This window comes from Stenotrophomonas sp. STEN038 (assembly GCF_056759895.1).
Genome location: NZ_JBRRDW010000001.1, coordinates 111,011 through 167,700 on the forward strand (window position 1 = coordinate 111,011; position 56,690 = coordinate 167,700).

General features: G+C 59.6%; 57 protein-coding genes (2 of these 57 running past the window's edge). 52 read left to right on the top strand and 5 right to left on the bottom strand.

Annotated elements, in window-relative coordinates; translation table 11 throughout:
• The 23 genes from ACVOLS_RS00625 to ACVOLS_RS00735 all read left to right on the top strand — a co-directional run.
• Window positions 1-704: the 3' portion of a hypothetical protein gene (locus ACVOLS_RS00625; RefSeq protein WP_481544002.1), read on the top strand. It extends 220 nt beyond the left edge of the window; the window shows 704 of its 924 coding nt (coding positions 221-924); the start codon falls outside the window, past its left edge; it ends in the stop codon at window positions 702-704.
• A 24-nt stretch (window positions 705-728) separates the two neighbouring features.
• The gene (locus ACVOLS_RS00630) at window positions 729-1,229 is read left to right on the top strand and encodes a YjfI family protein (RefSeq protein WP_481544076.1); all 501 of its coding nucleotides are present in this window, start codon (window positions 729-731) and stop codon (window positions 1,227-1,229) included.
• An 11-nt stretch (window positions 1,230-1,240) separates the two neighbouring features.
• Window positions 1,241-2,011: a PspA/IM30 family protein gene (locus tag ACVOLS_RS00635; RefSeq protein ID WP_481544003.1), complete on the top strand. Its 771-nt coding sequence runs from the start codon at window positions 1,241-1,243 to the stop codon at window positions 2,009-2,011.
• A gap of 25 nt (window positions 2,012-2,036) precedes the next feature.
• On the top strand, window positions 2,037-3,092 hold the full coding sequence (locus ACVOLS_RS00640) for a potassium channel family protein (protein ID WP_481544004.1): 1,056 nt from the start codon (window positions 2,037-2,039) through the stop codon (window positions 3,090-3,092).
• Window positions 3,089-3,769: a DUF2491 family protein gene (locus ACVOLS_RS00645; protein WP_481544005.1), complete on the top strand. Its 681-nt coding sequence runs from the start codon at window positions 3,089-3,091 to the stop codon at window positions 3,767-3,769. The genes ACVOLS_RS00640 and ACVOLS_RS00645 overlap by 4 nt, the downstream gene beginning before the upstream one ends.
• A gap of 83 nt (window positions 3,770-3,852) precedes the next feature.
• Window positions 3,853-4,257, top strand: coding sequence for a DUF350 domain-containing protein (locus tag ACVOLS_RS00650; RefSeq protein WP_481544006.1), 405 nt, complete (start codon window positions 3,853-3,855; stop codon window positions 4,255-4,257).
• A 15-nt stretch (window positions 4,258-4,272) separates the two neighbouring features.
• The gene (locus ACVOLS_RS00655) at window positions 4,273-4,941 is read left to right on the top strand and encodes a DUF1190 domain-containing protein (protein ID WP_481544007.1); all 669 of its coding nucleotides are present in this window, start codon (window positions 4,273-4,275) and stop codon (window positions 4,939-4,941) included.
• Window positions 4,942-5,014: 73 nt separating this feature from the next.
• On the top strand, window positions 5,015-6,181 hold the full coding sequence (locus tag ACVOLS_RS00660; RefSeq protein WP_481544008.1) for a glutathionylspermidine synthase family protein: 1,167 nt from the start codon (window positions 5,015-5,017) through the stop codon (window positions 6,179-6,181).
• Window positions 6,182-6,205: 24 nt separating this feature from the next.
• The gene (locus ACVOLS_RS00665) at window positions 6,206-6,832 is read left to right on the top strand and encodes a DUF262 domain-containing protein (RefSeq protein WP_481544009.1); all 627 of its coding nucleotides are present in this window, start codon (window positions 6,206-6,208) and stop codon (window positions 6,830-6,832) included.
• Between the two features lie 85 nt (window positions 6,833-6,917).
• Entirely contained in the window at window positions 6,918-8,120 is a 1,203-nt protein-coding gene (locus ACVOLS_RS00670) for a hypothetical protein (protein WP_481544010.1), read from the top strand.
• Between the two features lie 38 nt (window positions 8,121-8,158).
• On the top strand, window positions 8,159-8,542 hold the full coding sequence (locus ACVOLS_RS00675; protein ID WP_481544011.1) for an OB-fold protein: 384 nt from the start codon (window positions 8,159-8,161) through the stop codon (window positions 8,540-8,542).
• Window positions 8,543-8,719: 177 nt separating this feature from the next.
• Complete coding sequence (locus ACVOLS_RS00680) at window positions 8,720-9,910, top strand: hypothetical protein (RefSeq protein WP_481544012.1); 1,191 nt, start codon at window positions 8,720-8,722, stop codon at window positions 9,908-9,910.
• Window positions 9,907-10,431 (top strand): hypothetical protein, encoded by a 525-nt coding sequence (locus tag ACVOLS_RS00685; protein WP_481544013.1) that lies wholly within the window; start codon window positions 9,907-9,909, stop codon window positions 10,429-10,431. Before ACVOLS_RS00680 ends, ACVOLS_RS00685 begins: the two co-directional genes overlap by 4 nt.
• A gap of 87 nt (window positions 10,432-10,518) precedes the next feature.
• A complete protein-coding gene (recA, locus tag ACVOLS_RS00690; RefSeq protein ID WP_481544014.1) occupies window positions 10,519-11,568 on the top strand; it encodes a recombinase RecA in 1,050 nt (349 codons plus the stop codon).
• A 166-nt stretch (window positions 11,569-11,734) separates the two neighbouring features.
• The gene (locus ACVOLS_RS00695) at window positions 11,735-12,067 is read left to right on the top strand and encodes a hypothetical protein (protein ID WP_481544015.1); all 333 of its coding nucleotides are present in this window, start codon (window positions 11,735-11,737) and stop codon (window positions 12,065-12,067) included.
• Window positions 12,068-12,466: 399 nt separating this feature from the next.
• Complete coding sequence (locus ACVOLS_RS00700; RefSeq protein ID WP_481544016.1) at window positions 12,467-13,105, top strand: uracil-DNA glycosylase; 639 nt, start codon at window positions 12,467-12,469, stop codon at window positions 13,103-13,105.
• A 152-nt stretch (window positions 13,106-13,257) separates the two neighbouring features.
• Window positions 13,258-13,569: a hypothetical protein gene (locus ACVOLS_RS00705; protein WP_481544017.1), complete on the top strand. Its 312-nt coding sequence runs from the start codon at window positions 13,258-13,260 to the stop codon at window positions 13,567-13,569.
• 10 nt (window positions 13,570-13,579) lie between these two features.
• The gene (locus ACVOLS_RS00710) at window positions 13,580-15,334 is read left to right on the top strand and encodes a DNA cytosine methyltransferase (protein WP_481544018.1); all 1,755 of its coding nucleotides are present in this window, start codon (window positions 13,580-13,582) and stop codon (window positions 15,332-15,334) included.
• Window positions 15,335-15,463: 129 nt separating this feature from the next.
• A complete protein-coding gene (locus ACVOLS_RS00715; RefSeq protein WP_481544019.1) occupies window positions 15,464-16,189 on the top strand; it encodes a hypothetical protein in 726 nt (241 codons plus the stop codon).
• Between the two features lie 49 nt (window positions 16,190-16,238).
• Window positions 16,239-16,706 (top strand): hypothetical protein, encoded by a 468-nt coding sequence (locus tag ACVOLS_RS00720; protein WP_481544020.1) that lies wholly within the window; start codon window positions 16,239-16,241, stop codon window positions 16,704-16,706.
• 50 nt (window positions 16,707-16,756) lie between these two features.
• On the top strand, window positions 16,757-17,347 hold the full coding sequence (locus ACVOLS_RS00725; RefSeq protein ID WP_481544021.1) for a hypothetical protein: 591 nt from the start codon (window positions 16,757-16,759) through the stop codon (window positions 17,345-17,347).
• A gap of 518 nt (window positions 17,348-17,865) precedes the next feature.
• Entirely contained in the window at window positions 17,866-18,279 is a 414-nt protein-coding gene (locus ACVOLS_RS00730; protein WP_481544022.1) for a hypothetical protein, read from the top strand.
• A 102-nt stretch (window positions 18,280-18,381) separates the two neighbouring features.
• Window positions 18,382-19,086: a hypothetical protein gene (locus ACVOLS_RS00735; protein ID WP_481544023.1), complete on the top strand. Its 705-nt coding sequence runs from the start codon at window positions 18,382-18,384 to the stop codon at window positions 19,084-19,086.
• Here the strand turns inward: ACVOLS_RS00735 and ACVOLS_RS00740 are convergent.
• Complete coding sequence (locus ACVOLS_RS00740) at window positions 19,077-19,433, bottom strand: hypothetical protein (protein ID WP_481544024.1); 357 nt, start codon at window positions 19,431-19,433, stop codon at window positions 19,077-19,079. The two genes, ACVOLS_RS00735 and ACVOLS_RS00740, sit on opposite strands and share 10 nt — an antisense overlap.
• Before the next feature lie 37 nt (window positions 19,434-19,470).
• Window positions 19,471-19,911 (bottom strand): hypothetical protein, encoded by a 441-nt coding sequence (locus tag ACVOLS_RS00745; RefSeq protein ID WP_481544025.1) that lies wholly within the window; start codon window positions 19,909-19,911, stop codon window positions 19,471-19,473.
• 403 nt (window positions 19,912-20,314) lie between these two features.
• Here ACVOLS_RS00745 and ACVOLS_RS00750 point away from each other — a divergent pair, with 403 nt between their 5' ends.
• The 12 genes from ACVOLS_RS00750 (at window position 20,315) to ACVOLS_RS00805 (ending at window position 34,516) form a co-directional block, all read left to right on the top strand.
• Window positions 20,315-21,340, top strand: a complete 1,026-nt coding sequence (locus ACVOLS_RS00750; protein WP_481544026.1) for a hypothetical protein — start codon at window positions 20,315-20,317, stop codon at window positions 21,338-21,340.
• A gap of 232 nt (window positions 21,341-21,572) precedes the next feature.
• On the top strand, window positions 21,573-22,220 hold the full coding sequence (locus ACVOLS_RS00755) for a hypothetical protein (RefSeq protein ID WP_481544027.1): 648 nt from the start codon (window positions 21,573-21,575) through the stop codon (window positions 22,218-22,220).
• A 376-nt stretch (window positions 22,221-22,596) separates the two neighbouring features.
• The gene (locus ACVOLS_RS00760) at window positions 22,597-23,409 is read left to right on the top strand and encodes a DUF5983 family protein (protein ID WP_481544028.1); all 813 of its coding nucleotides are present in this window, start codon (window positions 22,597-22,599) and stop codon (window positions 23,407-23,409) included.
• A 159-nt stretch (window positions 23,410-23,568) separates the two neighbouring features.
• The gene (locus tag ACVOLS_RS00765; protein ID WP_481544029.1) at window positions 23,569-24,141 is read left to right on the top strand and encodes a hypothetical protein; all 573 of its coding nucleotides are present in this window, start codon (window positions 23,569-23,571) and stop codon (window positions 24,139-24,141) included.
• Between the two features lie 53 nt (window positions 24,142-24,194).
• The gene (locus ACVOLS_RS00770; RefSeq protein WP_481544030.1) at window positions 24,195-25,037 is read left to right on the top strand and encodes a DNA methyltransferase family protein; all 843 of its coding nucleotides are present in this window, start codon (window positions 24,195-24,197) and stop codon (window positions 25,035-25,037) included.
• 2 nt (window positions 25,038-25,039) lie between these two features.
• On the top strand, window positions 25,040-25,564 hold the full coding sequence (locus ACVOLS_RS00775; RefSeq protein WP_481544031.1) for an HAD domain-containing protein: 525 nt from the start codon (window positions 25,040-25,042) through the stop codon (window positions 25,562-25,564).
• Window positions 25,561-26,811 (top strand): DNA methyltransferase, encoded by a 1,251-nt coding sequence (locus ACVOLS_RS00780; protein ID WP_481544032.1) that lies wholly within the window; start codon window positions 25,561-25,563, stop codon window positions 26,809-26,811. The genes ACVOLS_RS00775 and ACVOLS_RS00780 overlap by 4 nt, the downstream gene beginning before the upstream one ends.
• A 1,326-nt stretch (window positions 26,812-28,137) precedes the next feature.
• On the top strand, window positions 28,138-28,638 hold the full coding sequence (locus ACVOLS_RS00785; protein WP_481544033.1) for a thermonuclease family protein: 501 nt from the start codon (window positions 28,138-28,140) through the stop codon (window positions 28,636-28,638).
• A gap of 264 nt (window positions 28,639-28,902) precedes the next feature.
• A complete protein-coding gene (locus ACVOLS_RS00790) occupies window positions 28,903-31,626 on the top strand; it encodes a S8 family serine peptidase (protein WP_481544034.1) in 2,724 nt (907 codons plus the stop codon).
• 195 nt (window positions 31,627-31,821) lie between these two features.
• Window positions 31,822-32,226 carry a protein-disulfide reductase DsbD domain-containing protein gene (locus ACVOLS_RS00795; protein ID WP_481544035.1) on the top strand — a complete coding sequence of 135 codons (405 nt, stop codon included), beginning with the start codon at window positions 31,822-31,824 and terminating at the stop codon, window positions 32,224-32,226.
• 311 nt (window positions 32,227-32,537) lie between these two features.
• Window positions 32,538-33,215 (top strand): outer membrane beta-barrel protein, encoded by a 678-nt coding sequence (locus ACVOLS_RS00800; protein ID WP_481544036.1) that lies wholly within the window; start codon window positions 32,538-32,540, stop codon window positions 33,213-33,215.
• A gap of 347 nt (window positions 33,216-33,562) precedes the next feature.
• Window positions 33,563-34,516 carry an EAL domain-containing protein gene (locus tag ACVOLS_RS00805; RefSeq protein WP_481544037.1) on the top strand — a complete coding sequence of 318 codons (954 nt, stop codon included), beginning with the start codon at window positions 33,563-33,565 and terminating at the stop codon, window positions 34,514-34,516.
• Between the two features lie 31 nt (window positions 34,517-34,547).
• On the opposite strand, the gene ACVOLS_RS00810 is transcribed toward ACVOLS_RS00805, so the two are convergent.
• The 3 genes from ACVOLS_RS00810 to ACVOLS_RS00820 are packed head-to-tail and all read right to left on the bottom strand — an operon-like array spanning window position 34,548 to window position 36,986.
• A complete protein-coding gene (locus ACVOLS_RS00810) occupies window positions 34,548-35,006 on the bottom strand; it encodes a hypothetical protein (RefSeq protein WP_481544038.1) in 459 nt (152 codons plus the stop codon).
• Window positions 34,993-36,042: a ParB/RepB/Spo0J family partition protein gene (locus ACVOLS_RS00815; protein ID WP_481544039.1), complete on the bottom strand. Its 1,050-nt coding sequence runs from the start codon at window positions 36,040-36,042 to the stop codon at window positions 34,993-34,995. Before ACVOLS_RS00815 ends, ACVOLS_RS00810 begins: the two co-directional genes overlap by 14 nt.
• On the bottom strand, window positions 36,039-36,986 hold the full coding sequence (locus ACVOLS_RS00820) for a ParA family protein (protein WP_481544040.1): 948 nt from the start codon (window positions 36,984-36,986) through the stop codon (window positions 36,039-36,041). The genes ACVOLS_RS00815 and ACVOLS_RS00820 overlap by 4 nt, the downstream gene beginning before the upstream one ends.
• A 192-nt stretch (window positions 36,987-37,178) precedes the next feature.
• Between ACVOLS_RS00820 and trfA the strand changes: the two genes are divergently transcribed.
• From trfA to ACVOLS_RS00905, 17 genes are all read left to right on the top strand, one after another.
• Complete coding sequence (trfA, locus tag ACVOLS_RS00825) at window positions 37,179-38,312, top strand: plasmid replication initiator TrfA (RefSeq protein WP_481544041.1); 1,134 nt, start codon at window positions 37,179-37,181, stop codon at window positions 38,310-38,312.
• A gap of 2,963 nt (window positions 38,313-41,275) precedes the next feature.
• Window positions 41,276-41,767, top strand: coding sequence for a hypothetical protein (locus ACVOLS_RS00830; RefSeq protein WP_481544042.1), 492 nt, complete (start codon window positions 41,276-41,278; stop codon window positions 41,765-41,767).
• A complete protein-coding gene (locus tag ACVOLS_RS00835; protein ID WP_481544043.1) occupies window positions 41,742-42,149 on the top strand; it encodes a hypothetical protein in 408 nt (135 codons plus the stop codon). Before ACVOLS_RS00830 ends, ACVOLS_RS00835 begins: the two co-directional genes overlap by 26 nt.
• A 36-nt stretch (window positions 42,150-42,185) precedes the next feature.
• The gene (locus ACVOLS_RS00840) at window positions 42,186-42,599 is read left to right on the top strand and encodes a hypothetical protein (RefSeq protein WP_481544044.1); all 414 of its coding nucleotides are present in this window, start codon (window positions 42,186-42,188) and stop codon (window positions 42,597-42,599) included.
• Between the two features lie 332 nt (window positions 42,600-42,931).
• Window positions 42,932-43,408 carry a hypothetical protein gene (locus ACVOLS_RS00845; RefSeq protein WP_481544045.1) on the top strand — a complete coding sequence of 159 codons (477 nt, stop codon included), beginning with the start codon at window positions 42,932-42,934 and terminating at the stop codon, window positions 43,406-43,408.
• Between the two features lie 570 nt (window positions 43,409-43,978).
• A complete protein-coding gene (locus ACVOLS_RS00850) occupies window positions 43,979-45,073 on the top strand; it encodes an ATPase, T2SS/T4P/T4SS family (protein WP_481544046.1) in 1,095 nt (364 codons plus the stop codon).
• A gap of 77 nt (window positions 45,074-45,150) precedes the next feature.
• Entirely contained in the window at window positions 45,151-45,732 is a 582-nt protein-coding gene (locus tag ACVOLS_RS00855) for a Cro/CI family transcriptional regulator (RefSeq protein WP_481544047.1), read from the top strand.
• Window positions 45,717-46,418 (top strand): N-acetylmuramoyl-L-alanine amidase family protein, encoded by a 702-nt coding sequence (locus tag ACVOLS_RS00860; protein ID WP_481544048.1) that lies wholly within the window; start codon window positions 45,717-45,719, stop codon window positions 46,416-46,418. Before ACVOLS_RS00855 ends, ACVOLS_RS00860 begins: the two co-directional genes overlap by 16 nt.
• 76 nt (window positions 46,419-46,494) lie before the next feature.
• Window positions 46,495-47,070 carry a CRISPR-associated protein Cas4 gene (locus ACVOLS_RS00865; protein ID WP_481544049.1) on the top strand — a complete coding sequence of 192 codons (576 nt, stop codon included), beginning with the start codon at window positions 46,495-46,497 and terminating at the stop codon, window positions 47,068-47,070.
• A gap of 332 nt (window positions 47,071-47,402) precedes the next feature.
• Entirely contained in the window at window positions 47,403-47,960 is a 558-nt protein-coding gene (locus ACVOLS_RS00870; protein ID WP_481544050.1) for a TcpQ domain-containing protein, read from the top strand.
• Complete coding sequence (locus ACVOLS_RS00875; RefSeq protein ID WP_481544051.1) at window positions 47,960-49,669, top strand: hypothetical protein; 1,710 nt, start codon at window positions 47,960-47,962, stop codon at window positions 49,667-49,669. The genes ACVOLS_RS00870 and ACVOLS_RS00875 overlap by 1 nt, the downstream gene beginning before the upstream one ends.
• Before the next feature lie 12 nt (window positions 49,670-49,681).
• Complete coding sequence (locus tag ACVOLS_RS00880) at window positions 49,682-50,680, top strand: hypothetical protein (protein ID WP_481544052.1); 999 nt, start codon at window positions 49,682-49,684, stop codon at window positions 50,678-50,680.
• A 4-nt stretch (window positions 50,681-50,684) separates the two neighbouring features.
• Window positions 50,685-51,974, top strand: coding sequence for a hypothetical protein (locus tag ACVOLS_RS00885; RefSeq protein WP_481544053.1), 1,290 nt, complete (start codon window positions 50,685-50,687; stop codon window positions 51,972-51,974).
• A complete protein-coding gene (locus tag ACVOLS_RS00890; protein ID WP_481544054.1) occupies window positions 51,975-53,837 on the top strand; it encodes a GspE/PulE family protein in 1,863 nt (620 codons plus the stop codon). It begins immediately after the preceding gene.
• Entirely contained in the window at window positions 53,834-54,952 is a 1,119-nt protein-coding gene (locus ACVOLS_RS00895) for a type II secretion system F family protein (protein ID WP_481544055.1), read from the top strand. Before ACVOLS_RS00890 ends, ACVOLS_RS00895 begins: the two co-directional genes overlap by 4 nt.
• Window positions 54,953-54,977: 25 nt before the next feature.
• Window positions 54,978-55,553 (top strand): type 4 pilus major pilin, encoded by a 576-nt coding sequence (locus tag ACVOLS_RS00900; protein WP_481544056.1) that lies wholly within the window; start codon window positions 54,978-54,980, stop codon window positions 55,551-55,553.
• An 18-nt stretch (window positions 55,554-55,571) separates the two neighbouring features.
• Window positions 55,572-56,690, top strand: the 5' portion of a protein-coding gene (locus ACVOLS_RS00905) for a hypothetical protein (RefSeq protein WP_481544057.1). It continues 48 nt past the right edge of the window; only the first 1,119 of its 1,167 coding nucleotides appear in the window; its start codon is at window positions 55,572-55,574; the stop codon falls past the right edge of the window.

Genomic DNA, 56,690 nt, shown 5'->3' on the forward strand with positions numbered 1-56,690 from the left:
TGCTGGCGATGTTCAATTCGCCGAACAACTTCTCCCTCAAGCCAGTTGGTGAGGTCGGTATCGGAGATATTTTACCTGACCATCAGCAAGCGCCTGATGAGCTGGTCGTGAAGCTCATCACCGCCGCGGAAGTGGATTCGCGAATCGACGAAGTCCTTCGCCCCTGGCTGGAGTCCGGTCATCCGATCCGGCTGGATCAGTTCAACGCGGTCCAAGCATTCGCCAAGGTGTCATCGAAAAGTACCTCCGACAAGGAACACCGCGCCAACTTGGACCGAAAGCGCGCCGCGTACCTCCAACCGACACCCTACGTGGCGCGTGAGAATGATGAGCTTGACAACATCGCGCTTCCGATTGTTGTAGCTGCGGCCGCAGTCATCCTCACCCAGGATGAGCCCGTAGTTCCTCATCGACACGACGACGCTGCTGCACACACCCCAGGCTATTCCGTGGTGGACATCCCTCATCACAACGTCGCCTATCACGGGGATCGAGCGTCAGAGCCGCGTGATGAAAACTATGGGGCTGAGTGCGTTACGCCACGCGGCGATACCGACGTTGTCGCGCCCCCAGCCTACTCGTGTGCTCCTGATCACTCGGCGTCCCTTTCGACCGACCACTTGAGCACAACTTCCGACTACACAAGCTCGAGCTCACCGGACTTCTCCAGCTCCGGCGACAGCAGCTCACCTTCGTTTGATTGATTCCACGCGACTTTGCCCGAGGCCATTCCGGCAACTGGCACAGACCCTGCCAACTCTCGGGCAGGGAATCCGCCGGCGACGGCAACAACCGGACCAGGAGGTCCAATGCTTCACACCACGCAATCCATTTTTGATGCCCTGAAGGACCGTTACGCCGGTGACGATTCGATCTCGTTGTCGCTGACCGAAGGCGATGCCCCGGTGATCAACCTGCAGGTCAACTCGCACGGTGACCTGCCAGTCCAGCTGGTGGCCTCGGGCCAGCAGATCCTGGTCTCCACCCCCCTTGTTGGCGCCGACCGCGTGGTCGACCGTCCCTCTTTCGACCGCGCGTGCCTGCTGCTGAACCCGGTCAATCCGCTGTCCAACCTGGGCCTGATGATCAATGAAGACGGATCGGAAACGTATGTCGTTTTCGGAGAACTGTCGGCCAGTTCCGACATCGATGCCATCGATGAGGAAATCCGCACGCTGGCGGAAAACACCATCGACGCCGTCGATTCCTTCAGCCACTTCTTCAACTGAGATCGAAGCACATGCGAATCATCGCCAAACTTTTCACCCTCCTTCGCGGCAAGTCGCATGAAGCCGGCCAGGCCGTCGTCGATGCCAATGCCATGACCATTCTCGATCAGGAGATGCGCGACGCCGACAAGAATCTGGCCACCTCGCGCAGCGAGCTGACCAAGATCATGGGGCGCAGCAACCTGCTGCAGGTCGAGATCGAAACTCGCGCCATCAAGATCAACGAGTACAGCACCACCATCCAGAAGTTGCTGGAGAAGGGTGATCAGGCATTGGCGGTGGAAGTCGCCGAGAAGGTTGCTGAGCTCGAAGCGCAGCAAGCAACGGCCACGACGCAGAAGCAGGTCATCGACAAGTCGATCGCCAACCTCAAGACGACCATCAAGACCACCGAAACCCGCATCCGCTCGATGCGCAGTCAGATCGACCAGGTCAAGGCTACGGCCGCTGTTCAGAAGGCGCAGCTGGCCATCACTGCCAACGTGAACAACTCCAACGGCGGCGTGAGCAGTGCGCTGCAGTCGCTGGAGCGCCTCAAGGAACGGCAGGCAGAAGCGGGTGCGCGCATCGCGGCCGGGCAGGAACTGGAAGAGCTGGGTACCGACGCGGACTTGCAGCGCCGCCTGGAACAGGCAGGCGTGTCTCATGGCTCCACGAATGCGGCTGATGTCCTCGCCCGCTTCACGAAGCCGACACCGCAGCTGACCCATGAAGAGCCGATCCGCCTGATCGGTCAGCGCATCGAATCGCCGGAAGCGGCGGGCACCGGCAGCGTCAGCTGATAGCGGCCCAGGCGAGAGGCTCACGATGATCGTTTTCGGCCGTGTCTACCGGTCCTTGCGCCGGCATATCAGGCAGGTGAGCTGGGGGGTGCTGTTCACCACCCTGCTGCTGCACATGCTTGGGACCTGGGCACTTCTTGCCCTTGCGGGCGAGTCGAAACTCGTGGGCCTCGACGCCTGGTTCTACTACTACATGACCACCGCCACCACGATCGGTTACGGGGACTTGTCCCCGTCAACCATCGCTGGCCGGTATGTGGTCGCTCTCTTCCTCATGCCCGGAGCGGTGGGCTTGTTCGCGGCAATGATCGCCAAGACAAGCAGTTCGCTTCTTATCTACTGGCAGCGCCACCTGAAGGGAAAAATGAACTACGAAAGCATGCGGGGACACACTGTCATGGTGGGATGGAACGGGAGTGATAGCCGTCGATTGGTGCAGCTGCTGCTAGCTGATACCACTACCGATGACGAAGGCATCGTCCTGATCGCCGAGGGTCTCAACGAGAACCCGTCGCCGGAGGAACTGCGGTTCGTCAGCACAACCGCCTACTCCGAGCGCTCTGCCTACGGACGCGCGGGGATTGCCTCCGCAGCCCGCGTCATCATCATGACGCCGAACGACGACCAGACCCTGGCCGCCGTCTTGGCCGTGAAGTCATTCACGACAACTGCCCACGTTGTCGCCCACTTCCAGGAGCAGGCTGCCGCCTCCCTGATCAAGACGGTACATCCGGATGTTGAATGCACCCGGCCGATGATGGCTGAGGTCATCGCACGAGCCGCACAGGATCCAGGCTCCTCGTTGGTGACCATCGACCTGCTTTCTTGCTCGGACGGGAACTCCGCACTGTATTCAGTCGCCGCTCCGCGCGAGAAGACGTACTCCTACGCGGACGTGAGTAGGGCATTCGCCCTCAACGGGGCCTGCCTCATTGGCTTCAAGCCGCTTGGTTCCTCGTCGCCAACGGTCGACCCGGCGTTCGCCGGCCCGATCCCCTCCGGTGCAACTCTGTTCTACCTCGCTGCCGATCGCCTCACGGCGGCCGATCTTTTCCCCGCAAACATGGAGCAAGCCGCTTGAGCTTCCTGAACCGCCTCTTTGGCAAGAAGCCGGCGCCGCCGGCTCTCCCCGTCGCGCCGAACTATCGTGGGAGCATACCGCACGATTTACCTCTGGCCCTGCGCATCGGGGCAATGATCACCTTCGACCGGACCCGCTACCTGGCAGCGCCGGACGCTGTCGTTGAGCAGCTTCCGGATGGCTACCAGGAGGTGCAGTGCTACGGGTACGCCGACCTGGGCGATAGCCACCTGCTGCACCGTTTCTACGTTGCCGATGATGCATATCTGCAGGTACTGACCGTCGGTGGAGTTGTCGACGCAGTCCAAGCCTACGTCTATACCGAGCAGGTCGACCCTGCCGACCAGGCCGCTTTCCGCAAGTTCGTTGAATCCGGCGATCACCTTTGGGCAGCTGAGGTCGAGTACGCCGGCCGACGCTGGAAGCGCCACAACATGGCCGAGTCCGGTAGTGATCGTCAGCCGCCGCTGGCCATGGATGAGAACCTCTACCGGGGCGAGACCCCGCGCAAGAGTGACGACCTCACCAACTACGCGACGCTGTATTCACGGCAGGTACCCGAGCTCGGCATCGAAGAGCTGTTGCTGGTGACCGCAGAGGACAGTGGGGCGAACGAGTTCCTCATCAGCTATGCCGTCGGCATGCATCTTGGCGCCTCCGATTTCGAGATCACATAAGCCACTTCCGCGCAACTTCTACAGCTGCGCGGAAGTGCTTTCCTTTACCTCGTAGTACCCATCCCACCTGAAGAAGGAAGCTCATGAACGCAATCACCATCCCCTCGCTGCTCGCTTTCCTGTCGTACCTCGGCATCGGCATCGCCGTCCTCGCCGCGGCCATTGCCACTGTGACCGTGGTTACCCCGCACCGTGACATCACCCTGATCCGTCAGGGCAACGTGGCAGCGGCCGTTGCATTCGGCGGCGCGCTGATCGGCCTGGCCCTGCCGTTGCACTCGGCCATCTCCCACTCCGTCAGCCTTTTCGACGCTGCGATCTGGGGCGCAATCGCTGCCGTCGCCCAGCTGCTGGCCTTCTTTGTGGCCAACATCGTGGGCGGGAGCCTGTCCAAGAAGATCGCTGAGAAGGACCTTGCCGCCGGCATCCTCTCAGCAACCGTCTCCATCGCGGTCGGCCTGATCAACGCCGCCGCAATGACCCCGTAAGGAGAGCCCACCACAATGAAGCGCTCCACCAATCTTCGCCTCACCCTCATGGCCGTCGCGATTCCGGTCGCCCTGACGGCCTGTGATCCGCCGCCGTCCACTGGTCAGGTCGTTGCCTTGGAAGCCGACTGCGACAAGGTCACCGACGTCTCCCCTGCCGAGTGCCGCGTCCAGTACAACAAGGCTCTGGAAGAGCACAAGAAGGTCGCCCCCCGGTTCGAGTCCGCCTCCGACTGCTCGTCCCAGTTCGGGGCTTGCACCACGGTGCAGAACAACGGCCAGACCTCGTACATCCCGCCGATGACCGGCTTCCTGCTGGGCTACATGGCCTCGGATCTGTTGAACTCCAGTAGTAGCCGCCGCGACAGCAGTGCCTACCGGAGCAGCGGTTCCAGTCGTCGCGATTGCGATCGCAATCCGGACATGCAGGGCTGCCGCAGCAACAATGGTGGTTACCGCACGGTCGCGCACAGCACGCCGCTCTATCGCGACTACAACACCGGCGAGTACCGCCGCCCCACCGGCGACGCAGTGAACACCCCGACCAGTTCCGGGCGTACCTGGGACAAGAGTGCGGCCAAGGCCCCGCCGGCGCGGGCAGTCTCCGTATCCCGCTCGGGCTTCGGCTCGGCATCGGCGGCCCGCAGCTCGTTCAGCAGCGGCCGCAGCAGTTTCGGCGGCTAATGCTTGGCGGGGGCTCAATGCCCCCGCTTCTCTTCACGGCGTCAGTGCCAATCATCACACCTGAGATCACATCGTGCAGCGAATCCTCATCACCGAACGTACCAATTGGAAGCAGCAGGCAGAGAGCCTTGGCTTCAACTTCCACACCATCGATGGTGAGCGTTACTGGGACGAATCAGCCTTCTACCAGTTCTCGCTGCGCCAGGTCGAAGATGACCTCGAAACGGCCACTGTGGCCGTGCATGACATGGCTCTCGAACTGGTCGATGAAGTAGTCGACTCGGAAGAGCTCCTCACGAAGCTGGCCATTCCGCAGAACTACTGGGACTGGATCCGCGCATCCTGGAAGCGCCGCGACCCGCACCTCTATGGCCGCATGGACTTCGCCTACGACGGCACTGGCCCGGCCAAGCTCTACGAGCTGAACTACGACACCCCGACCAGCCTGTATGAAGCCGGCTACTTCCAGTGGCTGTGGCTGGAACAGCAGATCGCCGCTGGCCAGTTGCCGGCCGGCGCCAACCAGTTCAACAGCATCCAGGAACGCCTGCTCGAAGCCATGGCCACCCTGGCGCGGGAAGGCTTGATCGACAAGAACATGCACTTCGGTTCCGTACGTGAATCCGATGAGGACCGCGCGACCGTCCAGTACCTGCGCGATTGCGCTCACCAGGTCGGCATCAACACGGCCTATGTGACGATCGAGGACATTGGCATCAGCAAGGAAGGCTGGTTCACGGACGCGCATGACAACGTCATCCGCACGCTCTTCAAGCTGTACCCGCTCGAAGACATGATGCGCGAGAAGTACGGCCCGCACCTCACCGCCGACACCATGCAGTTGCTGGAACCGGCATGGAAGGCCGTGCTGTCCAACAAGGGCATCCTGCCCATGCTCTGGGAGCGCCATCAGGGCCATCCGAACCTGTTGCCCGCCCACTTTTGCGATGCCAATGCGCCCACGCCGGCAGGCATGGTCCGCAAGCCGCTGCTGTCCCGTGAAGGGGCGAACATCCAGATCGTCACTCCCTCTGGTGAAGTGATCAGCTCCGATGGCCCCTACAACGATGGTCCGGCGATCATGCAGGCCTATCACCCGCTGCCGAACTTTAATGGCAACTATCCGTTGGTTGGAAGCTGGGTGGTCGCCGATATGGCAGCCGGCATCGGCATCCGGGAAGACTCCAGCCTGATCACCCAGAACACCTCCCGTTTCCTGCCACACATCTTCGTTGACTAACTTTTGAGGCCTGGGCGGTATGGCATGGTGGTGGCTCCTGAAGATGAAGCCGCCGCCATGCCTTCGGCCAAGAAGCCCGACAACAAAGACAATAGCTTGCAGAGCGCGCTGGACGCGCTGATCCGGCCGTTGCATTCGGCAAGGTCTGGTTGCGACTACCCCTTCGCTGAAGTCGAAGGTGCGCTTAGCCGCTATGAACGAGACTACGGGCTCAATCTTCTGCCTGATTTCCAGCGCGGCCATGTGTGGAACCAGGGTCAGCAGCAGCACTACATCGAGAACATCATGCGGGGCGTCATCCCGCAGGGCACCTTGCTGATCCAGTTCAACGCACCCCACTGGGATGACGATGCCTATGAAGGCGACCTGCCCAGGGAGATGCAGATCATCGACGGTCTGCAGCGCCTCACCGCCATCCGCAAGTTCCTGGCTGGCGAAGTCAGGCCATTCGGCCTTGGTCTTGAAGACCTGGAGGGGTCCAGGTATGCGATCAAACGCTCCATGTGGCATGTCCGTTTTGCTTTCCACACCTTCAGCAGCAAGGCCGAGCTGATCGGCCACTACCTTGCCTTGAACGCCGGAGGCACCCCTCATTCAGCATCAGAGATCGAACGCGTCAGGAACCTCCTGGCTGTTGCGGAGGGCGCCTAACCAGTCGTATTTTAACCTAGGTTAGAAGTCCTGCTGGAGGGTCCTGGCCCGTAAACTCTTCTTGGATAGTTCACTGGCAGCCACCATGAAAGTTGCAATCGTCGAGTTGACGGAGAAGGAAGAGAATGAGATCGCTGAAGCCATCAAGGTGCATGGCGTAACTGCGACTGCGGAGCTGTACTCGCACGTGAGTCCTTCGGCTCTGATGGCTATTCGTGCAAAGCATGGAATAGCCCGTCGGGCCCCAGGCCCTCGACCGTTTACGGCCGCTGACCATGCCGCCAGCTTCTCGCCTGAAGACATCAATAAGGTCAAGAACTGTCGTTCCATTTCAGAAGCACTTCGTGTACTCGGACTCAGTACATCTGCAACCACCCGACTGAAGGGTGCTCTGGAGCATCATGGCATCGCAATGGGTGTTGCGCGCTATACCCCGGACGCTGTCGCGAAGAGGTTCGGCTATGGAACAGTCGCCAAACTATCTGACGCCATGTTGTTGATGAACAATACTGAGGCGGGCAGCAAGTTCGGCATGACAAAGGAAGCGGCTGCGAGGCTTCGAGTCGCGCTAGGATTGCCAATGGCCAAGAATGGCCGAGCTTTCCGGAAGTCGATTTCGCAAGCTCCAAAGCCAACCCCCGAGATCCAACGGACAATCGCTGCTGCGCATGAGCAGTTGGGATCGTGGGCGGCCCGTCAGAAGCTCTGCCACGCTGGATTGGACCGGAAGATGGTAAATCGTGCCCTCTTGGAGCTGGATGCGGCTGACGCACTGACCCCGGAAGCTCAGATCGCAACCTTCTCTCGGCGAGAGGTGAAGGTCCTCTTTGATCCCTACCTCACTGCAGAGCAAGTGGCCAAACAGATCAAGTCAATATCTGTCGATCGGGCCACAGCTTTGCGCCGTGCTCTTGGCGTGAGTAAGGACGCCCTAGGGTCTGTAATGCGAAAGGAAGGGAAATCCCGCGAGCAAATTCAGAGGCTTATCGAGTTTGAGCGGCTCGAAGAAGCCGCCCGATTGATCAATGTTCCATCAAAGGTCGTAGTCGAAGTACGCAAGTGTCTTGGTTTGATTGAACGGCCGTATGAACCTCGGATCGGGCTCCACAAGGCGATGCAGGGAATCTATGCAAAGACCGGCGCCAAGACGCTTGCCGGCCTTAAAAGGAAGCTTGGCCACAAGACAGTCCCCCAGGTGGAGAAGGATTTAGGCCTATCAACCAGTCAAACGTATCTCCTGTTCATTGATATGGGCCTGGATCCGATGACCCGCAACGAGATAGATTGATAGACCAGACTCTTAAGAATGGCATCAAAGGAGAAACCATGAAGGGACTTGTCGCGGCTACCATCACCCTCGCACTGTTCTTTTTGGCCGCTGCCGATGTTCGGGCTGAGACCGTGTCTCTGACCGCCGGGGAGATTGTCGATACTTTCCGCGCCAATCCCTTGGCTGCGAAGAAGCGATTCGCCGGAAAAACCATCCGACTGACCGGCAAGGTCAGCGCGATCAAGGAAGGAACCGGGGGCGCTGCCTTTGTCCAGATGGGGAATGGTTGGTGGGAGGGGTACATCGTGGAGCTACGGACCACTGAGGCCGACGCCATCGAGCTGGTTGCTGATCAGCAGGCCACCTTCTCCTGCACCAGCGTACGCAATGGGGAGCGATTCGACCGCGACGTCCACCTGAGTGGATGCCGCAAGCTGTAGGCCGGCCTGACCACCCAGGTCTCTGCAGATGTACGCAACTGCCGCCTGATCCAGCCTAGTTAGACGACAAGACCCGGCCAGAAGCCGGGTCTAATTCGTTCTGGGCAAGAAATCGCCCCCGGGCACCGGCAACTTCGCCGGCCGGTCTGCACGATCAGGTAGGGCGGCAACCAAGAAATGCGTGATTCACTGGATCCACAGCTCCGCGATGAGATCGCGACAGCCCTGGAACGAGAAGGCATCAAAGCGACGTCTGCCGCCTACCCGTTGATCGCCTACGAGACCCTGTTGAAGCTACGCCTCGAGCTTGGTATCTCGCCCAAGAGGACAGGTCCGCCAGCCATCTCAGCAGAATCACTCATTGACCGACTGACCGCGGAACAGATCACCGCTGTCAAAAGCGCGTCCAGTCTTCGCGAAACAATGCGCCTAACCGGTTTGGGCGCCACTTCAGCCAAGCGTGTCTATTCGCACCTGGTTGCTGCAAAAGCAACTCCCGTTCGGATCACCGCGGAGATCCTAATGCAAAGGCAAGGGTTCTCCAGAGAGGTGATGATTGGCCACTTCCAACTTCACACCAACCGACACCTTGCCGATCAGTTCGGCCAGGACTTGAGTGTCATCGCACGCCTGCGAGCTGAGCTGGGATTGCCACCGGCCAAGGTCGGGAGACCGTTCGCCACTGCTGCCTCGTCGCCAGCCCCTCAGGGAGAACTGGCTGCGCAGATCGAAAAGACGATTCGCGAGCGCGGGCTCACATCCGCTATGCGGCGGCTCAAGCGTGCCGGAGTTGATCGTGGCCAAGTCGCACGGATCTACCTGGAACGCGTACAGCCAACGACTGGCGCCAGCCCGGCTTCATCGCTTGCTGCCATGAGCAACGAGAAGCTGGCTATCCTCAGTGACCTGACTATTCAACGGCAAGAAGCTGCCACAGCGCTAGGCCTCTCGCGTGACATCGTCACAGGACTCCGCAATTACCTCGGCGCCAAAGGCGTCACGAGAGACTACGTCCGCCTCTACACCGAACTTCGGAACATAGGAACGGAAGAGCTTCGCGCGACACTCGATTGCCGATCCTTGAGCGAAGCAGCATCGCTCCTAGGTTGTGGCCACGGCACAGTGCGGAAGCTCCGCGTCCAGCTCGGACTACCAGAGCAGCCAGATCGAGTCCGGATACGCCTTTTGAAGCGCATGGATGAGATCTACATGCTGTATGGAATTTCCGGGATCGGTGAATTCTCCGACCGGTACGGCGCTCTGTCCAATGTTGAGCTACGAGACAAGTTCAACCTGAGCGAATCTTGTATTACTGCTTTGCGTGTCGAGTTGGATGTCTCCAAGGCAGTTGCGGACTCTGCGGCATGAGCGCAATGCAGGAAAAGAATCTCGTTCCCGCAGCTTCCTGTCCCAAGGACGTGATCAGGCGCCGTGGCATTGCCGGCGCCCAAGAGACCCTTGGCATGAGCCGCAAACGTCTCCGGCTGATCAAGTGTGAGAACGGAATCCCAGCGCTTCGCCCTGGGCCGAAGCCGACTGACCCTGCTGAGTTTCTGGCCACCCTCTCCCCGGACGCTCCGGCCATTCTTCGCGGCGCGTCACTGGCCGGTGCCTGCGAGCGATTGAGCATCTCGCGTGCGATGGCCAGACGTCTGCTGGCCCATCTGGCCGTGAGGACTGGCATCGGTGTGCGTCCTCGAAAGGGTATCGACCTGATCTTGGTCGAGCAGAAATGGACGATGGATGAACTGAAGTCATTCGTGTCGAGCTCGAGCAACTCTGCCGGCGTGGCCAAACTGGGGATCTCCGTGGAGCGGATGCGCGAAGTGCGAGTCGAGCTGGGATTGCCTCCTGCCAAGAACGGTCGTCCATTTCGCCAAGACAAATAGCGGTTCCGCTCATCCAACTTTTGACCAGTGCTGGAAGTGGTTTGATTGGTCTGTACCAACAATCAACCACTAAAGAGGTGATCAGCAATGGATGAGAACAAGAAGCGCGCACTGGCAGCTGCACTGGGCCAGATCGAAAAGCAGTTCGGTAAGGGTTCGGTAATGCGCATGGGCGACCGTGTTGTTGAGCCTGTCGAGGTCATTCCGACCGGTTCGTTGATGCTGGACATCGCGCTGGGCATCGGCGGCCTTCCGAAGGGGCGTGTGGTCGAGATCTACGGCCCGGAATCATCGGGCAAGACCACGCTGACGCTGCAGGCCATCGCCGAATGCCAGAAGCTGGGTGGCACAGCGGCTTTCATCGATGCCGAGCATGCACTGGATCCGATCTACGCCGCCAAGCTGGGCGTGAACGTGGACGACCTGCTGCTGTCGCAGCCGGATACCGGCGAGCAGGCGCTTGAAATCGCCGACATGCTGGTGCGTTCGGGTTCGGTGGATATCGTGGTGGTCGATTCGGTCGCCGCACTGACACCCAGGGCCGAGATCGAAGGCGAGATGGGGGATCAGCTGCCGGGTCTGCAGGCCCGTCTGATGAGCCAGGCGTTGCGTAAGCTGACCGGCAACATCAAGCGCTCCAATACGCTGGTGGTGTTCATCAATCAGCTGCGCCACAAGATCGGCGCGATGATGCCGGGCCAGAGCCCCGAAACGACCACTGGTGGCAACGCGCTGAAGTTCTACGCTTCTGTCCGACTGGACATCCGCCGCATCGGTGCGATCAAGAAAGGCGACGAAATCATCGGCAACCAGACCAAAATCAAGGTCGTTAAGAACAAGCTCGCGCCGCCGTTCAAGCAGGTCGTAACCGAGATCCTCTACGGTGAAGGCATCTCGCGCGAAGGCGAACTGATCGATATGGGTGTGGATGCAAAGCTGGTCGAGAAGGCCGGCGCCTGGTACAGCTACGGCGATGAGCGTATCGGTCAGGGCAAGGACAACTCCCGCACCTACCTGCGCGAAAACCCGGCCGTTTCTGCCAAGCTGGAAGCTGAGCTCCGCGAGAAGTTCCAGCCCGCAGAAGCCCAACGGGAAGAGGGTGAGGACGATGGCGAGAACGAAGCTGACGCCACGTAATCCAAGCGGCTCGGCCATACAGGTCGCCCCCTGATATGCGAGAGGCTCCTGTAAGGGAGCCCTTCGCGTGCAGTCGGAAACGCTGTCCGCACGTCCACATCAAGCAACTTTCCAGCGCCCGACGCAATGCTCAAATTGCTCGGATAGAACCAACGAGCCTTGTTCCATGCACACCGTACTTAACACGATTTTTAATGCCTCGCGTGCTGCTTCCCAGGATGGTCACCTCAAGCAGAACCCCTATCCCGCCGGCACACTTCGCTACATCGCATATGAGTTGGGTCGGGCCGAGCAGGCGACCGTCACCTTGTTCACCAGCCCGTCTGAGGACTATGCCGTGGGCATCACCGACCAAGGTCAGTTCGAGTCCATTGTCATTGGAGATCTGCCATGGCGCACTGTCACGACCGAGCACCCTACGCTGGAAAGCGCCGTCGCATGCCTTCGTGACTTGGCGATCGACAGCAACGCACGCAACTACCTCCCCACAGCAGCATAGATGACCGCCTCAACGTTCCACTAACCCACGGGGAACTGGCATGGGCAGATGGGACGAAAATGAGCCGCACGTCCCATAAAGATGCGTTTTGACCCCTAACCGATACGAAATTGGCTTGAGTTGTGACCCAACCTCAAGTCCCTGGCGTGGTGAAATTTTTTCATCGCTACGTGGAGACCGTGCAATGCTCAATGACATCTTCGGCACTACCAACAGCAAGATTGTTTGCAAGTCTGCAGACGGCCGAATGTCGGTGCATGGTGCGAACGTATGCTGTCCAATGTGCAAGGGTAAGCGCGTCCCTCAGCCACTCCACCCCACCCCGCGACTCGGCCCTGCTCCGATTCCGACCGCACTGAAGATGGCGTGATAGCGCCGCGTATTGCTTGAGGAACTTGCATGCGGATGCGCTTGGCCCGTGCGTTGGCAGACACCCTTCCTCGGGATTTGCCTAACCTTTTCAATCCGTACGCCGACGCCTGCGCACACGACTTGCCCAGCAACACCCCTGATCGAAAACTGAGCCGGCTTGCTCAGCACCTCGATTGCGATGCGCGGTTCATCCTCATAGCTGAAGCCCCTGGATACCAAGGGGCGCGCCACACGGGCCTGGCCCTGAGTTCCGAGCGCTTGCTGTTGGATGGTGCGATCCCACGGGTCGACCGCGAGAACGGCCGCATAACTGATCGCCGGCTTCCATTCTCGGAGCCGTCGGCGACCATCTGCTGGAAACAGCTCTATGCGTTGGGACTGGCTGAATCAACGATTCTCTGGAATGCCATCCAGATGCACCCACATCCGACCGACAACGTTTGGGCTAACCGGACGCCCACGGATGCTGAGCTGGCCCATGGCGCGCAAGCACTCAAGCTACTGGCCGAAGCTTTTCCAAGTGCAAAGTTCCTGGCTGTCGGGCGAAAGTCTGAGCAAGCAATGGTAGCGGCCGGTATCGCCGCGCATTCTGCAATCCGCCATCCCGCTAATGGTGGTGCGACGTTATTTGCTGAGGGCCTTGCGCAGGCGATGTCCGCCTACTAACACGGCCATCCACGCAGTACGCCCAAGAGAGATCAAAATTGATCTTCGCACACGTCCGCATGCGGACGGATGCATCGGCGCTTCCAGTTCTTCCAACTTTTGCAAACGATCGTGACTGACAGAGTGAAAGGCATCCAAACGGAGCCTTTCCCATGCAGGTCACAATCACTCCCGCGACCAACGCCACCAGCACCGCAAAGCGCCCCTACTTCAAGCTCAAGTCGCAATGGGCTATCTGGGAGGCAGAACGCGTTCGCGTGGCCATCGCACAGTTGCGCGAAGAGCGCATCCCGTCGGCCAACTGGCGTGCTATTCGCCGCAAGAGTGCCGCCATCGATCGGCTGGAAGAAACGCGCCGTGACTGGGAGCGCCGAGCGGACAGCTACCGATTGCAGGAGGCCGGCGTAACCCCGCCTGCCCGCCGCTATGGCGGTGCTCGTCAGTACGCACCCAGCTACCGCTGAGGACGAACTAATGGCGGACGGCAGCGGCGGTTATCGACAACTGCACCTAAACATCAAGCCTGGATTGGTTGTGGACGCATTCGCCGGGGGTGGAGGCGCAAGCGAAGGACTGGAGCGCGCTTTCGGGCACCCGGTTCACGTCGCGATCAATCACAACGCGCTCGCGTTAGCCGTGCATGAGGTCAACCATCCGGCAACGAAGCACTACATCAGCGATGTCTACGAGGTCTGCCCATACGAGGCAACCCAGGGCCTCCCAGTGGCTCATTACCACGCTTCGCCGGACTGCACGCATCACTCGCAAGCGCTTGGTGGCCAGCCACGCGACGCTAAGTGCAGAGCTCTGACCTGGGTCGTCCTGAAGTGGGCCGGGCGTGCGCGCCCGGACACGATCAGCATCGAGAACGTCAGTCAGCTCAAGCACTGGGGGCCACTGATCGCCAAGCGCTGCCCGGAAACCGGTCGAGTCATCAAGATCGACCGCTCTGTTGCCGCTCCTGGTGAGCGCGTTCCTTTGAATCAGCAGTACCTGATCCCCTGCCCGGAACGGAAGGGCAAGACCTGGGCGCGTTTCTGCGAGCTGCTGGCTGGATATGGGTACAAGATCGACCACCGTGTTCTGGCGGCCTGTGACTACGGCTCGCCAACGACCCGCGAGCGTCTCTACGTGTTCGCACGCCGGGACAACCGACCGATCATCTGGCCGGCGGCTACGCATGGGTCGCCATCCAGCGAAGGTGTGCTCAATGGTGCATTGCTACCGTGGCGCACGGCTGCCGAATGCATCGACTTCGATCGTCCGTGCCATTCGATCTTCATGCCAACCGCAGACGCCAAGAAGCTGCGGATCCGCCGCCCGCTGTCGGACGCGACCTTGCGCCGGGTGGCCAACTCGGTGAAACGCTACGTGCTGGAGGCGCCGGTACCCTTCATCGTCCCGTTGCGAGGCACCAGTCCGTCCCATACTTCTAGCCACTCCACCGGCATGCCGCTGAGCACCATCAGCGCAGGTGGTACTCACCACGGGCTGGTCATCCCAACCCTCGCGGCGAACGATGACCTGCAATCAGCGCACCTGATCAAGTTCCGCGGCGACTCCAAGGGTTCGCCGGCGAACGGGCCAATGCCTGTCATCACCTCGGGGGCCGGAGCGGCTCGGCCGGCCGGCGCCGCTCACGCCCTGGGTGTGATCCAGACCGGACTTACCCCTACCAACATGCGCGCCGCGCACATGGAGCAAGCAAACACCGGTATGGTCGGACATGACGTGCGGGAGCCAGTAAGCACGCTGACTGTCTCGGGCAGTCAGCAGCGGCTGGTCCTGACGGATCTGGAAGCGGATGCACTCAATGAGCGTGCTGCGGTGGTCTACCGCTTCATGCGCGACTTCCTGTCCCCCAAGGACTTTGCCGCCATCCACGGGCACGTGGAGGTGGACCCGACCAACCGTGACCTCGGCCGGGTGTTCATCCTGCACGAAGGCAAAAAGCTGGTGCTGACCGACTGCGGCCTGCGGATGCTCACACCTACGGAGCTGAAACTCGCGCAGGGATTCCCGCCCGATTACGTCCTGGACTACGACAAGTTCGGAACTCGCATTCCGCAGCACAAGCAAGTGGCGCTCATCGGGAACTCGGTTTGCCCGGATGTCTTGGAGGCAATCATCCGAGCGAACTGCGCTGACCTCATCGAGGCGTATCGCACGGCCGGTGTACAAACCCGTCCAGGACGGCTTACTCCGCCGGCAGTGGCGAAGGCAGCCTAGTTCACAACCGACCGCCACATTGCTGCGGTTAGAGCCACGAATTGGCGCTGCCCAGCACTAGGCTTTCACAGTGCCCCGAGCTCTTTCGGGGATAGAACCACCCGTAGGTCTAAAGGAGACCCGTAACAGATGGCCAGCAACAAGTATTTCGTCGTGAAGAAGACTTCCGATGGCACCGAGACCCTGGTCGGCGCGCCACGCGCCAACCTGGCCAAGATCATGGTGGTCGGCGGCAAGGTCCAAGCAAAACCCGCAACCGAAGAGCAAATCATCCTTCACTTCCAGGCGGGTCACTCCTTGCACGTGAAGAGTCGCGCAGAAGGCGACGGCAAGATGTTTCTGCTGAACACCGTTCCGCCGATCCTCGTCCGTGCAAAGAACGCAGGTGAGTCCATCACCCTGACCGATGACAGCACAGACTACGAGATCACCCAGGCCTCCCACGAAACCATCGTCCGCCTGATGACCGCCGGCGCCAGTGTTCTGACCTATACCGAAGAATCCAAGGTTGGCATCGCAGCGGCCCCGACCGGTGACGCCGTTGGCAACGCCAACGCCGGAGACGGCAGCACCGAAGGTGCCCATGACGGCGGTTCAGGCGCGGCCACCGGTGAAAGTGATGCCAACGATGCAGCCGGCCAGGCCGCTTCCGCTGGTGATACCGGCGCCGCCCCTGTGGATACCGCCTCGCAGGCCGTAGCCGCGACCGCGGGCCAGACCAGCCAGGACACCGGCGATGTAGCCAGCGACTCGGCCGAAGGCGCCGCCAGCACCCCGGCTGCTGATTCCGATAGCGGCCAGGCTGGCCAGGTCGGTGAAGGCGCGCCGGCCGCTGAAGCCGAAGCAGCTGCCTGATGTACCGGCGCCCGTTCTCCGGGCGCCACCTCTCCCCAGAGAAATCCATATGAAAACGATCAAAGGCATCAAAGCACTGCGCTTGACCTTCTCGCGCCTATCACTGGTAAGCCTGGTCGTCGCCGCTCTCGTGCCGCCGGCGCTCATGCTCCTGACCGGTCAGGCAAACTTGTACTTCATAGCGGCATGGGGCATCGCGATTCTTTACCTGGCCCTTGATGATGCAATCCGAGGGGAAGCTGGATCCAATGACCTGAATTCCCTGAGCATGAGCATCATCCATCAAGTCGGAGTTGTCGCAATCAGCCTCGCGGCGATGCTTGTGGGCTTCAAGGTAGTCCGCTTGTTGCAGGATGCGGACGCTACCGACGCTTCTGTGGCCAGTGCGTGCCTCGTCGGCCAAGTCATGGCATGTATCTGTCGGCTCACCTACGCCGCCTACAAGGGCATTGAATTCTCAGTATCCGAGATGGACGGTGGCACCGTCGGCGGCCAGTCCGAAAAAACCAGCGCGTGATCGAAGATCGCGCAACTGGTGAGGAAGACCGTCACGTGTACGGTGAACCCATGAACAACGCACTGCAGATCAACCGCCCCTTCCTCTCCATTGTCCCCACCATGCCTGCTGAAGAGCGCAGCCTCCTTGCTCGTCGCCCTGTTGCCTCATGTGTCGCAGCTGCCTGCGCTGGAGACTTCTGGGCGCACATGGACAACCAGCTGGTTCTGTTTCTGCTGGAAAACGTCAACGGCTCCCCGCTCGTCGAAATCCTGAAGCCTGAAATCGCGGGCAATCAGACGAACACGTCTGTGCTGCTCGGCACCGCTCGCATCATCACCACCGGATCCCGGATTGCAGACATCTGGGCATCTCCGACCGGTGGCCTCGAACGCTCCTACCTGAAAGGTGCTGCCGCCGGCGCGCAGTCGTGGGAGGACGTGATTACTGAACGCATGTACGGCTGGGTAGGTTCGTGGATCCGATCCATCGTAGGACCGTGCAGCCGCTCGAGGGCCGCCGAGGTCCGCGAAAAGGTCTTTGACGCCCTGCAGTCGCTCTCCCTGAGTGAGTGGGAGTGGGAACGGTCCCGTCGCACCATGACCTTCGGACAGCTCCGAGGTGCAATCGAAATACACTCGAGCCGCAGAAATGCAATATAGGGCTAATCACCTCAAAGCGACCGTTGAACCTGGTCCCTATCAATGCCGCGACGCCGGTCGAACGGTCGTGGGGTTGTACGAACATGACCGGCATGGCAGCCCACCTCACTTTGATGTACGTCATCCTTCTGGCGGCGTGGCCTCCCCCTAGCCGCAGCTGCCGTAGATGCAACCACCCTTCGGTGTGAGTATCCGAAAAGCTCCCACCCAGAGCTACATCTAAGCTGCATACCTGGCCCAGGCTGCACTTGTTGAAATCGCATCCTATCGCTGTACCTATCAGCGACTGAGTCTCTGCCCTGCTCTGCAACACCGCGAGCGGCCCTCTATCAGTTGCACTGAACGATGGGCGGAGCCAACCAGCGCGTCGTCGTTGCCATCTAGGCCATAACTGCCGCTCACATTGAGGCGGTTGGGCTACAGGCAAAGAGAGCTTCACATTCACAATTCGCTGGTCGGCTGGTCTGCGGCGCCTGCGGGGTGCTGGCAGAGCTTGGCCATGTGAACGGAGTTGCAGGATGGACAGTCAGTTTATGCAGAGAGAGGTGATCCTCGTAGATCGTGCACTGGCCGATTCGGTTGCATTGAGCTTTGACAATCCTTGCATTGAGTCCGGAGGCATCATGTCCTTGGCAGAGATGGACAATCTCCGGTTGGAGGACCTAGAGCTGATTCCGGTTCGCCTAGTCTGCGAGGATTGCGCCGACGATGCTGATCCGGTGCGCGACCTCAGTGTCAAGGGTGAGACGGATCGCCTCGCTCTGGCCCACACCGAACACGAAATGCGAGACCTCAAGCGTCTACTGTCGCTGGCTGCGGCCGCCCTGGAGCCGCACGCCTCCTCTGCCGGCGATGAGTCGCGAATTTACGCTGCAATCACCAGGAAGCTGGGCCTGGCCACACCGATACTCGCCCTACCGTTCCGGCCCTGACCCATGCGCCGCAACCGAGCCATTACCGGCCCGGGCTAGCGGACGCGCGCCCTCCTTCGTGACTCTATGGTGGTTCAGTAGATTTCCAGCTGAGCTCACGCCATGTTCACCGCACCACAGCGCGCCCATGTCTCAACTTCTTTGCCAACTGTCGGCAGCCCACTTCGCGACACCCAGTCCTCGCAGCTCGGCGGCATTTCGTTGGGGTCAGAGGAAATTCAGGACGCGATCAGGGCCGGCGCATGCGCGCGCCTTGGCTGGAACGACATTCTTGGCGTTGATCTGTTGGTCCACATGGGATTCGGAAAGGGCTTCACCCGTCAACAATACATCGCCCTGATCTGGAGCCCGGACGACGATTGCCTCGTCATGGCAATCACCTATACCCACGGGGACGTCGTGCGCGATGTCTTCGCTGGTGACAGCATCAATCCTGGATGGTTTGACCCAGGTCGGTTTGCTGAGAAAGTCAGCCTCGCAAAAGCGATCGTCGATAACCAGGCAAAAGGCTCCGTTCTCCCGCCATATGAGGTGGTCGTCAGGTGGCTGAACCCGAGCGGGAATCCGAATAGACGCGCGGAGAAGCTCAACAAGATTCTCGGGTTCTGCTGCAACTCGAATCCGGAGCGATACCGCGCTGAGATCTCCAACTACGCCATGGCCGTCGCTGGGAAGGACGCTGCCATAACGGTGACCATCAGGAACGCCAAGCGATGCAACCTCATCGCAGATGAGTACATTGTCGATGAGGGCATTGATCCACTCCAGCTTCGCTGGATGGAGCCGAGCGCACCAACTCAGTCGTAATGGCTGTTCAAGTCCATCAAAGCCCTGTCCCGATCCGGGGCCAGGTTCGGCGCGTAGTGCGTTCGGCCAGAGGCGTCTACCGCGCGCCAGAGCCAGTCGAATCCTGAGCCTGTGACTTCCGCGATTAGAACCGCGCGGCCATGCATCGTCGGTCGATCCGTGAGATCCAAGAGCTCATACCTGATCGCCATGTTGATCAGCAGGTCTTCGTAGGTAGCGCCGCGGAGGATCTCGTCCGCGGCTTCATCCCAGGCCCGCCATCCTTGGCCGGCCTGGGAGATCTCAAACCTGTCCAGCTCGGGCTGCAACAGTTCGGCGAGCCGGCTGACGGGATACTCGATAGGCAAGAGATCCTCCACGGTGTGGGAGTGGTGCGGGGTACCTCTACAGCTGGGAAGCGGCCACTCGAACCGCCAACTGCAACGTGACGTCGCGTAGCGTGCGGCCACGGATGGATACATCCCCGCCTGTCAGCTCCGCAGCCCAACGGGAATGGCCCCCGATGATGAGGCCCATCCGGGAACGACCAAGCCTGGCGCGTCGATGGTACGCGACATATCGCCCCTCCCCCTCCTTTTCGAGGAGCAGGTCCGACCCTTCGTCCACCCGGCAACGGTAGTCATCACCGCTGCGCTCGAAGACCCCACCTTTGGCTTCAATCTGCCGGATGCGCTCGGCCGAAACCCCATACTCCTTGGCCAGTGCCCGTAAGCTCGGGCGCTCAGATGCTGGCAAGGCGCGGCGGCGTCGGATCTCTGCGTTGCGGGTCTCGTCCGTGAAGGGGTGATTGGATTGGCGGTTGCCGACGGCGGTAGCTGATGCCATGGGGCGTCTCTGTTTGGGTACACCAAGATCCTGCACCTTTGATCCCGCCGGAAAAGTTGGAGCGTTCAACCGGCGGGGCAACAGCCCGAGTTAGAGCCTCGCGCGGCGGCTGAATTGGATGCAAAATCTTCCAATCGCGCCTCAAGGCGCGAGCCACGGCGGCACGCCGACACCACGCAGAGCCTGCCTCGCATTCGCGGCCAGGCCAGTGACCGCGATAGGCGGCAGAATTTGTTCTGCAGGCCGCAACCGTAGGCCATTTCCACCACACCCTTCATGAGGGAATGCTGGAAATGCCCTCAACGGCACCGCCACGGACGGCTTCCGTACACAACCACCCCGCCAGGGACGACACTTCCCTGACGGGCATGTGCGTCTTCTGGCACCCACCTGGAGAAGACGCATGAACAACACCCGAATCGAATGGCTCTCTTCCCTCAAGCCTGGCTCACTGGTTCGCTGGAACGATCCCAACAACGGGATCGCCAGCGGCACGTACATGATCGATCTGATCAAAACTGAGTCTGAAACGATCGAATCCGCCGGCAATCAAGTTCTGCTGGTCAACGTCGCAGGCACCTGCTGCGAGGCATTGGTCAGTGAGCTGTCCCCGGTAGTTCGTGAACGCATCACCCTGGCAGTAGTCGTTGACTACGAGTGCGGTACCACAGATCTGACGAAGCTGATCCTGAGCCTTCAGAAAAACGTGAAGGCCCATATCAAGATTGGCATGCTCACCGAAGGTACCGATGCCAGCTGCGAAGGCTATGGAATGCGGACGATCGTCAACTCGAGGGAACTTGAGGCCAGCGTCCCGGCAGCAGGACCCTGCTACCGCCACACGCTCGACGCAGCCATTTCTTGTATCGAAGAGAGCTTGCGGGCCGGTCATCCGGACTCAGGCTTTACGGATACGATCAATGACCTGAAGGCGCTGAATGCCGGACCATTGCCCGGACAGGTGAACATCGTGTGTGAGCCGCCGCCGCCGCGTGTGGTTATCGAGCACACCCGAGACACCCTTCATGTTTCGTCATCCAGCCCGATCGAAGCGGTTCTGGCCGACTACACCTGGGAGGAAAACGACGACTTGCCGATCATCCCCCAGCGGGACAATGCTGCCCAATTGATCATGCAGGAGGTGACCATCAACGCGCCCTTCTGCGACCAGGTGCTCAAGATGGCCAACGACGCGGGCAAGCCCTATGAGGACGATCGCACGCCGGAATGGCTGGCATCCCTCCAGGCCGGTTCGCAGGTCGAATGGCGCGACCCGCTTACGTGGGTAGGCTCGGTAGTCCGCGTTATCGACTCGATCGTGGGTGAATCAGGAACTGTCGATTCGCTCGAGTCGGAAGTAAGGCTGGTCAATCCGGACGGTGATCCGATTGTGGTGCAGGTACGCGAGCTCTCGCCGCTGCGCGGCTGAGCCCCTGCCCGTCTTCAAGGCAATACCATCGGCCTTTCCTTCGGGAGGGGCCGAACTACGGAAAGCACGTGTATCCACGCGTGCCTTTCCAGACGGTCCTGAAGCAGGGCCGCCCGGAAAGGCTCGTTTGAGCCAACTGCACCGGACAGATTCCGGACACAACCACCCCGCCTGGGACGACACCTCCCTGACGGGATAGGTGCGTCTTCGGGCACCCACCTGGAGAACCATCATGAGCAACACCACCAAGAACCTCCTCGCCGCACTGATCGCCGCTCTGGCCACCACCGGCGCAACGTCTGACGAAGCCTTGCAGGCGATGAAAGACGGTCAGAACGAAGTCGATGCCATCAACAAGCAGGAAGCCACTGCGGCTGCAACCCTCCGTCTGCGCGAGGGTGTGGAGTACGCCGGCAATGTGGTTGACGCCTGGGAAGGCGGCGATCTCGCCGGAGCCGTGAACACCCTTGAAGGCTGGGCGGAACTGTCCAAGCCCCTCCTTGGTGTTTGCCTGCACCTGGATGAAGGCATCCGCATTGCGGAGCTGCTCGTCGAGAACTGGGAAGGCAGCATTTCGGACCAGGTCAACGAGCTTGACGGCTGGCGCGATGAAGTCATCGCTGACCTGATCAAACGCAAGATGCTTACCGACAAGCCGACCGTGGTCATTGAAGTCAGTGGGGGCAACATCACTGGCATCAGCTCGATCCAGGATGTGGATACCTTCGTTGTGAATTACGACGAAGGCGAGGACAACAACTTGCTCCCATACGTGGATGGTGAGGGCCACGCCCAGATCAACCTCCGCGAATCGAGCGAGTCGCGTCCGGAGTTCTGCCTCCAGATCATCGACCTCCACGCCCGCGAAAACGTCGAGTAACTGCACAAGGCCGACCATCGGGACTTACTGATGGCTGTCCAAGGAGAGCCAGATGCTGTCAATGAAGATCATGCGTGCCACTGAAGAGGCGGCCTATAGCGTCGCTTGCGAAGAGGAAGCCGCCCATCACTACGGATACACGCTGTCCAACTGGGACCGCACCGTTGTATGGGTTCGTGGACTCGTCTGCGGATGGACTGGCAGCAGCGATCCCATCAGAGGCCGATTGCTTGCATTCCTGAAACGGGCCATTCGCCCAGCTGCTTGATTGATACACCCCGCCAGAAGACTTCTGGCGGTCACAACCACCCCGCCGGGAAGCAATGCCTCCCGATGGGGAGCGTGCTGCCCCGGCATTCTTTGAGGAGCAACACCCATGAGCAAGTTCATCGCCATCTTCCAGGCTGAGGCCGATTCGATGGGCCACATCATCGTGGTCGATCCGCAAGGCCCCATCGGCTGGGACACCACGGAACACATCCAGGAGGGCTGTGAGGACATCTACCTCGCGGGCCCCGGCGAGCACACCGATACGCTGCGTGATTTCAAGGAAGCGCCGGCGTGGGCTCGCAACTGGAATGGGCCGTTCACGGTCCGCGTGGAGAAGATGACGGACGAGCAGGCCGAGGCCTATCTGGCAGTTCATGGTGAGGTGATGCCGACCGACTCGGTCGCCATCCCGAACCTGACCCAGATGATCCCCGACGCCGATGGCGTCTTCGGGCGTGCATTCCGTCATGCGTTGGAATCGGTGGCGCTGGCCATGGCCGGCGAAGGTATCGACCAGGGCGTCATCGCCAGGGTCCTCACCACCGTCCTGGACGCATACGGCAACAACGCCGATACCGCCAAGGGGCCGGAGGAGATCGAGGACATGCTGGTTGTCTCCACTGGTCACCTGCCGCCGGAAGAACGTGAGGCCATCGACGATGGTCGATTCGAGCAACCGGGTGGGCCGATGGTGTCCATGACCCGCGAACATGGCTGGCTGATCTACGTCAGGAAGCCGGTTCACGATGACGAAGTTGCACCTTACGAGGCGGCACTGAATGCCACCTCGCAAGGCTTCCGCGGCATCATCAATCGTGCAATAGGCCTTGGCCTGCACTGGGTCATGTTCGATAGTGCCGCCAATCCGCTGGATGGCATCCCGACGTATGACGACCTCGGCAACATCGAAGCCGACTAACGTCAAATCGTAGTACCCACAAGCCCTACCCCCTTGCGGGGGTGGGGCTTTTTTCGCAACTCGGATGCGCAACCCCGGCTAATTAAAGGCCGGTTGGGGGGCAAGCGCCCGCTGTGGAGTTGACACAATCCGAGGCTAACCACCATCGGATGAGCCTGCATGAATCCCACACCCATTACCACCGAGTTCGAGATCAGCTGCCCCCATTGCGCGCGGGCGCTCGTCCAAGTTGGATCTTCCGGTTGCACGGGTGTCGGTCAGCAGTTCTGGCTTCGTGACGGGGATGAGATCCCGGAGATTCACGATAACTTGCCGGCCGATCACAAGCAGATCGCGCTTTCCAACATGCTGAGCATGGGCCAGTGCTGGTCGTGCTTCAACTACTACTACGCCATCGAATGCACCTTCATGCCAGGCGCCGAGGAGGAAGTGCTGATCGACTGGATGGGCGGGTTTGTCGCCGACAAGGGCGAGCCTGTGTACCTCACCTGCCGTGCAGACGACAGCTCCGCGGCTTGGCTCCTGACTTCCATCGATACTGAATCGGGCACCGTGCTTGAGCACACGATCGGACCGTTCAAGCTGGAGCGCCTGTCTGATGTTTCGGGCCCTAATGGCGTTTCCGCCTGCGGTTCCAAGGCCCGCAATGCGCCCTGGGTGGATGCGCGTGACCTGGTTCTGCAGCGGTTCGAGACTTTGCAGAAGGTCAACACCGCAGCCTTGGCCGCCTAACGCCTCCATTTCCAGCAACTTTCGAGTGACATGGCAGATGGGATGCTGATTGCATGACCTCGCTACCTCTCCCCAATCAGCAGCAGCTTGGCCAGTGGTTCACCCCTCGCTGGGCTGCTGAAGCCATCGTTGAAAACTACTTCGCCGACCTTGGCATATGGGATCGGGTGATTGAGCCGTCCTGCGGGGACGGCTCATTCCTCAGCGCCATACCGGACTTCGTGCCGGCAGTGGGCATCGAGATTGATCAGGCCGTCGCTGAAGCAGCGCGTCGTATCACCGGCCGGCAAGTGATCACCGGCGACTTCACTACCTGCGAGCTTCCCTTCGCGCCTACTGCAGTGATCGGAAACCCTCCCTTCACCCAGTCGCTGATCCAGCGCTTCATTGATCGCGCCTGGAGCGTGCTTCCTGACGAAGGCCGGTGTGGGCTTCTCCTGCCGGTCTACGCCCTGCAAACCCCTTCCGTTGTTGAACGCATGGCCTCGAAGTGGCACCTCCGGACGGACCTTATCCCGAAAACACTCTTCCCAAAGATTCGCCTCCCATTGTGCTTCGCTGTCCTGACGAAGGGTAAGCGCGGCATGGTGGGACTGTCACTCTATAGCGAGACGTATGCGGTATCGAAGTTGCAGAAGAGATACCGCGCCCTACTTGCCGCAGGTGAAGGGTCTGTCTGGGTTGCTGTCGTACGTGCTGCCATGGAGCAACTCGGTGGAACCTGCGAGTTGAGCGCGATCTACAAGGAGATCGAGGGCGTCCGCCCGACTACGAACCAGTTCTGGCAGCCCAAGGTCAGGCAGACGGTTCAGCGCATCGCTTCCCGCGTCGGTCCAGGTCGGTGGTCACTGAAGTCCCCTGCACCAGTTGCAAATCCCGGCGCACAAGCAGCATGAGGATGTTGAGCGCCTTCGCTGCCGTTATGCGAGCCATTGGCGTGATGCAGCGCCACGAGCCGGTCATGCCATCGCCTCCAGGGGAGCAATCCGCCTGGAGAGGGCCGCGCCGCGGAGCAGTCGTCCTGTTCGTGGACATAGACGGCGTTCTCCACCGCGCTGAGAACGGTTCACTGGAGTTCGCACCGGTTCTTGCTCGCGTCTTGATGGAATGTCCGCATGCGGACGTCGTGTTCTCGACAAACTGGCGCATCAACGCATCCCCTGAGTTCCTCATCAATCTTCTGCCGGCCGAGGTGCGTGACCGCATCGCCGGCGTCACAGGGGTGGTGGAAGGTCAAAGATTTGAGCGCGAGATCGAGTGCATGGACTACGCACAGATGCACGGTGTTGAGCAACTTTTGGCGATCGATGATGACGCCACACTGTTCTCACCTGGCTGCCCCTTCTTGTTCAAGACCGAGCGTTACGACGGCTTGAACGATGAAGCCGGCGCTCGTCTCATTTCACGGATCAATTCTCTATGAGCTTTCTGCAAGGTGACCTGTTTGCCCCCGTCCTCGAGGCCTATGTCGAAGCAGGGTCGTGCGACCTGAGCAACGATGTCCTCTACAAGTCAGTGGCTGCTAAAATTGGCCTTGACGAAGCCCTGATTGATGCGAAGACGCCGATCGGGAAACCCGGCCAGATGCATTCGGTGTTCAAGCGCGCTGTGCGCTGGCATCAGCAGACCGCAAAGAAGATGGGGCTGCTGGAGCATGGCGACAGCCGTGGTCTGTGGCGCATGGCCAACGTGACTAAGAAAGGCCTGTGCGAGGCGCCGGCTGGTGTGAAGCTGATTGGCTTCTCCACCAAACTTGGAATTGCCATCTGGGGCGAGTGCAGCACGGTGTTGGCCGGCCTGGATCAACCTATAACCGCGATCATAACGTCGCCGCCTTACTTGCTTTCAAAGCAACGCGATTACGGCAACCCGAAGGGTGAGCAAGAGTACATCGATTTCATCACGCGATGCCTTGAACCAGTCATCGCGCACCTCGCACCTGGCGGCAGCTTGTGCCTGAACATCTCCAACGATTCTTTCCTGCCTGGACTGCCCGCGCGATCGTTGTACCGCGAGCGTCTGCTGCTGACTCTTGTCGACCGATTCGGGCTTTTCAAAATGGACGAGATTCCCTGGTGGAATCCAAGCCGGCCACCCGGCCCGGTGGCCTGGGCCTCGAAACAACGCGTCCAACTAAACTCTGCATTTGAAGTGGTTTATTGGCTTACCAACGATCCCACCAAAATCACCAGCGACAATCGCCGCGTGCTTGAGCAACACACCCGAAAGCACATGGAACTGATGATGGCGGGCGGCGAGAAGCGCAACAAGTCGTACGGCAATGGTGCCTACACGCTACGCGATGGTTCCTTCAGCAAGGTCACCGAAGGGCGGATTCCTAGGAACGTCCTCGTGCGCGGTCACAACTGCGCGGATACACGACAGTACCGCCGCGATGCCGAATCGTTGGGGCTGCCCATCCACGGCGCGATGTCGCCACTGTCCGTCCCGGAGTTCCTGCTCAAATTTCTCACTAAGGAAGGTGAGCTCTGTTGCGACCCCTTCGGCGGGACTATCAAGTTGGGCATGGCTGCAGAACGCAACAACCGCAGATGGATCGTTGTTGAGCGGGTACTGGACTACATCCGCGGCTCAGCAGAGCGATTCCGTCACTTTGATGGGTTCCAGATGAGCCCGGCGATGGAGGCATTTCGTGGCGCCGCGGCCTAGCCGTTTCAGTTCCAGTGAAATGCCATTCCCCACTTCAGAACAGGAATAGGTGTACCCCACCATGAGCGAGCCGTTGGCGGCGATTCTGATTCCGCTTACATCCTTCGCAGCACGGGCGGTGCAGAAGTCCGCCCAGGCTGACTCCGCCAAGATTCCCGTTATAGGGAGGCCAACCTCGGCCAATATCTGCAGGGCGCATGTCAAGCCCTCCAGATTTGCCGCGCGGTGCCGATATGGGTGACTCGACACGGCAGATCATATGGACGTGCGCTTTACCTCATCACTCCAATGCGTCTTTCTCGATTCGGCCAGCGTGCGAATTGACGTTATTGGAATGTTGACTAAGAGCGGGAGTCTCAACTCCAGTACGAAAATATGCTCAGGGAAAACCGAGACAGACATCACATCCGGATGACATATCCTGAATGTGATGCGCTAACTCATAGTCGGTGGGAAAATCGACGCTAGGACATCGCCCTAGGACTGGCTCGATCTCCCACTTTTCATCAGGACGGCGGAGCGATTCTCGCACGGCATTCCGGTGCGGGCTTAGTGCTTGGCTGGAGTGAGTGCGGGTTGGAACAGGAAATGGATCAGGTAGAGATTTACAAAGTAGTCACGGCAGGGAAGCGCCGGCGGTACCCCGCCATTGTCCGGAAGGGATTGTTGGGTAAGGACTGCGCTCGTGGAAGGTGCCAGGCACAGTTTTGCAAAGAGCGTTCCAGTTACGTTCGCGCATGGCTGAACCCCGACAACGTCGGGCAGTACACAACCTCTGCCCTCAACGGCGTCCGGTACTGCCGCACACACACTGAGGCGCTTGCAGCAGCGTCGCAATTGCCGGTTTTTCGCACCCGCGCTGATGTCAACGCCTATCACACTGAAGTAGTGGCGCACGAACAAGTATTCCCCACTGAGAGCGATGCGATCGTCGCCGATCCAGATAGATCGGTCAGATTCGTGGGCCCGCATGGGTTCATCATCATTGCGCCGCACGGCCGGATTGACTGCGAATCCCTGAACGGCACAAGCATTCCTGCTTGTTGCATCGCCGAGGCCCGGCACCTGGTTGGGATGTCAGGAAAATCATCTGTAAGTCGCCACGCTCCCGGATGCCACATTGGTGACGACATCGCACATACGCGCGAGATGGCGTCCCATCGGCGATTGACTACGGCGCCGCATGCTAGGTCGCCCGTGCGCTACTGAGTCCGACGCGCAACCGACTGCCCATTGACTCCAGTTAGGCAGTCACACCTTGGCGCAACTGCCAATAGGATCGCGTAGCCGGGACACGCTCGCACCCGACATTCCAAAAGGACACAGATGAAAAAGCAAATCCTTCTTGTCGCGGTACTTTTAGCGACGAGCTTCACGTCGGCCGCAGCGGACTTCAACGGCCAGGTAGTCGGCGTGATCGACGGCGATACGGTTGATGTCCTCTCTCCCCAGCTGCAGAAGCAGCGGGTGCGACTGATTTCCATAGACGCCCCTGAGCGTTCCCAGCCCTTCGGCGCTCGTTCAAAGCAGGCGTTGTCGGACATGGTTTATGGAAAGCAGGTCATGGTTATCGACCATGGCAAGGATATGTATGGTCGCCAGCTCGGCGAAGTGATGGTTGGCACTGCCAGCGCCAATAAGGCGATGGTCCACCTGGGACTGGCATGGGCCTACCGGCCGAAGCTCCAGGACGAAAGCTACTTGCAGATCGAGAACACTGCACGCCAGGCCCAGCGGGGGCTGTGGGTTGATACCAACCCCGTCGCTCCGTGGACCTATCGCCGAGAACAGCGACAGAAGCCCGCATCAGGCACAGCGTCCAACTAGGACAACGGCGATTTCCACAACCGGCGTGCTCTTGGCTTGAGTTGCAACACAAGAATCCTCGCGTTGACCAATAGCATTCGCAAGCTGCACGAATTTTGTTCCAACTTTTGAAACGAATCGAAAGGGCTAACTTGGACTCGTGATCTAGCTGATGGCCACAACGGCACAAAGCAAATCGCAGCCAACTAGGTGAAAGGGATCGAAGCCTCGGCTAAGTGACCAAAACCACCGCCAACCCATAATTACAACTGGAGTGCTTTACTGATGAACCGTTCCCTGCTCGCTGCAACCATCGCTTCCTGCCTGATCCTGACCGCCTGCGGCGGTGGTGGTGGTGGTGGCAACGTCAAGAATGATCCGCCGCCGCCGGTCGTGCCGCCCGTCGTACCGCCGGTAACTCCGCCGGTAATTCCGCCGGTGACCCCGCCTGTAACCCCGCCGATCAGCAGCCGCTACACCGGCGAGAGCGACAACCTGCTGGTCGCCACGAATGTTGACCTGGCCCACAAAGCCGGCGCCAAGGGCGCGGGTGTGACTGTCGGTGTGATGGACGACTACCTGCAGGCCAGCTATGCCCCGCTCAACGGTGAAGTCGATTTCTACAAGGACTACTCGTCCTCGCCGGGCACCCCGGAATCGGCTAACAACAACCTGCGCGGCCACGGCACCATCGTCTCCACCCTGATCCTGGGCAACACCAGCGGCGAGTTCGACGGCGGCGTTGCTCCGGATGCAGACCTGCACTATGCCCGCATCTGCGCTGAGAACAACTGTGGCACCAACGCTGCCCGCGCTGCTGCCGCGGATATGGTCGCTGCTGGCGTCAAGATCGTGAATTTGTCGCTGGGCAGTCACTACACCGTACCGAGCGACATGACGAATGCCGCTGCGGCATGGAAGTACGCAATGGATCCGATCGTGCAGGCCGGCGGCCTGGTGATCGCCTCGACGGGCAACGACGGCCAAGTTACCCCGTCCTTCCCGGCTGCAGCCCCGACCCTGGAAATGAGCCTGCGCAACAACTGGCTCGCCGTGGCTGCCGTTGATGTCGATGCCAAGGGCAATCCGATCGGCCTGTCCAGCTACTCGAACTTCTGCGGCACTGCATCGGCCTTCTGTCTCGTTGCCCCCGGCACCTACACCGCGCCGGGCCTTGCTGACACCGTGTATGAAGGCCGCGTCTCGGGCACTTCCATGGCAACCGGCACTGTGACTGGCGTGGCTGCTCTCGTCTCCGGTGTGTTCCCGTGGATGACGGGCGACAAGCTTCAGCAGACCCTGCTGACCACCGCCACCGACTTGGGCGATGCCGGCGTCGATGGCAAGTTCGGCTGGGGCATGGTCAACGCCGAGAAGGCCATCAAGGGGCCGGGAGCATTCCTGACCGATTGGGGTATCGGTGTAACCGGCGAATCGACCTTCGCCAACGACATTGGCGGCACCGGTTCCCTGACCAAGAACGGTGCGGGCAAGCTGACGCTGGCAGGCAACAACACCTACACCGGCAGCACCACCGTTCTGGACGGCACCCTGAACCTGACCGGCTCGGTGAAGTCCAATGTGCTGGTCGGAAACAGTGCCACCTTCGAGTCGCATGGCGGCAAGATCAACGGCGACTACGGTGTCATCAACACCACTGGCAATACCGCCATCCAGGTGGGCAAGGGTCTGGACGTGTCCGGCAAGGCTTCGATCAAGGGCAACCTGATCCTGCTGCCGGAAGCGAGCGGCTACACCGTGGCCAGCACCGAGAAGATTCTGACCTCTGGTGAGTTGGATGGCACCTTCAATGATGTGAAGTACGCCAACAACTTCTTCTGGACTGCCTCGCTTACCTACGACGCCAAGAACGTAACGGCCAGCCTGACTCGCGCATCGGCGGCGGCAAGCGCCCTGTCCATCGGTGCTCCACAGTCGGTCATTGACGGTGCTGCGCAGGCCGACTCGCTGGTGGCGTCACTCGACAAGCATGTTCTCGCCGGCAATACGACCCACCTGGGTGGCCTGCTGTCGGCAACCGGCTCGCTGCTGTCGGTTTCCGATGCTCATGCCGCCGCCTCGCTGGCAACGCTGACTGGTCAGGTGCATGGTGTCGAGCGCACCTTGGGCGTCACCACCGCACTGAACGATCTGCGTATTGCCGCTGATCGCCTGCCGTATCTGGCCGGTACGCTGGCCCCGACTGCATGGGTGCAGGGTGAGTACCTGGACGGCGAGCTGGCCCGTGACGGCTACGCCGCCGCCGACTACGACACCTCCTCGCTGACTGTCGGTGTCGATGTGCCGGTGGGTGGAGCCGATACCGTGATCGGTGGTGCGCTGACCTCGGGTAAGCACCGTGCCGACATTGCCGCCTCGGCAAGCCGCCTGGACGCCAACCGATTCGCCGTTACCGGTTACGTCTATCAGCCCATCGCTGACGGCTACCTGTCCGGTGTGGTGTCGTACGGTCAGGCTGACGTGGACACCCACCGCACCGTGATGGCCGGCAATGTAGCCGAACGGGTCAGCAGCAACCGCGATGAGGACATTTTCAGTGTCCGCGTGGAAGCCGGTCTGAATCTGTTCAACGGCCTGTCCCCGTTCGTCGCTATCGGCAACGTGTCCCACAAGCAGAAGGGCTTCAGCGAGTCGTCCGAGTTGGGTCTGGGCCTGGCTGCTGGTGACGACAAGGTGAGTGCCACCTTCGCTGATGCCGGTATCCGTTTCCGTCAGCAGCAGGGTGCATGGACGTTCGATAGCCTGCTGGCCTACCGCAACGTGTTCTCGGGTCGCAACACCGATTTCGCGGCGTGGTTCACTGGGCTGCAGGACGCCAAGTTCACCGTCGCGGGTGAGCCGATCTCGGCAGAGGCCGGCCGCGCATCCTTCGGCGTCGGATACAACCTCTCCACCAACGTGATGTTCTACGGCAATGCCGGTGCGGAACGCGGTGCGGGCAACGCCAGCAACGTCAACGCAAGCGTCGGCGTCCGCTGGAAGTTCTAAGGCCGGGTCAATTCGGTAACGTCCCAGAAGGCCCCGCACTGCGGGGCCTTCTCTTTTAGTGAGTGCTGCAGCTTCAACACGTCGTCCACTGGGGACTTCGCCGCCGGTTGGTGCCCTAACCCCGGTCCAAAACACGGCAGATACGGTGCGTGATTGTGTCTATCGCCCGGTATCGTGACCGCACGTGGAGATCATATGAAACGTCTAATTATTGCCATCCTAGCCATTGCAGCATCGTTCACTGTGTCGGCCAGCGGGTTCGTACCCCCCGAACAGGCTTTCGACATGTTCTTGTCCAGCCAGAACGGCAAAACAGCTTTGGTGGTCAACGTACAGCCAGGCTTCGCGCTCTACCGCGAGAAGCTGGTTATCAAAGCGGACGGGGCAACCATCTCAAGCCTGTCCATACCGCACGGCGAGCTTGTCAACGACCCAGATCTTGGTTCGTCGGAGCTGCTGACTGGCCAGGTAGTAGTCACATTCGATGTGAACTCAGCGCAGACACCGGGTTCAAACGTTCTAGTTCGCTACATGGGCTGCAAACGCAACGACTACTGCTATCCACCGCAGACAGCGATGTTGCCTTTGGTGCCCCGGTGAGTCTGCCACCCACCGCTATCCGGCCTGGTCAGACCTACTCAAGTAGAAGCACCAAACGTTCACCCCGCAGGGTCATCGCCATTGGCCCAGAGCATCGACCCTTGGCCAGCGAGCAATCGCCTGCTTGCGACGACTCGCTCGGGGTTCTCTACCTACTACCGAATGGCGCGCAAGGCCGCGCCACGCTGTCGAGCTTCATCCAATGGGCACACGCTGTCCACAGCGAATCTCGGCCGTCCTGATATCGACTTGTTTCCACCAAGTAAGCCCGGCGGATCTCCGCCACAACCCCAATGGAGTAAAGCAACACAATGAAGAAGTCCCTGATCGTCGCTTCCCTGCTGGCCGGCTTCGCCTTCGCCGGGACCGCTTCGGCGAGCCCGCTGAACTTCAACTATGTCGAAGCCGGGTACTCGCATACCAGCGTGGATGACGGCATCGATACCAATGGTATCGGGGTTAATGGCTCCTGGTCGCTGGGCCGCAACTTCCAGATCATCGGTGGTTTCTCCGGCGCCGAGGGTGATGAGTACGGCGTTGAACAGGAGATCCAGAACTGGCACCTGGGCTTCGGCTACGCCTACCCGATCGGCGGCTCCACCGCTCTCCACGTGCGTGGCTACTACGACCACTCCGAGAATGATGTGACCGTGGACGAATTCGATGGCCTGGGCCGACTGAAGGGCACGCTGGAAGCGCAGAGCACCGTCGCTGAACTCGGACTGCGCCACTCTTTCAGTTCTCGCTTCGAGGGCTGGGTCTACGGTGGCTTCACCAAGATCGACAGCTTCAAAGTGAAAGACATCAGCGTTGATGGTGCAACCATCGATGCCGACACCAACCTGACCAGCAGCCTGTCGGATGACGAATCCACCTACGGCCGCGTCGGTGGTCTGTTCAAGATCAACCGCACATGGGGTGTCGGCGGTGAAGTGAAGGCTGACAAGGACTTCACCTCGTACACCGTGGGCGTACGCGCCTCGTTCTGATCCAGTCAGGACTGCGGTAATTGAGCGCCAGGCAGAGATGCCTGGCGCTTTTTGTTAGTGACAGTTGTGCCAGCCATGATGCTGCAAGGGCTATATCTGGGCGACACTTTCGCGCAGCCTTAAAGTGACGGGTCACAATATTGTTACGAAGTTGCCCGCGCCTACCGCTTTCGCTCAAGGGCTGCACCAGTGCGTAAGCACGGATGACGCAAAGCACTGACTGTGCTGCACCTTGTTCGCCTTGATCCTATCGAGATGCCACAGCGCAATCTCGATGCTCCTCAGTGTAGCCACCTGCACTGAAGACCAAGCTCCTTTGTTTCTAACCCATAGTCCGAAAGGCCGAGTTGAGCCATCCCGCTACGCCGGATGGCTGTGACAATCATCGCTATCACTGGAATCCAGACAAGGTCAGCGATGCAGACGTCGCCGAAATACATCCAAGCCGTGAACATGCGCAAGCCAACCACCTTCCAGGTGCTGGTCAGGATGATCTGTGCCTCTCTGGGAAGGATCCCACATTGACCATGTTCGACAACTCCCAGGATGAGGGACCCAACTTTGTTGATCCCTCGCTTGAGCACATTTGTATCGACCCTGACGCCGGCCTCGTCGCGGGCCTCCAAGTGCATTATCAAACCATCGTTGACTGCAATGAGGCAGTGCTTTCGGTCGAGGCACTCGTCCGCCTTCACGTGGGCGCGCGGCAGATCAACGCTGAAGCCGTTGTTCGCCACTTCCGGCGACGCGGGATGCTGTGGGCGCTAGGAAAAGCAGTGCATCAGCTAGCGATCAGAGAGTTCGCACAAGGCGTGGGCCTGCTCGCTGGCATCCCTGCATTGCATCTCAACGTCTCCGCGGAAGAGCTGTCCGCACCGGGTTTCAATGCGCAGCTGCTCACGATGTTGGCAGTCTATGGCGTCCCGGCATCATCAATAACCCTGGAGCTAACCGAAGACGCGCCTCTCCATCTAACCCCAATTGTTAGTGCCCGCGTGAAAACGTTGCTGGATATGGGAATGGGGTTGGCGGTAGATGACTTTGGCACAGGCCACAATCAGCTTCTCGTTCTGCGAGATCTTCCAGCCACCCACTTGAAGATTGACCGCCAGTACATCGCCGGCATACGGCCTGGCGACAAGATAGTGGGCGGTATCATCAGAATCGCACATGACCTAGGGATGGTCGTAGTTGCTGAAGGAGTGGAGGAGCGGCAGCAACTGCATATCCTGGCAGAGCTGGGGTGCGATCAGTTCCAGGGCTACTACTTCAGCAGGCCCTGCCCCGCAATCTTTTGCTAAGAAAAAGGGCCGCGATATGCGGCCCTTCCTTTCACTTCCCCTGCCCGCCCTTGGACAATGCCCCGCCGCGGCGTAGACGTGGCTTTTCAGCTGCGATCTCTAGCGCGGCAGGTTCCTGCGAGCGCTTCTTGCGAACGTAATGAGACAGGGATGCCCTGAGCACCTGGGCCCGCACGCTCTCTGCGGTTGGGTCGATCCTTCTCACCTTCGTTACGGCCTCATTGAGGAGCCGCTCCGCTGCTGGTGTGAGCGTGATCGTTTTCGCGGTAGTCAATGCGATCTTTGCTTCCCCTGCCCCAACGCGAAGAGCGAAGTCCGGGATCTGGACAAAATCTCTGAGCGAGTCCTCTACCCAGTGGGCGACACCGCGAAGTCCATACTCTTCCCGAGCAAGCGAAATGAAATCATCCCTCAGCTCGGTGGTGAGCTTGAAGGTGGTTTGCTTGTTGTACGCCCGGCGCGGCTTGATTTGACTTTCAGCTTGCTTCATTGAGCTGCTTACCCAGATTTTCGACCATACGCTTCATGAGTTCATTCACTTGCTTGACATCATTGAAGTCAACGCCGTTGACGAACTCAGCACCCATTACTCTTTCGACGATCATCCTTGACACTGCCGTGTTAGCAGTCTTGATTACTACGTTCCTGACTGGTCGAAAGACACGCTTTCCGTTGGCACGGGGAGAGTTTGCCGGCGGCGGCGGGACACTACCATCGCCTGATTCACTGTTGGTGCCGGCGTTGCCATCGGCCGCGTCAGATGGTTCCCCGCCCTCGCCCGCTACACCCGATACCTCACCCATGGTCGCCAGTTGTTCGAGCGCGGCGTCGAGTTCAGCACCCTCGAAACTTGCAACCTTGGCCGCGTCTCGAAGTGCAACGATCGTCCCATTGAAGATCGCCATCCGTACTAGATGCGGCCCAGCCAGAACAGCTGACCACAGGTAAGCATTCGAGCGGCCCATGCCCGCGGTTTCCTTCAGGAAGCCGAGTACAGCCTCCTTCGAGGAAATTTCGATGTTCTCCTCGTCAAGCATGTGAAGGATGCCCTGCAGATTGTCTGCAAGTGACGGGGCTTCGCGCTGGTGGTTCTCAACCCACTGCTGCAATCGGACTTTGGGGTCGCGATCAATCACGCAGAAGACAGCCTGCTCTTCAAGGAGCCTGTGAGCAAGCAACCGCCGCTGACCTGATGAGAGGTGATAGAACTCGCCGCGCCGATAGACGACGCAGGGGTTGATTAGCCCCGCTGACTGGATGCTTTTCGCCAGTCCCCAGAGCTTTTCAAGGAAATCCCGCTTTTCTTGCGCATGCGGGACGGAATCCAGGATCTCGGCGCCTGGATTGTCCCAATCAACGGGGATGTGCCGATGATTGTTAGGGTCACGCACAATCTTCGACAGCGGAATCATCTCGCTGTTCTTAACCACATCCTTGCTGGAAGACATGATCGCCGAGACGTTCTTTGACGCCTGGGTCTGTTTCGCAAAGAGGGCTCTTTTTCCGCCGCCGCCAAGGCTCGTCATGCGAGCTCCTCGGCGGAGCTGTTAGCGTTCGCATCTGATTGAGTTGACTGTGCGGTGATCCTCTCACCGAGTTCAAGCTCCATTCGTTCGGCGATTTCGGCGCACGCGGCTTCAGCTTCTTTACGTGCAGCGTCGCCCTTCGGGAGAAAGAAGATGCTGCGCCCGAAGTTTGCTTCGTGATCCATCTCGCTGAAAGCTGTTCGCTGGCCCAAATGGTGAGTCAGTACCGCATCCTTCAGTGCGCTATCTTCACGCAGCATCTTGAGTAGCCCCTCGTGAAGGCTAACGTTGGCTCTAACGCGGTTGGGAAGAATGCCTACCAATTTGAGCAGATCATCATCCTGGCGGTTCCGATTTTCCTTCCGGAACAGCATCATCATGCCCTGCAAACCTTCGATGCCCTGAGGTTCCGGCATCGTGGGGATGACAACGTGGGTGGCAGCCCGCAAGGCGCTGGTAGTCAGCGGACCCTTATCTGGACTGGTATCAAGCACAACGAGGTCATAGTTCGCGGCAATTTCAGGACCGCGAAGGAATGCGCGCATGCGCTCGTGGATCTTATCCGCCACATCCTCTTCTTGCACACGCTCAACCCGGCGCAATTCGTCGCCCTTACCTGGAATGATTTCCAGGTTCGTGAAAGCGGTGTCGTACGCGTACAAGCGATCCGGATTGGTGAAGATGTTGGCGGTGCTGGAGATACCGTCCCAGCCCGCATCTTCAGGGTTGTCGGAATCGAAATCCGGATGCACGGGGGGCAAGATGCCGTCCGGATCCGAGGGGTCGCGCTGCATCATCAGATACCGCTGCGAGAGACTGCACTGCGGGTCCAGGTCAAGGAGCAATGTGCGCACGCCATGCAGGGATGCGTACTCCGCAATCAGGCGGGAGGTACTCGTTTTTCCGGTACCGCCCTTGTTTTGACTAACACTCAGAATTTTCATGGGTTTCCCCCGTCAGTGGCGTCTACTGGGGAAATACGGTATACATGCGCTAGCGGCGTGTCAATCAGATCATCTGATTAGGTATCAGATAATCTGATATGCCACCCTCTCGATGGCGTTGGTTTTGTCTATTGAGTTGTGAGGATTTATGCATAAACGGGAATCCGCATGCGGACGGCGAGGCGTGGCTCAATGAAGGGCTGGAATAGCTGCCTTACTGAGATCGCGGCCGACATTGGTGCCGACCCCTTTGCTACGTGGGTGAAGCCACTTCAGCCTGATCTAGAAGGTGACACCTTGGTGCTGTACGCGCCAAACGAGTTCGTGCGCGATCGCGTCCAGGAAGACTACTTGCCTGCCATTAGGCGCGCCCTTCCCGACGCTGTGGTTGCGGTCCAGCTGAAGGTCGGCGATCGACCGGCCGCGAAGAAGATCACCACTGCAGGCTCTCCAGCCAAGAAGCAACCTGGTGCCCCGAAGGCTGCATCTCCCGTTGCAGAGGTGGCCAACAAGAAAAAACAACCACGACAGCCTCCCGCGCCCAATCAGCTCGTCGCGCCAGAAGACATCTGGCCCGATGGTTACTGGGCTCAATCTTCGGATCTAGTGCGCACGGCCCTATTCACAGCCAATCGCTATGGACAAGATGAGAAGCGGCCGACGCGGTTCAACAAGGAGCTGTTCTCGCAGAACAACATCAAGATCCTGGTGACCGGCGAAGAGACCAACACCATGGATGAGGACGTGTTCATGCAGCTGCTGCACTACCAGCGGAGGTATGACCTAGGGACTCGCATCGCCTTCTCCGTAACCGAGCTGGTCAATGACCTTGGTGTTGCCAAGAACGGTAAGGTGACAAAACGAGTCGTAGCTTCTATCCGACGGCTCCAGCGGACCACCATCGAAATGCAGTTCGCTACACCTGGCCGGCTGCAGGGCTACTCCGGCCAGCTGGTCAATGACTTCTACTTCGACAAGTCGGACCAGAGCGCTCAATATTCGGTCACCTTCAACCCCGAGATTGCACGACTCTTCTTCCCAAACTTCACGCGGATCAATCGCGTTCAAGATGGCCTCATCAAGATGGAGCTATCAAGACGCCTGCATCGCTACTACTCCTCCCATAACCCTCCATATGCAGTCTCTGTGGATTTTCTATGGGATATCTCCGGCTCATCGATCAAGGACCTTCGCAAGTTCAAGCAGAAGCTTCGCGCGTGCCTGGATGAGCTTGTGGCAGTCGGCTTTTTGGAGGAATGGAGCATTTCGGATCGCAACCTGGTCTCTGTGAAACGCAAGTCTGAAGCTGCAGGGCTCCTTGGGTAGTCGACGGCAATCGGAAACGAGAGAAGAGCGCCCAAGGGCGCTCTTTTTTTGCCACCACTTTGGGCTATATCGCGATCTATATCATTCGCGCATCCCTCCCCTACCCTACCCTCCCGTCCGCATGCGGACGACTCCGCTTGGCCATCTCGAGCGGCCGAGTATGCGCGCTCCTACCTGTCGCCAGGGCCTACAGGTTCTCGTGCCGCCCTACCCTCGCCTGCAGTTTGCGGCCATTGCATAGCTGCGAACGTTTAACCAGTTGATCGTGACTCGATCTGATCCGCATGCAGACGACCACCCAAAGCATGCTTCGGCACAAAGCCTCCCTTTGTCGGCCATAACCGTCCGCGTGCGGACGAGCCCACTGGAGGCCAGCTCGGACATAACGTGTACTGCCCCCCTCTATCGACGAAGCGACGGATTGATTGTCCAGAGCCGCGCCGATCGGACAGGGTCGTACGTCCGCATGCCTTGCTTGAGGTTTCGGCAAGGCCGAGCATCTCCCTGTATGAGGTACTGGCCGGCATCACTTGCTTCACAGTCGGCTCCCCAGGTCCTGCTTCGGCGGAGGCTTAGTGGTCTGCGATGGCTGCTGTAGCCAGGCGCTGTACGGAGTACGCGCTGGGGTGATCTCCGGCCGGTGTCGCTCATGGTCATCGACATAGTGCTCATAGCCGTCCGCATGCGGACAGGTCTGAAGCCGCGCGTCAGCGATTACCTTTAGTTTGTCCGGTATGGGTGATGAGCGCGAACAGCAGGCCCGGACAGCTGCAATCCGCATGCGGACGCTGCTGGCAATTGATACAGCGTTTGTTTGTCCTGCGGGCAACTGGCACATGAGCACGCAAGTGCAGCGACGCCTTCGTCGTCCGCATGCGGACAGCAGGACCCATTGTTGGTTGGGACGGAGCGCCTTCGGTTGGCCAACATGCGGGAGGTTCACTGAGCGACCGTTACTCCTGGGTCGCCATCCGCATGCGAACGCTGAACTATCGCGCAGATGGGGTGTGCAGGCCTACGTCAACCTCAACCGGATCCACCATCGTCCGCATGCGGACGAAAGTGACCACGGACGTCTTTTGGTACACGCGCCGGCGGTCATTTGGCCGGGCAACTCTGCGGACCGCGAACTTCTTGTAAGGCCGTCCGCATGCGGACGGGCGCTCGCTGGTTGCGCGAGTATTCCTTCATTGCAGCTCGGCATCGGTAGCGTCCGCATGCGGACGGAGAGCGTCACCACGCTCAGGCCCGAGCGTGTCCGGGCAGCTATGTGGCGGACTTGCCTTCGCCCAGGCTGCGACTTGGGGAAAGCCGTCCGCATGCGGATGCGAACGATGAAATCGCCCCTGGATTTCCCGGACAGTTCTCCTTCGCTGGCTACTGACGCCCGCGGTGTCCGCATGCGGACGGAGGCGTCACCACGCTCAGGCCCGAGCGTGCCCGGGCAGCCATGTGGCGGACTCGCCTTCGCCCAGGCTGCGACTTGGGGTAAGCGTCCGCATGCGGATGCGAACGATGGAATCGCCCGTGGATTTCCCGGACAGTTCTCCTTCGCTGGCTACTGACGCCCGCGGCGTCCGCATGCGGACTGAGGCGGCCGTCAATTCGTCCGGAGTAGTTTTCGGCCAAGGGGCCATGGGGATGGGCTACTGACTGGAACAGCTTCCTGGCAACCGTCCGCATGCGGACGGGAGTAGGTTCTGTGTTGCGGCGGGGAGGTCATTGGAGTGCTGAGGCATCAAGCAGGCCTTTCTTTCGGATCTTCATCCGCATGCGGATGGAAAATATTTCGCCCAGGAGAAGGCTGGCATTCCGTCGGTTGCGATCAGCTTCGGTGGCGTCCGCATGCGGACAGGAGGTTGTCCTGATAGATCGCCGGTCAGCAGTCCATCAGGCGGAGCGCTCTTCGGCCGAGTCAAGTTGTCAGCTAACCGTCCGCATGCGGACGCAGAAGGTTGGGGCCAGAGCAGGGCGGGCGGCCAAGTGGTCATCACCATGCCGAGCGATGACCGGGCCGGGGGTCGTCCGCATGCGGACACGCGGGCGGTCTCATAGATTGAGACCGCCCGGGGCGTGGGTATGTCAGATCATCTGATATACCCACTGCTATCCAGTCCCCAAGCGGGCGGCCCATGACGACCTGCCGGAAGATGTAGGGGCGTACCAGTAGGGTCACACCCTGAGGGTCTGGGCGTACCAGTAGGGTCACACCCTGAGGGTCTGGGCGTACCAGCAGGGTCACGCCTTCGGTGTGCAACTTGCACCAGTAGGGTCACAGCCATGAGAACGAACCGTACCAGTAGGGTCACACCTTTGACGCATCCAAACGAGCCAGGCCAGCCGCGAGGCACCTTCACAGTTCTCTCCGTCCGCATGCGGATAATTCATGAACAGGGGGGCTGTACAAGGCAAAACCCACCGGAAAACGCCCATAGATACGGGCTGATGGGCCCTCCGCCCACTACCCGTTGGGGGGGTCCCGACCCCTCCTATCCGCGCATGAGGGGAGGGCGGGGTGCTGGGAATTGCCGCAGTGGAGCTGTCCTGAAGAGCTGAAACCGGGCGGTCCCAATCGGCGATCTTGTGAGCCTTCTGGTGCGGCTGTGACCTTTCCGGTACGCCGGTGTGACCCTCTTGGTGCAGGTTCGTGAGCCTAGTGGTGCAGAAGCGTGACCCTACTGGTGCAGAAGCGTGACCCTTCTGGTACGGGTTGGGCAGGAAATTCCCTTACGCAACATAGGTTTAGTGTGTATTCTCGAGGCCCCTAACCGCTTTATAGCTGCGCTCTAGCCTTTCTTTTAACCGCTTCTTGGCCGCTGCGCGGCAAAAGCTGATGAAAAAAGGCGGAAGCAGAAAGCAAATCAAGGGCGAAATTCGCAACCTCCGGCGAGAAACCACCAGTTGCGGCGCATTGAACCATCCTGCCGGCCATATCTTGTGATCTCCTGAATCTTAGCGCCGTTATGCCAAACGACATCGTTCGAGATTTCTTCCCGCCCAAAGAGAGCACAAAGGCGCAAGTGCTGCCGCTGAAGTGCGCCCTGTATGCCAGCAAGGTTCTTCTCTTCTGGAACGTAGCTGCCTGCATCGCCGATCTGACGATCGGGCAGTTCAGCATGTTTGAGAGCTTGGCCCGCCTCGTAGCCGCCGCCAGCGGCCTTCTTCCGATCCTCATTGCTGGTCGACAAACCGCCAGCATTACCTTGAATCGCAGCACCTACTGGCGATTCATCGTCAGCGGAGGCGCTTTGGGCCTGGGGATCGCAGTCATGGCGGCACTTGTCATATTCAACGCAAGTCCAGGTGGCTCGCAGGTGGTCCACTCCGCGAGCAAGGGGCTGCTTTCCGCCTTGTTTATCACCCCATGCACCACTTACTTGGCACTTGGCATGATGCGCTTCAAGCAGCGCCTGGATCATCGTTCGGGCCGTGATCGTGCTTGCATCGATGCTTGATCTTGAATCCGTCCGCATGCGGACGGTTGTGCAATGCCACGCTGCTGCTACAGCTGCCTTGTCGGATATGCCCGTTTCCGAGCTTTTTGATCTCACCAACGAGGTCTTGGCGTCGCTCCGGGAAACTCATCGTCAGGCAATAATCCCTTTCCAAGCGGGGGAGGGGGTGGACGGACTATGCGCATTGGACGCCGAGCTGGCCATGCGGGACCGGGCGGTATCTGAGCGCCTTCGCGATGTCTTGTCGGTGTGGACCTACACCGAAGCCATGATCGTTGAGCTCGAACTCGTCCGCATGCGGACGGCACTGCCTCGCGTGCGGGCCGCGATGATGTATCGAGCCGCCCTTGATATGGCCAATAGAGGTCATGGTCCCGTCTAACTTTTGGGGAGGGGGCCCGGGTGGTGAAATCTGCCCATGAAGAAAAGCCCCTTTTTCCACGTAGATCCATCCAATATCGATTTGGTCCTGCAGACCGGCAACGCCCGCGAGCTCGTGCCCTGGCCGAGCAACTCAATGTGGGTATGCCCGGTTGATGCTGCTATCCAGGCGAAGGCAGGGGTGCCTGGCCAGTTCGAGGTCCGCGGCATCGAAAACCGCGAGCACCTGTTCGACATCACGCCTCAGATACCGATCGGCGACGTTCTGCTGGGCGTCCGCACCTGGAAGGGGGCGAGGCGGTTTACTGCTGGACCGGCAGTCCTGCGAGCAAGCTGCATCGACGTGAAGGTGAAGCGAGTGCGGCTGCAGTCGCCTGAGCGTCCTATGCCGGTAGAGCCTGCCCGGTGGGTTTGGATCTACAGCTTCGAGGATGTGGCCAGGGTTGGATAAATGTTTCCCCGGGGAAACATTTGCAGGGAATCTGGGCTACCCTTGGGCATATTTGTTTCCCCGGGGAAACAAAAGCGGGGCTGGAGCCCCTTTCTTGGTCGTAGCTTGTTTCCCCAGGGAAACAAAGCGAACGCAGATGGGGTCGTAACGGTACGTGTGTTTCCCCGGGGAAACAAATGACGCGCGGGGAGCCGACATAGGCTGCCATCGCGTGGCTTGCTGGCCTAGCGGACAGCCTGGGCTGTGTGCCCAGGGGTTATGGATATGTGGGCGGCGGGGCATTGCGCGCGAGATTCGCCGGAATGTTTCCCCGGGGAAACAAAGGAGAGGATATGCAGGTATTCGACAAGGTTGCTGCGGCCAGGTCAGCTGGCACCAGGCAGACACAAATCGCCAAAGACTCAGGTCTAAGCAGGGCGCGCATCTCTAATCTCTGTCGCATTGAGCAGGGCGCGAAATCACAGTGGCTTTCGTGGGTGGAACAAGGGCTGCTTACCCTCAAGCACCTGGAAGCAGTGCTGTCTCTCCCGCAGCCCAAGGCAGAAGACCTTCTGCGGGCTGCAATGGCGGGCAAGTGGTCGTGCCAAAAACTGCGTGTGGAAGTGAAAGCCGCACGTGGTGGTCGCCGAGATGAAGATCCGCATGCGGACGCAGATGTGGCCCGACTCGAAGAGAACTTGACCCTCCTGCTTGCCACCCGTGTCCAGTTGCGAACCAAGCCCAATGGGGGAGGGGAGTTGGTGATTGCATTCACCGACAATGACACGCTGGATGGTTTGCTCGAAAGACTCGGGTACAGGTTTGAGTGAGCAAGCTGTCCCGCTTGTTAGAGAGCTGTCCGCATGCGGACGATGTACCAAGGTTAGTTCCCGTCCGCATGCGGACGATCGCTTCCTACAGTTCCAATCCGCATGCGGACGATGGTGATTCAATTCCGTCCGCATGCGGACAGATCAATATCCAAAGTGCAAAATCCGCATGCGGACGATGGGCAATTCGATTCGGTCCCTGCGGTGACAGCAAGCGTGGCTATGCATTGTGATGTCTCTGCCCCGATCCGAGCCCACCTAAGTTAGAGCAGCAGTCGCCACCAGTTGGGATGGGGCCGCAACTGCCATCGTGAGAGGCGCGGTTAGACCATAGACAGCTGCTCGCCGGGCCATAGCATGGGCTCCATGAAGTTTGCCGAATTCAACATCTGTCATCGTCGGCGGTCTTGCGAGTTATTCAACTCCACGGCAAGTACCGGCGGACCGGATGGTCGCTTCCTCGACGGTGACGAAAGCATGGTCTTTGTCGGCTATGTCCAGATGGTGAGTGCTACATGCAGCGCGCATATGCAATGCGCGGCTTCGCTATGAACGGAGAGCGCGGAAGCAATGGAGTTGACTGAAACGGGAAGTCCCCCGCGCTCGTTGAGTGACCTCGATCGGGTGATTGACCTCTACATGTACGAGGAGGTGCGTGATGGAAACCCAAACCTTCAGAGGGGTGGGGCAGGGGCGATCTGCTACTACGGTCTTGCCGCCTGCGCACGATTAGGTGGTACCGAGCTGGAGGACTGGGTCGATAGATTGGCCATGCACTTGGCTGAGCACCCAGGGTTGGGAGAAGATTTCCGAGTGGAGTTCGAGGGGCGCATTTGGCGGGCCATGCGTGACGTCTCACAGCGCGGCACTCAGATCAGTATTCGACGCTTGCCGACAGCAGCGCCAGCTCTTTCAGACATCCGCATGAGCAGCCTCGTCCGTGATCTGCTCGCGGCCGCATGGCTCAACGATGGTGGCTTGGTGTTGCTCTGTGGTCTAACGGGGCAGGGCAAGACAACAGTAGCCGGCGCCACCGTCCGAACGCGACTCGAGAAATTTGGCGGCCGCTGCCTCGGCGTTGAGGATGTCGCGGAGATTCCGCTCGAAGGGTTATGGGGTCATGGTTCCTGTCGCCAACTTGCCGTTGACTACGCGACCGAAGATCCAAACCGTCGTGGGTTCGCTGGCGCAATACGCCGTGCTTACCGCAGCATGCCTGCAACTAGACCCGCGATCCTCTTTGTTGGTGAAGTGCGAGATGCCGAAACGGCCACTGAGGTCGTGAAGGCTGCAGCCAATGGGATGCTGGTAATCACGACTGCGCACTCCTACGACCCAGCTAGTGCATTGCTTCGATTGTCGAGCCTGGCCAAGGCGACAATGGGGGAGGCCGCGGACATCGCTTTGGCGCAAGCAGTGCGCGTGGTAATGCACATGAGCCTGAGGTTGCGCCCAGATGAGACCGGCTGGACAAGGGGGAGCTACACGCCGAGCCTCCTGTTCTCCGATGGACCGTCGCATGCCCTGGCAAATCTGATCCGCAAAGCGAACTACGCCGCCATGGCCGACATAATGGAAAGGCAGAAGGGGAAGATCGACCAAGTGTCGAGAAAGGGTGGCAATGTCGAGGAGCTCCTGAGCCAGCTGTCGGCCACGGGCGGATAGGGGCTGGTTCCTAACTCGCCATCTCGCAACGCCGGTTGGGGCGCGCCGGCCAGGAAGATTGCAGCGACCATGTAGCCATGGACGCCAATCAGAACTCTGACAATCTGGATGGTTTTGGCACACAAGGCCAAGCCAACTACATCCAGTTGCTCTCGAAGCAGCTTGGTTACGACAACCCCGCAGATGCCGTGAAGCATGCCGGTGGCAACTTGCCGCTCACTTCGCTGACGGCCAGCAAGGTAATCGAATTCCTGAAGCAGAAGATTCCCGATCGGAATGACGGCTCCTCGCGTGCCTCGAAAGACGCGGGGCCGGCAAAGCGCCGATACCTGACCGCACGCAACCTCCTGCAGATCGATGCGGGCACTGCGCCGATGCCGGATGAAATCGGCGAGGACGCTGCCGAAGTTCTGCAGCGTCTGGCAAAGCTGCGCGAGGTGGAGCGGGTAATAGGTGCCCCGGCCCAATGGGCTGGCGTGAATGCCGGCGGCCCGATCCAGGTGGAGCAGCTGGTTAGCTTCTTCGGCTCGATCGAGGCGGTAGCGCTGCAGTTCGGGGTTGGTGCCGACACGGTGCGAGGCTGGGGGAAGAACGTCCCGCCGGCTCGCGCGTTTGAAGCTCAAGTTCGTACCAATGGACACGTATGCGCACCACGCTGACTGCAATTGCTTTTGCACTCCTTGCGCAGGCGATGCCTGCAAGCGCAGGGACGATTTACATCGACACCGGCCATAGCCGTGCTCAATGGGGGAGTAAGGCTTCCGACGGCACCCCAGAGTACGTGATCAACCGCGCCATGTCGGTACAGGTCATCGAGGCGTTGCGGCTGAGGGGGCACGAAGTTGTCGACGTGGGAGCATCGTCGAGGGACATCAGCCTGCGGAATCGGGTCAAGGACACGGCAGGGGCAGATCTGTTCCTCTCCATTCACCATGACTCGATTCAGCCGCAGCTACTGAAGGCCGGTCGCGCTCCTGAGTTTGCCGGCTTCTCCGTTTTCGTCTCTGGCAAGGCCCAGAAGCTCAATGGTTCGTTGAGGTGCGCCGTACACGTGGGCGATGCAATGGTCGCTGCAGGTGAGCGGCCGTCCAGGTATCACGCCGCTCCGATTCGAGGTGAGCAGAAGCGTCTTCTCGATGACCGTCGAGGGATTCATCGGTACGACGATCTTGTCGTACTGAAGCATGCGCAAAGCCCAGCGGTTCTCTTGGAAGTAGGCGTTATCGTCAATCCACTTGAGCTTTCCAAGCTCACCGATCCCAACTGGATTGCCAGTACCGCTTCGATGATCGCCGGTGGGGTTGAGCGATGTGTTCCTGCCCCCAGTTCACGTCTCATAGATTGAGAACGCGCAACTTTCGCTGAGGAGCAACTGGTGTAGACGTTAGTTCTCAGTCTCACCACGTGATACGAAGGCTCCAATGCACCAGACGTTCGCCATCGCTGTAGTGGTTGTAGTTGCCATTCTGGTGGCATGCCTGTGGCTGTCCATCAGTCTCCATCGTCCGGGGCGGAAGTCGCTGTCCGGTCGGGATGCGTACGACAAGTATGAGCGGGCGCGAATGCCGTTGGAGATCCAGGACGCCAAGCTGATCATTAGCGAGAAGACCATTTACCGAAACGGCCGGCGCCCGTTCGCAGCTAAGACCGACCAGGTCTTCAAGACCAAGGCTGGCTGGGTGATTCCTGTCGAGACCAAGACTCGGCGCACCATCTCGCCGTCCGACCTGGTGCAGATCAGTGCGCAGGCCGCCGCACTGAATGAGATGCGGCGCTACAAGGGAAAGGTGGCGAGCCATGGTTACATTCGTCTTGCGCCTGAAGGGCAAGCACCTTTCTATCAGCGCGTGGATCTGCTGCACCCGAGTCGTGTGGATCTGCTGTGGGACCGGTATCAGGCACTGCGAGCCGGGAAGGTTGTCCCGATCGTAAAGCCCCACGCGAGGCGTTGTGAAAAATGCGCGTTCCGCTCAGGTTGTCCCAGCAGGGCAGCCTGACAGGGTCAGGTTCGGAAAACGATTTGCGTTTCCGAAAGCTTGCGAACTGCGCCAAAGCAGAGGCGAGGGGCTTTCTAGTAGTAGCGGTGTGCTTGCGCGATAACACTCGAAGACCAGCCATTCTTTGATCATTTCCATAAGTAGTCGTTCCATCTGATTAGGGAAAATTGTTTTGTCGCCTAACTGCCGTCCACAGGGCGGCAGTTAGGGCGCAGGGTTGGCCTCAAGGGTGCATACGATTCTCTCCAGGCAAGTTTTGCTGGTAGCTCCCTACATCCCCTGATGGGTGAGGTTGTTCTCCAGTGAGCCGCAAATTCACCTGGAGACACTCTATGAAGCAATTCACCGCTATGACGCTCTTGGCCCTGGCATGCATCGCAAGCATGCCGGCCATGGCGCAGAGCACTCTGAGGCCGATGGATGCCTCGGCCGCCAGTCTGCTTTCGGGGGATGCTCCGGGGGTTGATGCACCGAGTTCCTCCTCCTCGCGACCGTTGATGCCCATGCAATCGATGGATTCGCAGCCATCGGTGTCGACGTCGGCTCTTGCACCATCGACGCACCTCGCTCCGTTGTCCTCGTTGGATCAGGGTTCCGGCGTCTCGCCGCCGCTCAACATTCGCAGCTCAATGCTGCCAGCAGGCACTCGACTGTCCGTTGCGCTCGACCGCTTCGTTCGCGAGCGCGGCTGGGATCTTCGCTGGCAGATCGACGAAGACTACGTGCTCGATGCCAATTTGCCGATCCCGACGGCCGATCTGATCGAGTCGGTGACGTGGGTGGTGCATGCCTATCAGTCCCAAGGCGGGATGTACGGAGTCGTTCCGCGGTTCGCTCGCTCGAACCGCGTGGTGGTGATCGAAAAAATGGACGTCCGGGACAACTACTGATGAACACGAAGAACTTCTTGAAGGGCTCGCTGTTTGCCGCGATTGCGGTAGCGCTTGTTGGCTGCACCACGATGCAGGAAATCAAGCGTGATGCTGATCAAACGCAGACCAGTGCGAAGAATGAGGCCGAAAAGCTGCTCAATGGCCGCGCCTCCGTCAGTGGGCGGCCTGTCCGTGGCCCGGTCGTAACCGATATTCCGTTCGTCAACGTTACTCCGGTCGCAGCGACTACACGTTATCCGCTGGCCTTCAATCGTGTTGTCGAGTTCAACGAACCGTCGGGTATCCCCGTCAGCCTGATCGCCTCGCGCCTGCAGGCAATGACCGGCCTGGCATTCTCCTTCCAGACCGAGTTGAACATTGCAGGTGGTACTACTGCGCCGGCCTCCAGTGCCATGGATTTCCAAGTCGATTCCAGTGGTCAACCGTGGGCCGGTTTACCGAATCTGACTGGTGGTCTGCCGACTTTGCCGCAAGTTTCCAGCAGCGTGTCTTCGAGCAACCAGATCACGCTCAACTATGTTGGCCCAGCCAAGGGTGCGTTCGACGCGATCGCAAACCAGATCGATGCAGCTTGGGAATACGACGAATCCAAGCAGCGCGTCAATTTCTACAAGTTCAAGACCGAGACATTCCGCATTGCGGCTGTTCAAGGTGAGTCGGGCTCGAAGGCAGAGCTCGGCGCAAATGAATCCAAGGGTAGTTCGGGTGGATCTGAGTCCCTCGATACCGCCAAGGCATCGGCTACCCACGAAACCAAGGCCAGCGACACGATCTGGGCAGGAATCGAAGACGCCGTCCAGAAACTGATGTCGAAGGAGGGTGTGTATTCCGTGAGCCAGGCTACCGGCACCATTCTGGTGCGCGACAGGCCGGCGCGGATGGACATGATTCGCAAGTACATCGACGACACCAACACGGCAATGAGCCGGCAGGTGGATGTAGGCGTCACGATCTACCGAGTGATGGTTAACGACAAGGACGTGCGCGGCATGAACTGGAGCGTGATGTTCCAGACCTTGCTGGCCAGCTCGGGCTACAACCTCAGCCTCAGCACCCCCCGTCCGAACGTTATTGGCGACGGCCTGTCGAGCGCGATTATCAAAGTGCCGGAACGTGATGAGAATGGCGTCCCATACCGCTATGGCGGTAGCCAGATGTTCATCGATGCCCTGTCCACCCTGGGCCGGACGTCGATGGTTCAGAACACATCGGTTCTGACTTCAAACAATCAGCCGGCTCCCATCAAGGTGGTTCGCCGGATCAGCTATCTCGCAGAGACCACCCCAACCTATATCGGTGGCAGCAACAGCGCAGTTACCACCGGTGCTGCTCTGACGCCGGGGACGGTTGAGACCGGGTTGAACATCTATGTCTTGCCGCACGTCCAGGACGATGGCAAGCGGATGTTGCTCAAGCTGATGGTGAGCATGAGCACTCTGGAAAAGATGGAGTCCTTCAGCAGCGGCGAAGCCTCGATTCAGCTGCCCCAGGTTGCGAGCCGGGAGTTCAACCAGCAGGCCTGGATCAACAGCGGCGAAACCCTGGTGCTGGCCGGCTTTGAGCAGACCGATGCGGGTTTGGATACCGCCTCTCCGTTGGACAAGTCGATGTGGTTGCTCGGTGGTAACCGGACGGCACAGAAGGGTCGCGAGATGGTCGTCGTCGCGATTCGCCCAATCGTCTCTGCCGCCCGCAGCCGCATCTAAGTCGAGGACATGATGAAAGTGAAACTGTTGACCATCGCGATTGCCACCCTCCTTATCGGCGGCTCCGCATACGCAGGCGATGATCTCCTCGGCTCGGTGAGTTTGAAGGGCGTGCCGAAGAACACTGTTGTGAGCATGAACCCAGATGCGGCAGATCTTGCCAATCCGCAACCTGCGATGGCACCGCAGCAGAGTGCTCCGAGCGTCACCGCCGCACAGGGACAGCTCACCCCGCCCGGCTTGCCGCCGCGGCAGGGCGCCGCCCCGGCTCCGGCCGCAGCAGCGACCAAAACCGTCACGGCGACGGCTCCGGTTCGGGCCGCGTCTGCACCGGCAGCAGCTCCTGCAGCGAAAGCGCCGGCGGCAGCGCCGGCCAGGGCGGAAGCGCAGAAATCGATCGTGGCATCGGTTGCCAGCACTCCGGTGGCAAAGCTGGCGGCCGCCGCGCCGACGGCTGCTGCAACGAAGACCGCCGCTGCCCCAAGCATGGCGCCCGCAGTGGTCACCAATGCGGCGGCTCCGACTTCGGTTCCCGCCATTCGGCAGGCGCCGGCTCCGGCCGTGGCCCAGGCGCCGGCTCCCGCTGTTGTTCTGATCCCGTCCGCGCCGGCCCGCCGTCTGAAAGTGGTGCTCACTGATCGCGAAATCGCCTTCCAACAGCAGGAGGAGGAGTTGATTCGCCAGAAGCGGCTGTTGGTGCTGCAGGCCGAGATCGCCGAGTTGAACAAGAAGATCTCCGGTGCGACGGAGCCGACCGAAGCACCGGCTCCGCCGCCGATCCCCATGCCCATGAACGTTCTCGACATCGCTGAGCAGTCGCCGGTTGAAGTCATCTCCACTTGGGGTGGCGACGGCGTGGCTCGCAATGCCGACGTCCTGGTCGAGGGCAAGCGCCGCACTGTGCGCGCCGGTGAAGTGCTGCCCAGCGGTTGGCGGGTAACTGATGTCTCGCGTAGCTCGGTCACGATCCAGCGCGGTCGCGAGAAGAAGACGGTCCCGGTAAGGAGCTGACGACGTGCGGATCATCAAGATCGGCAAACGACAGTTCGCCTTAGAGCTGAACTGGAACGATTCATTCGGCGACGACGCCCAGGAAGCGGTTCTTGCCGCCAATGGGGAATCAACCCCGAGTCTCTACACCGTCGTGGAAGGCCACGATGGTGATTGCGTCCTTGGCTACGCAAAGGCAGGGGATACCAAGGGGCCTGTCTATAGCTATGCGCAGGCCCTGGCAAAGCGGGACGCTGATGGCGTCTACGCAGCTCCGCTCGGTGCTGGGCAGGTATGGTTCGTCGCGATTATCAAGGGCGTTGTCGTTGCGGGTTCAGACCGAACCATGGAGGCCTTCGAGGCGGAGGACGAAGTCCGCGACATTTTGCGGAACGCGAACATCCCGCTTTTCGCTGCTGACGGCTGCCTTGCGGATCTTGACGATCTGCTTTCGTCGCGTAGCAGGGAAGTCATTCCCTTCGACCTTGAGAAGATCGTTGCAAAGATCAAGGTCAAGCCGCTCAAGCAAACCGTCAGAGCTGGCAACTCGCTCGTAGGTGCGCTTGTCCTAGCCGCAGTGGTAGCGGGCCTTGGGTACGGCGGGTGGGCTATGTTCTTCAAGAAGCCGGATAGCGCCGTTGATCCGGTCGTCATGGCAGCTGAGGCGCGCGCGGCATATATCGCCGCGGCGGGCATGGAGTTGGCCAATCTACCGGGAGACGCGGAGTGGGCAAGCAACGCGTACAGGGGCTCGATCCTTAGCTTTCCATCCGTAATCAGTGGATGGGTTCTTGACGGTGTCACATGCCAGCCAACTAGCTGCAGCGGCATCTACTCGCTCGACAAGACTGCATCGGGATACTCCATAGCTGCGGTCTACAAGCTCTTCGATCGACAGAACGTTTCGCTCTTGCCGGACAAGAAGAGCCTGAACGTCAGGATCGAAGTGCCGGTGCGCCCTTCTGCTCCATACACCGAAGAAGAAATCTACAACCCGGCACCGAGCACTACCGATGTGGTTGATGTGCTGGGCGCACTCACCATGAAGTTCGCTGAAGTCATGGTTGATGGTGAGGTCAAGTCGGAGACCTTGAACCAGGGGCTGTCGGCTCCTGCCGATGCGCCGATGCTCTATCGCGAGACCTTCGCTACCAAATACACGGAAGCGATCGACCTTGTCATGGTGCGGACGCTCACCGCCTTCATGGCGGAAACGGGCTTCGTTGCCAACACGATTTCGTATTCCAGGGGATCCGGAGCGGTGTCGCCTTCCTGGCGCATCGAATGGGTCCGCGTACACGGTGGTGACCGATAAATGAGCAATCCGCAGGACAATCTTCCGGAAATCTATGGTTCCAGGACCTGCCAGCTACTGGTTCAGCTTGGTCGGATCACCAGTCAAGATGCTGATCGTGCGCGGGATGACGCTAGAAAGAATGGTCTTCAGATCGAAGACGCTCTGCTGCGCACCAACATTGCGACCAAAACTGATCTCCTGGAAGCGGCATTCGAGCTCGGTTCATTCCTCGCGGCAGGGATGCTTACCGAACTGCCGGAATGGACGGTAGTGCTCAATGACGCTGGCCAGGAGCTGGGGCAGGCCGGCGCGCGTGACCAGGACGTTGCAATCATTTTCAACAGTCGGGATCAGCACAAGCGTGTGTTCTGCCTGTCCGTCGGCCATTTGCCCGATCAAGGGAAAATGCACCTGCGCTCCAAGGTTCGGCGCGCCGGTTACAAGGTTGCGGGACAGATCAATGTAACCCGGGAGTTGATGGATCTCGTATACGGTCGCTGGGACAAGATCAGGTCTGGCAATGGCAATGGCAATGGCGAGGGTGAGTCAGAATCCAAGCTGCACGAGAAATTTGATTCCATTGGACGGTTGGCTCTGGCCCTGAAAGCGTCAGACATCCATATCTCCAACACCATTGACGGCGCGGCTGTCTCGATGCGTGTCCATGGCGACATGCAGAAGGTCGAGGAGTTGTCGTCGGAGTTCGCGACATCTCTTGTCTCGTCTGTTTACAACACTCTGGTCACCAGCGATTCCGTGAAAGAAGGGTTCAACCCTCAACGGAATCAGGACGGTGCCATCGAGCGTGTGTTCGACGGCAAGATGGTTCGTTTCCGCTACTCGGGCCTCCCGTTGAGTCCTAGCGGTTTCGACGTGACGCTCCGAGTGATTCCGGTCGATGTTGATGAGCGCACTGTTGACCTGGCTGAGCTTGGGTACTCGGCTGACCAGCAGGAGCAGTTCCGGCGCATGTTCGGGCGATCTTCGGGCCTGATTCTGATTGCTGGTACCACAGGTTCGGGCAAGTCGACCACTTTGGCCAACCAGCTGGAGAGCCTTGCAGCCTCGCGACCAGGCAAGAAAATCCGTACGGTAGAAGAGCCGGTCGAGTACCGCATTCGTGGCGTTTATCAGACTCCGGTCAAACGTGTCCCGGGTCTCGCCGATCCCTTCCAGGAAACTCTTCGCCAGATTCTTCGCTCTGATCCGGACGTTCTTGGCGTTGGCGAAATCCGTGACTCAATCACGGCAGAGCTGGCAATTCATGCGGTTCGATCTGGCCACTTGGTTGCATCGACGCTGCATGCTGATGGTGCACCGATATGTTTCGAGCGCCTGATTGGTATGGGTGTGGGAAGGCAGAGTCTTGCGCAGATCAACCTCGTCGCAGGTCTCGTGTACCAGAAGCTGCCGCAGGTCCTTTGTGCTGAATGCGCGATTGAGGCTGCGGACGTCGTCAACAAGCCGATGACCCCGGAAACCGAGGCAATGATGAAGCGGCTGCATGTCATCCAGGGTGGAAAACTGGAAGGCATCTATCTGCGTAATCCCCGAGGGTGCTCGAGCTGCGATGGTAGGGGTGTGATTGGTCGTACGGTGTGTGCGGAAATCATGCGGCCGACACCGGAAATGGTTGGAGCAGTCGCTGCAGCAGACTCCATGGGCTTGTGGAGACACTGGCGCGCACAAATCAAGCATGACCAGCCGGAGAACATGACCGGCCGGACAGCTTTTGAGCACGCAATCTACAAAATGCGTCAGGGCCTCATCTCGCCGGAATCGATTGAAAGCGAATTCCACTATCTAGACGAATTTCAGTTCCCCGAAGACATCACGCTCCCTGCCAGTGGCGAAGAAAAGCCATATGCGGAGGCCGCTTGAAGCTCCTCAAGAAGAAGGCTGGCAAACGGCGTTTGAGCAAGTTTGGTAAGTGGAGTGTGCGATCGAGCTTTTCGGTCAAGCGCAGATGTGCGTTCTACAGCGATATGGCCTCCTTCACCAAGGAGGGCATAACCCCGTTCCATGCGTTGCAGCGGATTCTCAAGGTATCCAAGCCTCGGAAATCCTTGCGCTGGTTGGTCAACGTCCTTGATCCGGCCGTCAAGGCCATGGAAGGTGGTTCGTCGAGTTTCGCAGCAGCGATTGCGCCTTGGGTACCGGCGCAGGAAGCGGCAATGCTTGATGCGGCAGAGCGCAGTGCGCAGCTTCCGGAAGCCCTGAAAGAGCTGGCTGTCCTGCTAGATGTTCAGAGCCAGGTGAGTGGGGCGCTGGTCACCAGCCTTGCACCTGCTCTGGGCAAGCTGACGGTCATGATCTTGTTGATGGTCTACATACTCAACACGGTCATGAAGGAGGCTGCGGGACTGATTGCACCAGAGGTGTTCAATAAGCTGACACTCGCGCCAATCTACTTTGCATTTGGTCGTGGGTTCTTGATGGCCCTGCCGTATCTGGCAGTGATCACTGTCGTTGGTGTCATCGTGGTATCGATCTCTCTATCCAGGTGGAGGCCTTCAAAGGCTCGTATCTGGCTTGATCGTCACTTGCCCCCATACACGCTCGCGACGCGGGTTCAATCGAGCTTTTTCCTGATCTCAGCTGCTTCGATGATGGAGTCGGGCGCGACGTTCAAGCAGGCAGTGAATCAGATCAAGACCAACTCGAATGCCTGGACGAAGGCCCATCTCAATCGTGTCTTGGTCCGTATGACGGATGGCCTCTCCGAAGCGCGATCACTCCAGACGGGTTTTCTGCCCTGGGATGTTGAGGATCGTCTGTCGATCTACGAACTCCTGGAAGACTTCAAGCAAATCATGCGAGTCACCGCTCGTGACTCCATGCAGATGTTGCTCCGGAAAGTGAAGCTGATCGGCTACGTCCTGAATGGAGCGGCGACAGTTCTTCTAGGAGTTTTCATCATTTTCACAATTTTCTCGATTGGTGAAGTAGCGCTAGAAACCCAATCGTCCATCAACCAGTCCCAGCGCGCCAACTAAGACCCATCAACTAAAGGAATACCCCATGAACATCAGCACTCGCATCCAGCCCCGTTTCGCAAATCGCAAGAACCAGAAGGGCGTCACCCTGATCGAGTTGGCGATCGCCCTGGCCATCATCGGCGCCTTGGTGTTCGCGGTCTTCTACATGGTCGGTGTCGTTCAGAACAAACGCATCACCAGTACCGAGTCGCAGTACCTGAACATGATGTCGGCTGACCTGCGTACCAAGTTCTCCGGTCAGGCCTCCTTTACTGGCCTGAACGCCGCGAACCTGATCCGCCTGAACATCGCTCCACGCCCGATGGTTACTGGCACGACGCTGCGTAGCGGCTTCTCGACCGCGGTGACCGTAGGCCCGGCCAACGTCAATGGCGTTGCAGACGATGGCTTCGAGTTCACCTATCTGGTTCCGAGCGACAATTGCTCTGACTTCGTGATGGCAACTGAAGGTGCGTTCTCCCGCGTGACCGTTGCTGGCACCGTTGTAAAGAACACTGCCAGCGGCGACAACCAGATCACCGTTGCCGACGTCGCCGGCTGCAACGCGACCGGCACGTCCAATGCCAACGTCACCCTGCTGTTCGCCCAGGGCCGGTAATAGGAAGGAGCCGCGTCGATGATGCGCAACGCTAACCGTACGCGGGCTCAGCAGGGCGGTTACGCCCTGCTGGGCACCCTCTTTGCACTCGCCATTCTGGTGTCCATCGTAGCGATGGGTATGCAGTTGGCGACGCGCTATACGCTTCAGAAGCGCGCTGAGATTGAGGGTGTAGCCCTCGGTCAATTCGCAGTTGGCCTCCGAGGGTTTGTCGCTGCCGCCCAGGCCGACTCATCTCTCATCCCAGCTGGCCCCCAGGCGGGGGTGAACTGGTTGAAGGCACCCACTTGCGGCGGCCTTGGTAGCAACCCGACACAGGGATACGTGCCGTGTAGTTTTACCGGTGCGACCTTCGGCAAGCTGTACAGCACCAGCTTCACCTATGTAGCCTCCACGAATCAGATCACGGTGCGGACCAGCTTCTCGGTCTCGACTCCCGGCAACTACAACGCTCAGGACGCCATCCTGATGGCAGATCGACTGGTCCAGACTGCGACCAGCCAACAGTCGTTGCCAAACAACGGTATGTTCTATCAGGCCTTTGCGAACGTACCTGCCACGGCCTCTGGTCCGCCCTCGGGCGCGGCCATCTATAACCCTGGTGCAGATGCCGGTCGGGTGGTTGCTCTGGTGAACAACGCGCCGTCGAACGACGTCTGGCTGCGCACTGACGGTACCAACCAGATGATGGCCAACCTCAACATGGGCGGGATGAGCATTGGTAACGCCCGTGATGCTCGATTCACCGGGCGTGTCCAGGTCGACAGTGGAATGGTCGTGACCTCAGGTACAACTGACTTGCGTGGTGGTTTGGTAACTACCGATATTGCATTGACTAGCGTTGGCAAAGCCGCGTCACAGGGTATCTACGATGCCCGTGTTCTGACCGGCGCCGCAGACTATTGGATCAACAAGCCGGACTGTAGTCAGGCAGGTGGCCTGCCATCCATCTATGTCGGCCTGCAGAGCTCTGGCACCATCAACGCTTCTGGCTATAGGGCCGACGCTTTGTATGAAGCGCGAGCTGATGTGTATGACTCGGGCGGTTCCTGGAGAGTTGTACCGGTCGTTCGAGGGACCAAGTTCGACATCAGCAACAACGGCACGGACCTGATCTTCAACAAGAGCGTCGTCGAA

Excerpts from the sequence above, each read along its gene's own strand:
- ACVOLS_RS00700 (WP_481544016.1), top strand. The coding sequence starts at position 12,467 with ATGCGGATGCGCTTGGCCCGTGCGTTGGCAGACACCCTTCCTCGGGAT.
- ACVOLS_RS00785 (WP_481544033.1), top strand. The coding sequence starts at position 28,138 with ATGAAAAAGCAAATCCTTCTTGTCGCGGTACTTTTAGCGACGAGCTTC.
- ACVOLS_RS00635 (WP_481544003.1), top strand. The coding sequence starts at position 1,241 with ATGCGAATCATCGCCAAACTTTTCACCCTCCTTCGCGGCAAGTCGCAT.
- ACVOLS_RS00730 (WP_481544022.1), top strand. The coding sequence starts at position 17,866 with ATGGACAGTCAGTTTATGCAGAGAGAGGTGATCCTCGTAGATCGTGCA.
- ACVOLS_RS00780 (WP_481544032.1), top strand. The coding sequence starts at position 25,561 with ATGAGCTTTCTGCAAGGTGACCTGTTTGCCCCCGTCCTCGAGGCCTAT.
- ACVOLS_RS00790 (WP_481544034.1), top strand. The coding sequence starts at position 28,903 with ATGAACCGTTCCCTGCTCGCTGCAACCATCGCTTCCTGCCTGATCCTG.
- ACVOLS_RS00720 (WP_481544020.1), top strand. The coding sequence starts at position 16,239 with ATGAAAACGATCAAAGGCATCAAAGCACTGCGCTTGACCTTCTCGCGC.
- ACVOLS_RS00765 (WP_481544029.1), top strand. The coding sequence starts at position 23,569 with ATGAATCCCACACCCATTACCACCGAGTTCGAGATCAGCTGCCCCCAT.
- ACVOLS_RS00870 (WP_481544050.1), top strand. The coding sequence starts at position 47,403 with ATGAAGCAATTCACCGCTATGACGCTCTTGGCCCTGGCATGCATCGCA.
- ACVOLS_RS00705 (WP_481544017.1), top strand. The coding sequence starts at position 13,258 with ATGCAGGTCACAATCACTCCCGCGACCAACGCCACCAGCACCGCAAAG.
- ACVOLS_RS00715 (WP_481544019.1), top strand. The coding sequence starts at position 15,464 with ATGGCCAGCAACAAGTATTTCGTCGTGAAGAAGACTTCCGATGGCACC.
- ACVOLS_RS00750 (WP_481544026.1), top strand. The coding sequence starts at position 20,315 with ATGAACAACACCCGAATCGAATGGCTCTCTTCCCTCAAGCCTGGCTCA.
- ACVOLS_RS00650 (WP_481544006.1), top strand. The coding sequence starts at position 3,853 with ATGAACGCAATCACCATCCCCTCGCTGCTCGCTTTCCTGTCGTACCTC.
- ACVOLS_RS00900 (WP_481544056.1), top strand. The coding sequence starts at position 54,978 with ATGAACATCAGCACTCGCATCCAGCCCCGTTTCGCAAATCGCAAGAAC.
- ACVOLS_RS00735 (WP_481544023.1), top strand. The coding sequence starts at position 18,382 with ATGTTCACCGCACCACAGCGCGCCCATGTCTCAACTTCTTTGCCAACT.
- ACVOLS_RS00890 (WP_481544054.1), top strand. The coding sequence starts at position 51,975 with ATGAGCAATCCGCAGGACAATCTTCCGGAAATCTATGGTTCCAGGACC.
- ACVOLS_RS00845 (WP_481544045.1), top strand. The coding sequence starts at position 42,932 with ATGCAGGTATTCGACAAGGTTGCTGCGGCCAGGTCAGCTGGCACCAGG.
- ACVOLS_RS00840 (WP_481544044.1), top strand. The coding sequence starts at position 42,186 with ATGAAGAAAAGCCCCTTTTTCCACGTAGATCCATCCAATATCGATTTG.
- ACVOLS_RS00810 (WP_481544038.1), bottom strand. The coding sequence starts at position 35,006 with ATGAAGCAAGCTGAAAGTCAAATCAAGCCGCGCCGGGCGTACAACAAG.
- ACVOLS_RS00775 (WP_481544031.1), top strand. The coding sequence starts at position 25,040 with ATGTTGAGCGCCTTCGCTGCCGTTATGCGAGCCATTGGCGTGATGCAG.
- ACVOLS_RS00855 (WP_481544047.1), top strand. The coding sequence starts at position 45,151 with ATGGACGCCAATCAGAACTCTGACAATCTGGATGGTTTTGGCACACAA.
- trfA (WP_481544041.1), top strand. The coding sequence starts at position 37,179 with ATGAAGGGCTGGAATAGCTGCCTTACTGAGATCGCGGCCGACATTGGT.
- ACVOLS_RS00795 (WP_481544035.1), top strand. The coding sequence starts at position 31,822 with ATGAAACGTCTAATTATTGCCATCCTAGCCATTGCAGCATCGTTCACT.
- ACVOLS_RS00710 (WP_481544018.1), top strand. The coding sequence starts at position 13,580 with ATGGCGGACGGCAGCGGCGGTTATCGACAACTGCACCTAAACATCAAG.
- ACVOLS_RS00745 (WP_481544025.1), bottom strand. The coding sequence starts at position 19,911 with ATGGCATCAGCTACCGCCGTCGGCAACCGCCAATCCAATCACCCCTTC.
- ACVOLS_RS00665 (WP_481544009.1), top strand. The coding sequence starts at position 6,206 with ATGGTGGTGGCTCCTGAAGATGAAGCCGCCGCCATGCCTTCGGCCAAG.
- ACVOLS_RS00725 (WP_481544021.1), top strand. The coding sequence starts at position 16,757 with ATGAACAACGCACTGCAGATCAACCGCCCCTTCCTCTCCATTGTCCCC.
- ACVOLS_RS00680 (WP_481544012.1), top strand. The coding sequence starts at position 8,720 with ATGCGTGATTCACTGGATCCACAGCTCCGCGATGAGATCGCGACAGCC.
- ACVOLS_RS00820 (WP_481544040.1), bottom strand. The coding sequence starts at position 36,986 with ATGAAAATTCTGAGTGTTAGTCAAAACAAGGGCGGTACCGGAAAAACG.
- ACVOLS_RS00675 (WP_481544011.1), top strand. The coding sequence starts at position 8,159 with ATGAAGGGACTTGTCGCGGCTACCATCACCCTCGCACTGTTCTTTTTG.
- ACVOLS_RS00670 (WP_481544010.1), top strand. The coding sequence starts at position 6,918 with ATGAAAGTTGCAATCGTCGAGTTGACGGAGAAGGAAGAGAATGAGATC.
- ACVOLS_RS00815 (WP_481544039.1), bottom strand. The coding sequence starts at position 36,042 with ATGACGAGCCTTGGCGGCGGCGGAAAAAGAGCCCTCTTTGCGAAACAG.
- ACVOLS_RS00800 (WP_481544036.1), top strand. The coding sequence starts at position 32,538 with ATGAAGAAGTCCCTGATCGTCGCTTCCCTGCTGGCCGGCTTCGCCTTC.
- ACVOLS_RS00695 (WP_481544015.1), top strand. The coding sequence starts at position 11,735 with ATGCACACCGTACTTAACACGATTTTTAATGCCTCGCGTGCTGCTTCC.
- ACVOLS_RS00850 (WP_481544046.1), top strand. The coding sequence starts at position 43,979 with ATGGAGTTGACTGAAACGGGAAGTCCCCCGCGCTCGTTGAGTGACCTC.
- ACVOLS_RS00875 (WP_481544051.1), top strand. The coding sequence starts at position 47,960 with ATGAACACGAAGAACTTCTTGAAGGGCTCGCTGTTTGCCGCGATTGCG.
- ACVOLS_RS00755 (WP_481544027.1), top strand. The coding sequence starts at position 21,573 with ATGAGCAACACCACCAAGAACCTCCTCGCCGCACTGATCGCCGCTCTG.
- recA (WP_481544014.1), top strand. The coding sequence starts at position 10,519 with ATGGATGAGAACAAGAAGCGCGCACTGGCAGCTGCACTGGGCCAGATC.
- ACVOLS_RS00860 (WP_481544048.1), top strand. The coding sequence starts at position 45,717 with ATGCGCACCACGCTGACTGCAATTGCTTTTGCACTCCTTGCGCAGGCG.
- ACVOLS_RS00770 (WP_481544030.1), top strand. The coding sequence starts at position 24,195 with ATGACCTCGCTACCTCTCCCCAATCAGCAGCAGCTTGGCCAGTGGTTC.
- ACVOLS_RS00880 (WP_481544052.1), top strand. The coding sequence starts at position 49,682 with ATGAAAGTGAAACTGTTGACCATCGCGATTGCCACCCTCCTTATCGGC.
- ACVOLS_RS00760 (WP_481544028.1), top strand. The coding sequence starts at position 22,597 with ATGAGCAAGTTCATCGCCATCTTCCAGGCTGAGGCCGATTCGATGGGC.
- ACVOLS_RS00685 (WP_481544013.1), top strand. The coding sequence starts at position 9,907 with ATGAGCGCAATGCAGGAAAAGAATCTCGTTCCCGCAGCTTCCTGTCCC.
- ACVOLS_RS00865 (WP_481544049.1), top strand. The coding sequence starts at position 46,495 with ATGCACCAGACGTTCGCCATCGCTGTAGTGGTTGTAGTTGCCATTCTG.
- ACVOLS_RS00655 (WP_481544007.1), top strand. The coding sequence starts at position 4,273 with ATGAAGCGCTCCACCAATCTTCGCCTCACCCTCATGGCCGTCGCGATT.
- ACVOLS_RS00640 (WP_481544004.1), top strand. The coding sequence starts at position 2,037 with ATGATCGTTTTCGGCCGTGTCTACCGGTCCTTGCGCCGGCATATCAGG.
- ACVOLS_RS00830 (WP_481544042.1), top strand. The coding sequence starts at position 41,276 with ATGCCAAACGACATCGTTCGAGATTTCTTCCCGCCCAAAGAGAGCACA.